Origin of the sequence: Kitasatospora phosalacinea (genome assembly GCF_000716545.1) — a bacterium.
In the GTDB taxonomy this organism is placed as follows: domain Bacteria; phylum Actinomycetota; class Actinomycetes; order Streptomycetales; family Streptomycetaceae; genus Kitasatospora; species Kitasatospora phosalacinea.
This window is the reverse complement of sequence record NZ_JNWZ01000013.1, coordinates 1-57,204: the sequence shown is the minus strand read 5'-3', so window position 1 is coordinate 57,204 and position 57,204 is coordinate 1. Positions and strand designations below refer to the sequence as shown.

Sequence of the window (57,204 nt, the reverse complement as noted above, 5' to 3'; positions counted from 1 at the left end):
GTCCACCAGCACGCCGTCGTTGTCCAGGATCAGCAGGTCGTAGCCCACGCGGTCGGTCACGGGATCGCTCATGCCGCCCGAGCCTACTTGCCGCCGCCGGCCAGTTCCCGGGAGCGGTCCCGGGCGGCCTCCAGGGCGCCGAGCAGGGCGGCCCGCACGCCGTGGTTCTCCAGCTCGCGGATGGCCGCGATGGTGGTGCCGGCCGGGGAGGTGACGGCCTCGCGGAGCTTGACGGGGTGCTCGCCGGAGTCGCGGAGCATCACCGAGGCGCCGATCGCGGACTGCACGATCAGCTCGTGCGCGACCTGCCGGGGCAGGCCGAGCAGGATGCCGGCGTCGATCATCGCCTCGACCAGGAAGTAGAAGTAGGCGGGGCCGGAGCCGGACAGCGCGGTGGCGGCGTCCTGCTGGCTCTCCGGGACGCGCAGCGCCTTGCCGACCGAGCGGAAGATCGCCTCGGCGCGGGCCAGGTGGGCCTCGGTGGCGTGCGAGCCGCCGGAGATCACGCTCATGCCCTCGTCGACCAGGACGGGCGTGTTGGGCATCACCCGGACCACGGGGGTGCCGGGGGCGAGGCGCTCCTCGAACCAGGCGGTGGGGATGCCCGCGGCGGCCGAGACGACCAGCTTGTCGGCGGCGACGTGCTCGGCCAGTTCGTCCAGCAGGGTGCCCATGTCCTGCGGCTTGACCGCGAGGATCAGGGTGTCGGCGAGCTTGGCGGCCTCGGCGTTGGTGACGGTGGTGACGCCGTAACGGTCGGCGAGTTCGGTGGCGCGCTCGGGGCGGCGGGCGGTGACCAGCACGTCGGCGGGCGAGGTGCCGGCCCGCAGCAGGCCGGAGAGCAGGGCCTCGCCGATCTTGCCCGTCCCCAGGAAGGCGATCTTCTGGCCGGCGGTGGTGCTGTCGCTCATGGTGCGTGCCTCCGTGCGCTGCGGTTCCTGCCCGCCATCTTGCACCGGCGGCCGCCCGCCCCGGCGGAGGTGTCCACCCTGCGGGCGGCCGGCCCGGGCGGCGCCCCCGTAGGGGGAATCTCAGGGGTCCGGGCTCTGGCTTCCGGGCCCGGTCGGGAGCACCGTGGAGACATGGGACACGGAGAGTTGTCAGGACGTGAGAACCGACAGGTCGCCGTCGCCGCCGCGACGCTCGGGCCGTGGCGGACGGCGGCGGCGGTGGGCACGGTGGTCGGCGGGGCCGTGCTCGCGGTGGACGTGCTCACGCTGCACTGGTCACTGGACATCCTGGCCGGGCCGGTGAGCCTGGGGCTGTTCTTCTTCTTCCTGGTCGGCACGGTCGGCGGGCGGCTGCGCGGCGGCGGCGACCGGCGGCTGCGCCGCTGGGCGGACGCGCACCCGTGGCAGTCCGCGCTGCCGGCCTCCGGGGCGCTGCTGGTGCTGAACACCCTGGCGCTGTGGCTGCTGGGCGACTACGGCCTGTTCGGGGCGCTGTTCACCTCGCTGCTGCCGGCCGGCGCGCTGCTGGCGGTGGCGGGCGTGGTGGGCGCGGTGAAGGCGGCCCGCAGGGGCTGACGGCGCGTCACGGCGCCCCCCGCTGTCGGGCGTGTCGGCGGGGGTCGGCATACTTCCGGCCGTGCCGACGACAACTGAGCCGGGGCCGGACAACGGCGACCCCGGAAGACCCGACAACCCCTTCGAGCAGCCGCCCGGGCCGGGACGGCCCAGGCGCTCGCGCCCGGTGCGCGACGCGCTGCTGCTGGTGCTGGTGATCACGGCCGTGCTGGTCGGCCTGGGCGCCGCCGGCGTGGGCCGTTCCAAGGCGCCGAAGTCCTCCGCGCTGCCCCCGGTGGGCGCGGAGACCGCCGCTCCGAGCAGTGCCCCGCCCACCGTCGCCCCGGACGCGGCGACCCCGGAGCACCCCTGGGCGGGTTCGCCCGCCGAGGCGTGGCCGAACGGCGCGGACGGCATCGGGATGCCCGACAGCACGCCCGCGACGGGCGTGTTCAGCGCCAAGCAGGTGGCCGCGAACCTGGCCGCGGTCAAGGCGTACCTGGTCGCCAGCAACCTGGACCCGCAGGTGGTGTCGGGCGCGAGCACGCAGCCCGTCCTGGACCTGATGGACTCCCAGGACGCCGAGCTGCTCTCCAAGGCGCTGGCGCACCCGACCGCCGAGGACGACCCGACCGGCTGGCTGAGCCGGTTCGACCCGGCCTGGGCGGTGCCGGTCACCGGCGAGGTGAAGGTGCAGGGCCGGGTCAGCTTCGAGGGCGACGGCGACAAGGGCATGACGGTGCACACCGACGTCACCTACGTGTACGCGCTGCGCCCCGGCCCGGACGCCGGGAAGACCGCCCCCGGCGGCACCGCGAAGCCGGCCTCCCGGGTGCGGGCGGACCACGGCCGGGAGGTCGAGCGGGAGATCGTCCGCCGGGTGCAGGACTTCCGGTTCTACGACCCGGCCCACTACGACGTGCAGGCCGGCAAGCCGGTGCTGGGCGAGGGCAGCGCCGACTTCGGCAACAACCGGTGCGAGATGGGCTCCGGCTACCTGGAGCCCGAGTTCGAGTTCATGCGGACGGCCGCGACCGGCGCGGAGCCGAGCGGCCCGGCCAGCGACCCGTACGACCGGACCGGGCCGATGGAGCACGACCGGCAGGAGTGCGGCACGGTCAGCCGCACCTGACGGGCGATCAGGAGCGCCGCCGGGCCGCCTTGCGCGCGTCGCGCTCGGCCCTGGCGGCGCTGCGGCGGTGCCAGGCGGCGCGCTCCTGGTCGTGGACGGCGCGCTTGAGGCCCTCGCCGGGGGCCTCGACCAGGCTGCGGGCGAAGTAGACCGCCAGGGCCCCGACGGAGCCGACCAGCCAGACGCCGGCCAGCTGCTTCTCCTCGGCCATCCAGCCGGTCAGCGAGTCCTTGCCCTCGGTGAGGATCTTCCAGTTCCGCAGGCCGGCCAGGGCGGAGCAGACGCCGATGGCGAGCATCAGCAGCAGCGAGAGCGGGGCGGCCTCGGAGAGCCGGACGCCGGAGACGCCCAGGCGCAGCAGGAGCGCCCCGGCGGCGGTGGCCGCGAGGGCGCCGAGCGAGACCGCGGCGCGGCGCAGCCAGTAGCCGGTGCCGCGTTCGACCCAGGTGGTGCCGAACCAGCGGATCGGCCGGGGGGCGGGGCCCCCGGCCGCGGTGGTGCCCGGGCTCGTCGTACTCGTCGTGCTCACGTGCCGATTATCACCGCGGACGGGGCGTCCCCCCGGAGCAACGCGCCTCAGCCGAGCTTGGAGACGTCCCGGACGGCGCCCTTGTCGGCGGAGGTGGCCATGGCGGCGTACGCCCGGAGCGCGGCCGAGACCTGGCGGTCGCGGTTCTTCGGGCGGTAGCCGCCCTCGGACTCCAGCTTGAGCCGGCGCTCGTGCAGTTCCTCGAAGGAGACGTCGAGGTTGATGGTGCGGGCGGGGATGTCGATGGTGATCGAGTCGCCGTCCTCGACCAGGGCGATGGCGCCGCCGGAAGCCGCCTCCGGGGAGACGTGGCCGATGGAGAGGCCGGAGGTGCCGCCGGAGAACCGGCCGTCGGTGATCAGCGCGCAGGCCTTGCCCAGGCCGCGGCCCTTCAGGAACGACGTCGGGTAGAGCATCTCCTGCATGCCGGGGCCGCCCTTGGGGCCCTCGTAGCGGATGACCACCACGTCGCCCTCGGTGACCTGCTTGGTGAGGATCTTCTCGACCGCCTCGTCCTGGGACTCGCAGACCACGGCCTTGCCCTGGAAGCGCCAGATCGACTCGTCCACGCCGGCGGTCTTCACCACGCAGCCGTCCTCGGCGATGTTGCCGTACAGCACGGCGAGTCCGCCCTCGACCGAGTAGGCGTGCTCGACGCTGCGGATGCAGCCGTTGGCGTCGTCGGTGTCCAGGCTGTCCCAGCGCTCGGACTGGCTGAACGCCTCGGCGGAGCGGACGCAGCCGGGGGCGGCGTACCAGAGGTCGACGGCCTCCTCGGCCGGGGAGCCGCCGCGCACGTCCCAGTTCTTCATCCACTCGGCGAGCGAGTCGGAGTGCACGGTGTGCACGTCCTCGTGCAGCAGGCCGCCGCGGTAGAGCTCGCCCAGGATGGCGGGGATGCCGCCGGCCCGGTGCACGTCCTCCATGTAGTAGGCGCCGTTCGGGGCGACCTTGGACAGGCAGGGCACCTTGCGGGAGATGCTGTCGATCACCCGCATGTCGAAGTCGACCTCGGCCTCCTGGGCGGCGGCCAGCAGGTGCAGGATCGTGTTGGTGGAGCCGCCCATCGCGATGTCCAGCGCCATGGCGTTCTCGAACGCGGCGCGGGTGGCGATGTTGCGCGGCAGCACGGACTCGTCGTCGCCGCCGTAGTAGCGGTTGGTGATCTCGACGACGGTGCGGCCGGCCTGCTCGTACAGGGCGCGGCGGCCGGTGTGGGTGGCCAGCAGCGAGCCGTTGCCGGGCAGCGAGAGGCCGATCGCCTCGGTGAGGCAGTTCATCGAGTTGGCGGTGAACATGCCGGAGCAGGAACCGCAGGTCGGACAGGCGTTCTCCTCGATGATCGAGATGTCCGCGTCGGAGACGTTCTCGTTCACCGCCTGGGAGATCGCGTCGACCAGGTCCAGCTTGCGGACGGTGCCGTCGACCAGGGTGGCCTTGCCGGCCTCCATCGGGCCGCCGGAGACGAAGACCGTCGGGATGTTGAGGCGCAGCGCGGCCATCAGCATGCCGGGGGTGATCTTGTCGCAGTTGGAGATGCAGATCAGCGCGTCGGCGCAGTGCGCGTTGACCATGTACTCGACCGAGTCGGCGATCAGGTCGCGCGAGGGCAGCGAGTACAGCATGCCGTCGTGGCCCATCGCGATGCCGTCGTCGACCGCGATGGTGTTGAACTCGCGCGGGATGCCGCCCGCCTGCTTGATCGCCTCGGAGACGATCCGGCCGACCGGCTGCAGGTGGGTGTGGCCCGGGACGAACTCGGTGAAGGAGTTGGCGACCGCGATGATCGGCTTGCCGAAGTCCTCGCGGGCTACGCCCGCGGCGCGCAGAAGGGCGCGCGCGCCCGCCATGTTGCGACCCTGGGTGACCGTGTTGGACCTCAGCTGGGGCATCGTTGCCGCTCCTTCAGGAGACTCTCGGGGGGCTGTCGAGCCTACGCCCGCACCGGCCGCTCCCGGACCCGGTGTCCGCGATGCGGTCAGTGCGGGCGCGGCGGCCCGCCGCCGGGCTACGGCTTCGGCAGCACGAAGACGTCCAGCAGGTAGGGCTCGGTGACCTGCCCGTCCGGGAACTCGGCGAGCAGCGCCGCCCGCTCCGCGGCCAGGACCGGGGCCCGCTGCTCCGGCTCCAGCACCGCGAAGTACGAGCGGGAGGTCAGGTCGTCGATCAGACGGTCCACCGGGAGGCGCCGCTCCCAGCGCAGTCGCGCGGAGCGCACCTCCAGGCCCGACTCCGTCAGCTTCTCGGGCCTGGCGCTCACCGCGCCGCCGTAGTGGTACGTCGTCGGCAGGGCCGCCGACAGCCGCTCCTGCTGGGCGGCCAGCCAGGGCACCCCGTGGTCCTTGACGTTCCACCACACCGCGAGCGCCCCGCCCGGGCGCAGCACCCGCAGCGCCTCCGGGATCGAGCGCTCCGGCTCGGTCCAGTGGAACGCCTGGGCGTACGTCACGAAGTCCGCCGAGGCGTCGTGGAACGGGAGTTCGTCGCCGGTCGCCTTCACCACCGGGATCAGCGGGCTGACCTCGCGCAGCACCGCGGCCATCCCCTCGCTCGGCTCGACCGCGACCACCCGGGCGCCGCGCCCGGCCAGCAGCCTGGTCGCGATGCCGGTGCCCGCGCCCACGTCCAGCACGTCGGCGCCGGTCAGCGGGCGGCCGGACAGCCGCTCCAGCTCGTCGAACAGCTCGTCCGGGTAGGACGGCCGGGCGGCCTGGTACTGCGCGGCCACCGGGCCGAAGGAGTTGGCGTGCGCCCTGACGTCGTACATCGGGGGGTCCTCCGGTTCCGTCGCGTTCTGCGTCACGCCCAGCTGCGCGAGCTGAGCACCAGGTGGTAGCCGTCCGGGTCGCGCACGGTGACGCCGTGCTCGTCCCAGTACGGGTTGTGCGCGGCGACCCTGGTGCCGCCGGCCTCCACCAGCCGCTCCACCAGCGCCTCGTCCACCGGCTGGCCGAGGTACAGCACGAACAGGTCGTCGGGCGTCGGCGTCGGCTCCAGCGGGCGCTCCGGGTCGAGCGTCAGCTCGAAGTGCCAGCCGCCGCCCGGGAAGCCGACCATCACCAGGTCGTGCTCGCCGGGGACGCGCTCGACGGTGCGCCACAGCACCGACAGGCCCAGGCCCTCGGTCCAGAACCGCTCGGCGGCCGCCAGGTCCCGGGAGGGGCGGGCGTGCCGGACGTGGGTGGCGGGGCCGATCACCCGAGCTCCGCCTGCCACACCGGGCTGTCCACGTAGTGGTTGTCGTAGCGCTCCGCCGACTCGCGGATCTCCGCCGGGTCGGCCTCGCCGCGCGTCACCCGGCCCAGCAGGCGCAGGTAGCCGAAGCGGCCCAGGCCCGGGGTGAAGGTGAACAGCACGTCCGCGGTGCGGCCCTTCGCGGCGGCGAAGGCGTGCGGGGTGCGCGGCGGCACCGCCAGGAAGTCGCCCCGCTCCAGCAGCACCACGCGGTCGTCGACCAGCACCCGCAGGGCGCCGTCCAGGACGAAGAACAGCTCGGTGGCCCGGGTGTGGAAGTGCGCGGGGGCGCCGACCGCGCCCTCGGCGAAGGTGGAGCGGTAGGTGGTGTGCTCCGTGTTCTCGCCCAGCAGCGACATCACGCTGCTCGGGTCCGCGCAGGTCTCCGCCTCGTCGGCGCGCACCGGCCGGACCGGGTTCTCATCGATCATGCCCCGACCCTATGGTCAACGGGCCTTCCGTGCACCGGATTTGCGGGCCGACGGCCCGTCAGTTCCCCGGCCGGGCGGTCGCCAGGTGCAGCCTGGTGAACGCCAGTGCCTCCGCCAGGTCCGCCTCCCGCTCCTGCGGGCCGCCCGACTTGCGGGTGTTCACCTCCAGCACCACGTGCCCGTCGAACCCGGTGCGGGCCAGGCGCTCCAGCAGCTGGGCGCACGGCTGCTTGCCGCGCCCCGGGATCAGGTGCTCGTCCTTCCCCGACCCGGACCCGTCCGCCAGGTGCACGTGCGCCAGCCGGTCGCCCATCCGGTCCACCAGCTCGAACGCGTCCGTCCTGGACGTCGCCGCGTGCGACAGGTCCACGGTGAAGTGCCGGTACGCCTCGTCCGTGACGTCCCACCCCGGCGCGTACGCCAGCACCTCGCGGTCCCGGTAGCGCCACGGGTACATGTTCTCCACCGCGAACCGGACGTCCGTCTCCCCCGCCATCCGGTTCACCCCCGCCACGAACTCCTTGGCGTACTGCCGCTGCCAGCGGAACGGCGGGTGCACCACCACGGTGTCCGCCCCCAGCCGCTCGGCCGCCTTCCGGGCCCGCACCAGCTTCGTCCACGGGTCCGTCGACCACACCCGCTGGGTGATCAGCAGGCACGGCGCGTGCACCGCGAGGACCGGCACCCCGTGCCGGTCCGAGAGCCGCCGCAGCGCCTCCACGTCCTGGCTCACCGGGTCGTTCCAGACCATCACCTCGACGCCGTCGTAGCCCAGCCGCGCGGCCAGCTCGAACGCCGTCTCCGTGGTCGACGGGTACACCGAGGCGGTCGACAGCGCGACCTTCGTGTCCGGCACGTGCAGCGCCGGGTGCGGCGGCGGCAGCACCGGCCGGTCCAGCTTCCGCCGCGCCGCCCTGGCGGCCCGCGCCGCCTTCAGCGGCAGGGGGCCGCGCCTCGACCGTCGCTCGTCCGCCGAATCCGCCACGCGAACCAGACTAGGACACTCGTCGCGAAACCATGCCGGCACGGAGCCGGGGCGCCCGTCGCCTACGCCCCGATGGCGACGCGGCCCTCGTGCCCGTCCATCGCGTCCAGCCGCCGCAGGATGATCCCCTCGCGCAGGGCCCACGGGCAGATGTCCAGCTCCTCCAGGCCGAAGAGGTCCATCGCCGCGTCGGCGACCAGCGCGCCGGCCAGCAGCTGGCGGGCGCGGCCGAGCGAGACGCCGGGGATCCGGGCGCGTTCGGCGGGCGTCATCGCGGCGAGGCGGGGCAGCCACGCGGAGAGCCCGGAGCGGGTGAGCTTGCGGGGGACGCGGACGCCCGCGCCCTCGGGGGCGGCGCCGGTCATCCGGGCGAGCTGCTTGAAGGTCTTGGAGGTGGCGACGGCGTGGTCCGGCGGCCCGAGCCGGGCGATCTCGCCGACCGCCCCGGCGATCTCGGCGCGGATGTGCCGCCGCAGTTCGCGCAGGTCGCCCGGGTCGGCGACCTCGCCGGGCAGGCGGGAGGTGAGGCGGCCGGCGCCGAGCGGGAGGGAGGCGGCGACGGCGGGCTGCTCGTCGATGCCGCAGGCGATCTCCAGCGAGCCGCCGCCGATGTCGAGGTTGAGCAGCCGCCCGGAGGACCAGCCGAACCAGCGGCGCACCGCCAGGAAGGTCAGCCGGGCCTCGTCCTGGCCGGACAGGACGGTGAGCGCGACGCCGGTCTCGTCCTCGACCCGGCGCAGCACCTCCTCGCCGTTGGCGGCCTCCCGGACGGCGGAGGTGGCGAACGGCAGCAGGTCGACGACGCCCTTGTCCTCGGCGACCCGGAGCGAGGTGGCGACCATGGAGACCAGGCGCTCGACGCCCGCCCCGCTGATCGACCCGTCCTCCTCCAGCAGCTCGGCGAGGCGCAGTTCGGCCTTGTGGGAGTAGGCGGGCAGCGGGGCCGCGCCGGGGTGGGCGTCCACCACGAGGAAGTGGACGGTGTTGGAGCCTACGTCGAGCACACCGAGTCGCATGACCGTCCAACCTAGCCCAGCCCGGTGACCGCCAGGGGTGCGGGCGGGGTCACAGCATGCCGTCCCAGAGCTGCTCGACGATGACGGCCCACCAGTTCTCCGGGTCGCGCAGCGCGGTGCGGTCGAGCCCGGCCAGCGCCCACTGGAACTCGGCGACGGCGGGCCCGGCCTGCTCGGGCGGGAGGCCGCGCAGGGCGGGCCGGCGTTCGGCGAGCAGGGCCAGGCAGCGGGTGAAGGCGGTGAGGTCGGCATTGCAGTAGCGGGCCTCGCAGGTGTCGGGGTCGACGGCGCGGACCCTGCCCTGGGCGGCGTCGACGGTCAGCAGCGCCCAGCCGTCGGTGCCGATCACGCGCTGGCCGAGCAGCGCGGCCCGGGCGGCGGCGGTGGCCCGGCGGCCGCGGCCGAGGGCGGCGAGGCGCTCGGTGAGGTCGGGCAGCGGCGGACCGGCCTGCTCGGCGATGCCGTCGGCCTCGGGCAGGTACAGGGTGAAGAAGCCGGGGACCTCGCGCGGCAGGCCGCTGTGCCGCAGCGGGCGGGCGGCGGTCTCGGGCAGGTCGGCGGCGAGCGTCTCGGCCTGCTCGAAGCGGCGCACGCCGTCCTCGCCGAACAGCGCGGCCAGCCGCTTGCCGAGGCCGGTCTCGTCCTCGGGCTGGGCGGGCGGCACCGAGGTCGGGAACGGCACCCGGTTGTAGCCGCTGCGGGTGCGGGCCACCAGGGCCCGCACGGCGGCCGCCCGGTGGTCGTGGCGCGGCCCGTACGGCTGCTCGAACTCCAGCCGGACGCCGGGGAGCCGCTCGGCGACGGCCAGCTCGGAGTAGCTGCCGGGGAGCATCGACAGGCGCAGGTCGGTGCGGAGCGCGATCAGGTTCTCGGCCGGGACGCCCTGCTCGGCGAGCTGCTCCCGGGCGCGCAGGGCCGGGTGCGGCAGCCCGTGCGCGGAGTGGACGGTGAGGGACCGCGGCCGGTCCTGGTCGTCCCGGTAGCTGAGGGTGGCCCGGGTGCCGGGGCCGGTGACCGGCGGCCGGTCCGGGTCGTGGCTGCCGGCGCCGAGGCGGTCGCGGTGCAGCTGCTCGACCACCGGCACCGGGACGGACGGGTAGACGACGAGTTCGCCGGTGGCCCGGTCGACGACGGCGCAGGCCGCGCCGATCTCCTCGGGGGCGCGGCGGGCGCCGGTGAGCGGGTCGGTGAGGAGGGGCGCGGGCTCCGGCCAGAGCACCCAGCCGAGGTCGAACTCGTGGCACCTGACAGGCCGCGCCCCCTCCTGCGGGAGGTCGCCGTTGACCCAGCGGTGGGCGGTGGCGAGGGCCTGCTCGCGGGTGATCATCGGCTGGTGCTCCCGGTGGTGGCGCGGTGGATGGTGAGCCGGGAGCGCGGCGGCACGGCGGCGCCCTCCCCGGCGGCCCCGGCCCGCCCCGCCTCACCGGCGGCCCCGGCGCCTGCGGCGCCCTCGGCGGCCGGGCCGCCCGCGCCGCCCGCGCCGACCGGGGCCGGCTCGGGCACCGGGTCGGCCGCCGGCCCGTCCCCGGCGGCGCGCGCCGGGACGGCGACGGTGGCGGGCAGCGGCGCGGTCAGGTCGATCGGCCGGTCGGCGGCGTCCACCGCGATCGCCCACAGGCCGTGGTCGGCCGGGTAGAGCGGGGTGGGCGCGGCGTAGCCGGTCTGGTGGTCCAGGTAGCTGAGCACGCCCTTGTGGTTGACGGCGTTCCAGGTGTGCGAGCGGCCGAACGCGTCGACGGTGAGCAGCACCGCGCGGGTGCCGGTGCCGTGGGCGAGCAGGGCTTGGCCGAGCCTGCCGTGGGCGTCGGCGCCGTCGCCGAGGTCGAGGAAGCGGGTGCCGAGTTCGAGTTCGGCGCGGTCCCGGCCGCCGCGCTCGCCGGCCGGGCCGTCGGGCAGCCGGGGCGCGGCGCAGGTCGGCACCCCGCCGAGGGTGTCCACGGCGGACAGCGACACGTCCACGCAGTTGTTGGCGCGCCCGCTCTCGGCGGGGCCGCCGCCGTTGAGCACCTCGATCCACTCGCCGACCATCGGGTCCGGCTCGGGCACCGGGGTGCGGCGCACCGCCTCGGCCTGGTGCGCCGGGTCGACCGGGCCGAGCCCGCCGGGCAGGCCGTACGGGCGGCCGTCGGCGAGGACGCGCTCGCGCTCGCCGGCCGGCAGCGGGCCGGCCACGCCGCCGCGCCGCCCGCTGGCGATCACCAGCCAGGCCGCGGACGCCTGGCCGGGGTTCACCGGCAGGACCTGCTCGTCGGTGCCGGACTGGCGCCGGACGTCCACCGGCGGCTCGTAGCCGCGCACCGGGCCGCCGGGCGTCTGCTGGCCGATCCCGCCGCCGCCCGCGGGCGGCACCGGGCCGGTCGCCACCGGCCGGCCGCCGACCGGGTGCTGGCCGACGCCGATCACCGCGGCCGAGCCGCCGGCCGCACCGGGAGCGGTGGCGCCCGCGCCCGTCGCGCCCGGCACCGGGCCGGTCACCGGGACGGGCGCGCCGGCCGCACCGGGGGCGCCGGGGACGCCCGCCGCCGCGCCGGGGGCCGCCCCGACCGGCCCGCCCACCGGGGCGGTGCCGAACACCGGGGCGCCCGCCACGGGCGCGCCCGTCGGGATGCTGCCGCCGACCGGTCCGGCGGAGCCGCCGCCGACCGGGCCGAGCTGGAAGGAGGAGCCGCCGGAGGACGACGAGCCGCCGAAGGACGAGCCCGGGTCCGCGGCGTGCCGGACGCCGCCGCCACCGCCGCCGCCGCCGGACGACCAGACGTCGCCGCCGCTCACCACCGGCGGGACGGTCGGCGCGGGCGGCGCCGCCACCGAGTCGACGTGCACCGACAGCGGCCCGCGCACCGGCGCGACGTAGTCGTTCCCGGAGTCCTGGTAGGAGCCGCCGGACGGGCCGCTGTAGGAGCCGCCGTAGGACGGGGTGCCGTACGAGGCCGCGGCCGAGCCGCCGCCGTACGAGGGGGCGTGCGAGCCGCCGGAGCCGCCCTGGTAGCCGCCGCCACCGCCGCCCCGGTACCCGCCGCTGTCGGCCGGGCCGTGCTGCGAGCCGCCGGCCGGCGCGCTCTGCGCCACCGCGTCCAGCGGGGCGGTGGCCTTCTGGACCGTGCGGTCCACCGGTCCGCCGTCGCCCAGCAGGCCGCCGTCGCCCAGCAGGATCGAGCCGTTCTGCCCGCCGCCGTGCCCGGACGCGTTCGAGGGGCCGCCCGGCAGGTTCGCGCCGTTCTGGCCGCCGCCGTGCCCGTGGCCGCCGCCCTGCTGCCCGTCCGGGACGGGGACCGGCTTGCCGTCGGAGCCGAGCAGGTCGAGCGGACGGCCGTCCGCGCCGAACTGGACGATCTGCCCGCCCGGGGCGGCCGCCCGGCCCGAGGCGTCGACCGTGACCGGGTGGCCGTCGGTGTCCGCCAGCAGGTGGCCCTGGGCGTCGGCGACCAGGCCGGAGACCTGGGTGCCGTCGGCGGTCAGCATCACCGGGTGGCCGTCGTCGCCGAGCTGGAGCTTGCCGCTGTGGCCGAGCGCGAGCGTGATGCCGGTGCCGACCAGCGCGCCGGTCAGGCCGACCAGCAGCGGCTTGCCGTCGGAGCCGAGCAGCGGCTTGCCGTCGGAGCCCATCGCCACGCCGCTGACCGGGACGCCGTCCTTGGTCACCAGCTGCTGGGTGCCGTCCTCGCCCTGCTGGACCGTCAGGCCCTCGACGCCCTTGATCCGCTGGCCGTCCTCGCCGACCAGCACCGGGTTGCCGTGCCGGTCGGTGCGCACCGTGCCGTCGGCCTTCAGCTCGGCGTGCACGCCGGCCACGTCGGCCACCTCCACCGAGCGGGCCACCCCGGCCACCGCCAGCGCCCCGGTGACCTGCCCGGAGCGGCCCGCCACCGAGGACTCCCGGCCCTCGCCGTGCAGGCCCCGCCCGTCGGACTGGGAGATCCGCTCCAGCGCCACCAGCGGCGGCTCCCCGGCCAGCGACTTCGCGGCCTCGCCCATGTCCCGGCCGAGCCGCTCCAGCAGCTGGCCGATCTTCGTCCTGGCGTGCTCGACCGCGGCCAACTCCTCGGCCTCGGCGGTGACTTCCTTCGCCGCGCCGACGACCGCGCCGACCGCGCCGGTCACCAGCCCGCCCAGCCCGGTGGTCATCTGCTTGCCGGCCTGGGCGATGTCCGCCTTGGCCGCGGCCTCGGCGGCGTCCGCCGCCCGGATCTTCTCGGTCAGCTCGGTGAGCACCGCGACGATCTCGGACTTCACCTGGTCGGCGACCCCGGCCGCCTTGTCCAGCGCGGCGGCCACCAGCGCGGCGGCCGCCGAGGCGTCGTCCAGCTGGCCGCGCCCGCCGCCGCTGAACTGCCGCCAGTGCTCGGCGAACGCGTCCACCGCCCGGCCCTTGTTCTCGCCCGAGACCCGCTGCGCCGAGGCGGTGCCCCGGGCGACCAGGGCGTCCGCCTCCGAGCCGAACTCCCGCCACAGGGCCGCCGCCCGGCGCAGTCCGTCCTCGTCCGCCTGCGGCCACGCGTGGCCGGTGCGCGCCAGCGCGGGGGCGAGTTCCTCCGGCAGGTTCCTGGACACGTGCTCCCCCTTCGGGTGGTACGGCTCGGCGCGCGCAGCCGCCCGCCGCCTGGTCTGACTCCGGTTCAGGCCCGGCCGGTTGCGGTCGGGTGGTTCAGCGAAGGCGCGTTGAAGTCCGCGCTGACGTCCTGATCGGTGCGGTCCAGGTTGTCCGCCATGGTGTGCAGCCCCTGCCCGATCCGGCCCAGCCGCTCGGACAGCCCCTGCAGCCCGCCCAGCGCGCCCTCCCGGGCCTCGCCGTACGCGGTGCCGAACGGCGTGCCGGGCTCGTCCGAGCCCCACGGGGCGCCCAGCCCCGCCAGCCCGCTCTCCAGCTGCTTCGCCGCCTTGCCGAACTCGTCCGAGATCCTCTCGAACTCGCGCCCCTCGCCGTGGAGTTCCCACGACCGGATGACGACCTCGTCGCCCACTGTGCACTCCCCCGTGCAAGGGCGCCCTGCGCCCGCTCTACCGGCTGAGCCATCCTAGGACCACTGTCGGCCGGCGCCGACCGGCCTGCGGCCCTTTTCACAGCCGTTTCACCATCGCCACCCACTCGAAACGGGCGCAACCGGCACCGAACGGCACGAACCACCGGCAAAGCCGCGCCGCCGCACCCCGGACCGCCCCGTCCAGGCCCTACCCTTACCGGGTGGCACCTGCTGACAGCACCAAGAACAAGAAGACCAAGAAGCCCGCCAAGGGCACCGGCACCAAGGGCACCGGCCCCAAGGGTCCGGTCGTCGACCTGGCGATGCCCACCGTCCGCGAGGTCGCCCTCGACTTCCCGCGCGCCTGGGTCGAGTTCACCGACCCCGCCGACGAGGACCAGGTGTTCCGCTGCGACCTCACCTGGCTCACCTCCCGCTGGGGCTGCATCTTCGGCAAGGGCTGCCACGGCATCCAGCCCGGCCGCGGCGCCTCCGACGGCTGCTGCACCCTCGGCGCCCACTACTCCGACGAGGACGACGAGCAGCGCGTCGCCGGGCACGCCGCCCGGCTCACCCCCGACATCTGGGAGCACCACGCCGAGGGCACCGACGCCAAGGGCCGGATCCGCCGCGACGGCGGCATCACCATGTTCGACGAGGACGGCGACCGGCAGACCCGCCGCGTCAACGGCGCCTGCCTGTTCCTCAACAGCCCCGGCTTCCCCGGCGGCGCCGGCTGCGCCCTGCACGTGCTCGCCCTGCGCGAGGGCCTGGAGCCGCTGGAGACCAAGCCCGACGTCTGCTGGCAGCTGCCGGTCCGCCGCACCTACGACTGGATCGACCGCCCCGACGACACCCGCTACCTCCAGGTCTCCATCGGCGAGTACGACCGCCGCGGCTGGGGCCCCGGCGGCCACGACCTCCACTGGTGGTGCACCGGCTCCCCCGAGGCCCACAACGCCCCCGACCCGGTCTACGTCTCCTACCGCCCCGAACTCACCGAGCTCATGGGCCCCGCCGCGTACGACCAGCTCGTCGCCCTCTGCAAGGCCCACGACACCCGCCTGGCCCCGCACCCGGCGGACCAGTAGGGGGCGGGCGGGGGCCGGTCCTACTTGTCGATGTCGCCGACCACGAAGAACATCGACCCCAGGATCGCCACCATGTCCGCCACCAGCGTCCCCGGCAGCAGTTCGGTCAGGGCCTGGACGTTGTTGAAGGACGCCGAGCGGAGCTTGAGCCGCCACGGCGTCTTCTCGCCGCGCGACACCAGGTAGTAGCCGTTCAGCCCGAGCGGGTTCTCGGTCCAGGCGTAGGTCTCGCCCTCCGGGGCCTTGAGCACCTTGGGCAGCCGCAGGTTGACCGGCCCGGCGGGCAGCTCCGCCAGCCGGTCGAGGCACGCGTCGGCGAGGTCGAGGGCGTTGGCGGTCTGCTCCAGCAGGCACTCGAACCGGGCCAGGCAGTCGCCCTCCTCGCGGACGGACACCTTCAGGACGTCCCGCAGCTCCCCGTACGCGAGGTAGGGCTCGTCCCGGCGCAGGTCGAAGTCGACGCCGCTGGCCCGGGCGATCGGCCCGCTGACCCCGTACGCGTGGACGTGCTCGCGGGAGAGCACGCCGACGCCCGCGGTGCGGCCGCGGAAGATCTCGTTGCCGAGGACCAGGTCCTCGAAGACCGACAGCTGCCCGCGCACCACGCCGACCGCCCGGCGGACCCGGCCGAGCCAGCCGGCCGGGAGGTCCTCCTTGAGGCCGCCGACCCGGTTGAACATGTAGTGCATCCGGCCGCCGGAGGCCTCCTCCAGGACGTGCTGGAGCTCCTCGCGGCCGTTGAAGGAGTGGAAGATCGGGGTGATGCCGCCCAGCTCCAGGGGGTAGGAGCCGAGGAACATCAGGTGGTTGAGGACGCGGTTGAGCTCGGCCAGCAGCGTCCGCAGCCACACCGCCCGCTCGGGCACCTCCATGCCGAGCATCCGCTCGACGGCCAGCACCACGCCCAGCTCGTTGGCGAACGCGGACAGCCAGTCGTGCCGGTTGGCCAGCATGATGATCTGCCGGTAGTCGCGGGCCTCGAAGAGCTTCTCCGCGCCGCGGTGCATGTAGCCGATGACGGGCTCGGCGCTGGTGATCCGCTCGCCGTCCAGGACCAGCTTCAGGCGCAGCACGCCGTGCGTGGACGGGTGCTGGGGGCCGATGTTGAGCACCATGTCGGTGCTGCCGCCGTCGCCGGGCAGCGTCTGCGCGCCCGGGCCGATGCCGACCGTGGTCTCCGTCATGGCCGTCGCCTCCTTCTACGAGGGGAGAGTCTGCCATCCCGGCAGGCCCGCGAGGTCGTCCGGTACCGGCATGCGGACGGCCTGGACCAGCCAGTGGAACGCGCCGAGCCCGGCCGGATCGGTCAGCTCGGCGGCCTCCCCGGCGCCGGACAGCGCCCGCAGGTAGGCCGCCGGGTCGGTGGAGGCCAGCGCCAGCGGCGGGCGGGCGCCGCTGACGCCGAGCGCGCGCAGCGCCTCGCGCTGGGTGGCGAGCAGCGCCGGGTGCCCGGGCACGGCCGCCGCGTCGAGGGCGACGTGCGCGGTCAGGTCGCACGAGCCGTCGGGGACGGGGGCGCACTCGCGGCCGTTCCGGAACCCGGTCAGGGTGCCGAACGGCGGCCGGGCGGCGCGCAGGTGGGCGTAGTCGACGGCCACCGCGAGGCCCCGCTCCAGGCCGCCGACCGCCGCGGCCCAGGCGGCGTCCCGGGGCCCGCCCAGCTCGACCCGCTCCCCGTCCGGCCACCAGCGCCGGGCCCACTCCCCGTCCGCGGCGTCCAGCGGCCCGCCCGGCCGCTCCGTCCCGTCCGGCGCGACCTCGACGTACCGCAGCCGCCCGTCCGCGCCGCGCTCGGCCACCTCCAGCGGGACGTTGTCCAGCCACTCGTTGGCGAACAGCAGGCCCCGCACGCCGGTGGGGAGCGCGGCCGACCAGCCGACCTCCGCGGGCAGGGCGGCCGGGCGGTCGGCCAGCTCCACCGCCCGGAAGTCCACCCGGGCGCGCAGGTGGGCGGGCAGCAGGGCGCGCACCGCCAGGGTGAGTTCGCCGCGCCCGGCGCCGACGTCGACGAAGTCCAGCCGCTCCGGCCGGCCGAGCGCCGCGTCGACCCCGGCCAGCAGGCGGGCCACCGCGCCGGCGAACAGCGCGGAGGCGTGCACGGAGGTGCGGAAGTGCCCGGCGGGGCCCTCGGGCCCGCGGTAGAAGCCGCCGTCCGGCCGGTACAGGGCGTGTTCGATCGCGGGCCGCCACCGCATCCAGGTCATGGCGGACGACGTTACCGGGACGACGCGGTCTCCACCCTGGGGAGTAGCGGGAGCGGCACCGGATCGCCCTAGCGGCGGAGCAGAACGGCCGTCCGGACTCCCTAGGCTGGAGACGTGCATCGACTCAACGCCTGGCTCCGCCGACACCCCATGGTCGTCGACTCCGCCTGGGCGCTGCTGGTGCTGATGCTCGGCGTGCTCGCGGCCGTCGAGACCAGCGGCATGCCGGACGACCCGCTGCCCTCCTGGAAGCACTACACCGGCGTCGCGGTCGCCTTCCTGCTGCCCGCCCTGATGGTGGTGCGCCGCCGCTGGCCGGACGCCACCACCGGGGCGGCCGTCGCGCTCGGCCTCGGCCAGGTCGCGCTCGGCGTCGAACCCAACGTCTCCAGCATCGCGTACCTGGTGCTGGGCTACACCGGCGCCGCGTTCGGCCGGGTCTGGACGTCCCGGCTGGCGCTGGCGGCGAGCCTGGCGGCCGGGCCGCTGACGCTGTGGCGGCTGGCGCCCTCGGAGCAGCACCAGAGCGGCTACCTGACGGTGTTCACGGCCGTCCTGATGACCACCCCGTTCGTGCTCTGCTGGGCCTGGGGCCGGCTCACCCGGGTCCGCCGCGCCTACCTGGTCGAGCTGGAGGACCGGGCCGCCCGGCTGGAGCGCGAACGCGACGCCCAGGCGCAGGTCGCGGTCGCCGCCGAGCGCGCCAGGATCGCCCGCGAACTGCACGACGTGGTCGCGCACAACGTCTCGGTGATGATCGTCCAGGCCGACGGCGCCGCCTACGTGCTGGACTCCTCCCCGCAGCAGACCAAGGAGGCGCTGAACACCATCGCCTCCACCGGCCGCCAGGCGCTCGCCGAGATGCGCCGCCTGCTCGGCGTGCTGCGCACCTCCGACACCACCGGCGAGTACGTGCCGCAGCCGGGCGTCGAGGAGCTCCCCGACCTGCTGGACCAGGTCCGCACGGCCGGCCTGCCGGTCGACTTCTCCGCCACCGGCGAGGCCCGCGAACTCCCCCGCGGCCTGGAACTGACCGTCTACCGGATCGTCCAGGAAGCGCTCACCAACGTCCGCAAGCACGGCGGCCCCGACGCCCGGGCCAAGGTCGCCGTCGACTTCCGCGACGTCGAGCTCGAAGTCCTGGTCGAGGACGACGGCCGCGGCTCCACCCGCGAACAGCTCGCCGGCGGCACCGACGGGCTCGGCCACGGCCTGATCGGCATGCGCGAACGCGTCGGTATGGTCAGCGGCAGCCTGGACGTCGGGCCCCGGCCCGGCGGCGGCTTCCGGATCCGCGCCGTGCTGCCACTCAAAGCATCCAGATGAAGGAGAGCCGACCGATGCCGATCCGCGTGATGCTGGTCGACGACCAGGAACTGCTGCGCACCGGGTTCCGAATGGTCCTGCAGTCCCAGGGCGACATCGAGATCGCCGCCGAGGCCGGCGACGGCCAGCAGGCCGTCGACGTGCTGCGCACCGCGGAGGTCGACGTCATCCTGATGGACGTCCGGATGCCCCGGCTCGACGGCGTCCAGGCCACCCGCCGGATCTGCCTCGACGACCACGGCGCTCCCGTCGAGCACGCCCCCCGGGTGCTCATCCTCACCACCTTCGACCTGGACGAGTACGCCTTCGCCGCGCTCAAGGCCGGCGCGTCCGGCTTCCTGCTCAAGGACGTTCCGCCCACCGAGCTGGTCGCCGCGATCCGCTCCGTGCACGGCGGGGACGCGGTGGTCGCCCCCACCACCACCCGCCGCATGATCGACCGCTTCGCCGAAGTCCTCCCCACCCCCGCGAGCACCCCCGGCTCCCCCGTCCTGGCCCCCCTCACCGACCGCGAGCGCGAGGTCTTCCTGCTCGTCGCCCAGGGGCTCTCCAACGGCGAGATCGCCGCCCGCCTGGTCCTCTCCGAGGCCACCGTCAAGACCCACGTCGGCCGGATCCTCGCCAAGCTCTCCCTCCGCGACCGCGTCCAGGCCGTCGTCCTCGCCTACGAGAACGGGCTCGTCCGCGCCGGCGAGACCCCCTGAGCCCCGCCCCCGTCCCCGCCGACGCGGGCCGCCGGCGCACGGATGGGTGGGCGGGCGGCAAACCCCCGTACCATTGACCGGTACGTCTGGTACCCCTAGAGGACTGGAACGGAAGAGTGCTGCCCGACTTCGGAGACCCCTCCGACCCCGGTAACCGCCCCGCCCGGCTCGCCGTGGGCGTCGTCGGCGCCGGTCGCGTCGGCCCCGCCCTCGGCGCCGCCCTGCAGTTCGCGGGCCACCGCGTCGTCGCCGCGTCCGGCGTCTCCGCCGCGTCCCGGCGCCGCGCCGAGGCCCTGCTGCCGGGGGTGCGGATGGTGACGCCCCCGCAGGTGATGGCCGCCGCGGACCTGGTGCTGCTGACCGTCCCGGACGACGCCCTCCCCGGTCTGGTGCAGGGGCTGGCCGCCACCGGCGCCGTCCGCCCGGGCCAGTTGCTCGTGCACACCTCCGGCGCGCACGGCGTGGCCGTCCTGGAGCCCGCGACCCGCGTCGGCGCGCTGCCGCTCGCGCTGCACCCGGCGATGACCTTCACCGGCACCTCGGTGGACGTGGCCCGCCTGGCCGGCTGCCCGTTCGGCGTGACCGCCCCGGAGGAGCTGCGCCCGGTCGCCGAGGCCCTGGTCGTCGAGATGGGCGGCGAACCGTCCTGGATCCCGGAAGAAGTGCGGCCGCTCTACCACACGGCGCTCGCGCACGGCGCGAACCACCTGGTCACGCTGGTCGCGCAGGCGATGGAGCTGCTGCGCACGGCGGGCGTCCAGGAGCCCGGCCAGATGCTCGGCCCGCTGCTCGGCGCGGCCCTGGACAACGCGCTGCGCTCGGGCGACCTCGCGCTGACCGGCCCGGTGGCCCGCGGTGACGTCGGGACGGTGCGCACGCACCTGGGCCGACTCGCTACGGTGACCCCGGACATCGGCCAGGCGTACCGGGCGATGGCGAGGGCGACCGCGCAGCGCGCGGTGGCCAACGGCACGTTGAAGCCGGAGCCGGCGGCGGCGCTGCTGGACGTACTGAACGAGGAGAAGCACTGATGGCACGCGACAAGCGCCCGGCGAAGGCCCCGAAGGTCCGCACGGCGGTGCTGACCCGCACCGTGGAGGAGTTCGAGGCCGCGTTCTGGCCGGACGAGCAGCCGGTGGACAACGCCGTGGTGATGACCATGGGCGCGCTGCACGAGGGCCACGCGGCGCTGGTGCGCGAGGCCCGCCGCCAGGTCGGCAAGGACGGCCGGGTCGCGGTGACGGTCTTCGTGAACCCGCTGCAGTTCGGCGCCGGCGAGGACCTGGACCGCTACCCGCGCACCCTGGACGCGGACCTCGCGCTCGCCGGGGAGACGGGCGCCGACGTGGTGTTCGCCCCGTCCGTGGAGGAGGTGTACCCGAACGGCGAGCCGCTGGTGCGGCTGGCCGCGGGCCCGATGGGCGAGGGCTTCGAGGGCGCGTCCCGCCCGGGCCACTTCGACGGGATGCTGACCGTCGTCGCCAAGCTGCTGCACATCACCGACCCGGACTTCGCGGTGTTCGGCGAGAAGGACGCCCAGCAGTTGGCGATCGTCCGCCGGATGGTCGCCGACCTGGACTTCGACGTGGAGGTCGTCGGCGTCCCGACCGTCCGCGAGGAGGACGGCCTGGCGCTGTCCTCCCGCAACCGCTTCCTCTCCGAGGCCGAGCGGACCCGGGCGCTCGCGCTCTCCCGCGCCCTGTTCGCCGGCCGGGACGCCGGCGCGCAGGGCCCCAAGGCCGTCCGCGAGGCGGCCGCCGCCGTGCTGGAGGGCGCGGACGGCATCTCCCTCGACTACCTCGCCCTGGTCGATCCGCTGTCCTTCACCGAGGCGCCGGACGACTTCCAGGGCGAGGCGGTGCTCGCCGTCGCGGCCCGGGTCGGCTCGACCCGGCTGATCGACAACGTGAGCGTCATCGTCCGCTAGCCCGCTAGGGACGCCCCGGGCGGCCGCCGCTCCGCGCGCCGGCCACCCGTCCATCCGGTACGCACCACCAGGCATGCACTCACAGGAGGCGTGACCCATGCTCCGCACCATGCTCAAGTCCAAGATCCACCGTGCCACCGTCACCCAGGCCGACCTGCACTACGTCGGTTCGGTGACGGTCGACGAGGACCTGCTCGACGCCGCGGACCTGCTCCCCGGCGAGCTGGTCCACATCGTCGACATCAACAACGGCGCCCGGCTGGAGACCTACACCATCGCCGGCCCGCGCGGCACCGGCGTCATAGGCATCAACGGGGCGGCCGCCCGGCTGGTCCACCCCGGCGACCTGGTGATCCTGATCGCCTACGGGCAGATGGACACCGCGGAGGCCAAGTCGTACCTGCCGAAGGTGGTGTTCGTCGACGAGCGCAACCGGATCACCGGCCTCGGCGGGGACCCCGCGGACGCTCCCGAGGGCAGCGGACTGGCGCGCGGCGACGCCGCGTACGGTGGTTCGAACGGCGCGGCCGACGCCGCCGCGCGCTGAAGGAGAAGCTGAACCCATGTCGCACCGCCTGACCGCCCCCGCCCCCGGCTGGACCACGAGCACCGACGTGGTCGTGGTCGGCTCCGGCGTGGCCGGACTCACCGTCGCGCTCAACGCCCGCAAGGCCGGCCTGCGGGCCATGGTGGTCACCAAGGCGGTCCTGGACGACGGTTCCACCCGCTGGGCCCAGGGCGGCATCGCCGCCGCCCTGGGCGAGGGCGACACCCCCGAGCAGCACCTGCAGGACACCCTGGTCGCGGGGGCCGGGCTGTGCGACGAGGAGGCGGTGCGCACCCTGGTCACCGAGGGTCCGGACGCGGTGCGCCGGCTGATCGAGGCCGGCGCCGAGTTCGACCTCGACGAGGACGGCGAGATCGTCCTGACCCGCGAGGGCGGCCACCACCGCCGCCGGATCGCGCACGCCGGCGGCGACGCCACCGGCGCCGAGATCGAACGCGCCCTGGTCGCCGCGATAGAGGCCGACCCGGGCCTGGAGCTGATCGAGCACGCCCTCGTCCTGGACCTGCTCACCGACGCCGACGGCCACGCCTCCGGCGTCACCCTGCACGTGATGGGCGAGGGCCAGCGCGACGGCGTCGGCGCGATCCTGGCCCGCGCCGTGGTGCTGGCCACCGGTGGCATGGGCCAGGTCTTCGAGGCCACCAGCAACCCGGCGGTCTCCACCGGCGACGGCGTCGCGCTCGCCCTGCGGGCCGGCGCCGAGGTCACCGACCTGGAGTTCGTCCAGTTCCACCCGACCGTGCTCTGGCTCGGCCCGGACGCGAAGGGCCAGCAGCCGCTGGTCTCCGAGGCGGTCCGCGGCGAGGGCGCGCACCTGGTCGACGCGGACGGGGTGCGCTTCATGGTCGGCCAGCACGAACTGGCCGAACTCGCCCCGCGCGACATCGTCGCCAAGGGGATCATCCGCCGGATGCACGCCAAGGGCACCCGGCACATGTACCTGGACGGGCGGCACTTCGGCGCCGAGATGTGGGAGCACCGCTTCCCCACCATCCTGGCCGCCTGCCGGGCCAACGGCATCGACCCGGTCACCGAGCCGATCCCGATCGCCCCGGCCGCCCACCACGCCTCCGGCGGCGTGCGCACCGACCTGCACGGCCGCACCACCGTCCCCGGCCTGTACGCCTGCGGCGAGGTCGCCTGCACCGGCGTGCACGGCGCCAACCGGCTGGCGTCCAACTCCCTGCTGGAGGGCCTGGTGTTCGCCGAGCGGATCGCCGCCGACCTGGCCGCGCTGAACGCCGCCGGCCGGCTCCCGGCCCGCACCGTCAACATCGGTGCCGCGCAGGCCGCGACGCCCATCCCGCTGCTGCCCGCCGGGGCCCGGGGCGAGATCCAGCACCTGATGTCCACCGGCGCGGGCGTGCTCCGCTCCGCGGAGTCGCTGGCGGCCACCGCCAAGGGCCTGGCCGCGCTGGCCGACCCGGAGCCCCCGGCCGACCCGTCGGTGGAGACCTGGGAGGCCACCAACCTGCACCAGGTCGCCACCGCGCTCACCACCGCCGCCGCCCTCCGCGAGGAGACCCGCGGCTGCCACTGGCGCGAGGACTTCCCCGACCGCGACGACGCCCACTGGCAGCGCCACGTCGTCCACCCGCTCGCCGGCTGACGCCGCCCGCCCCGTACACCCCGCCCCGTCCCGCACACCCCGCCGAACCCCTGGAGCCAGCCACCATGTCCCACTCCGAACTCCCCCTCCTGTCCACCGAGTCCGGCGGCTGCGGCGACGGCTGCGCGTGCGGCGAGGGCGAGGAGTACGAGACCGGTCTCGACCCGGCGCTGGCCGCGCTGCTGGAGGACGCCGGGCTGGACCCGGTCGAGGTGGAGGACGTGGCGATGATGGCCCTGTCCGAGGACCTGGCCGGCGGCGAGGACGTCACCTCGGTGGCGACCGTCCCGGCCGAGGCCGTCGCGACCGCCGACTTCACCGCCCGCCAGGCGGGCGTGGTGGCCGGCCTGCGGGTGGCGGAGGCCGTGGTCTCGCTGGTGTGCGAGGAGGAGTTCGAGGTCGAGCGGCACGTCGAGGACGGCGACCTGGTCGCCCCCGGCCAGGTGCTGCTCTCGGTCCGCAGCCGCACCCGCGACCTGCTCACCGCCGAGCGCTCCGCGCTGAACCTGCTCTGCCACCTGTCCGGCATCGCGACCGCCACCCGCACCTGGGCCGACGCCCTGGAGGGCACCGGCGCGGTGGTCCGCGACACCCGCAAGACCACCCCCGGCCTGCGCGCCCTGGAGAAGTTCGCGGTGCGGGCCGGCGGCGGCGCCAACCACCGGATGGCGCTCTCCGACGCGGCGCTGGTCAAGGACAACCACGTGGTCGCGGCGGGCGGCGTCGTCGAGGCGTTCACCGCCGTCCGGGAGGCCTTCCCCGAGCTGCCGATCGAGGTCGAGGTCGACACGGTCGATCAGATCGCCCCCGTCCTGGAGGCCGGCGCCGACCTGATCCTGCTGGACAACTTCTCCACCGAGCAGCTGCGCGAGGCGGTCGCGCTGGTCGCGGGCCGGGCGAAGCTGGAGGCTTCCGGCGGCCTGACCCTGGCCACCGCGCGCGAGGTCGCCGAGACTGGTGTCGACTACCTGGCCGTCGGCGCCCTGACGCACTCCTCGCCGATCCTCGACATCGGCCTGGACCTCCGCAGTTCCTGACCCTTCGAAGCAGAAAGCCCCCCATGCTCCTCACCATCGACGTCGGCAACACCCAGACCACGCTCGGCCTGTTCGACGGCGAGGAGATCGTCGAGCACTGGCGGATCTCCACCGACCCGCGCCGCACCGCGGACGAACTCGCGGTCCTGCTCCAGGGGTTGATGGGCGCCCACCCGATCGTCTCGGCGGACGACCGGGTGGCCGGCCTGGCGATCTGCTCCTCGGTGCCGGCGGTGCTGCACGAGCTGCGCGAAGTGACCCGCCGCTACTACGGGGACGTGCCGGCGGTGATCGTCGAGCCGGGCGTGAAGACCGGCGTGCACGTGCTGATGGACAACCCGAAGGAGGTCGGCGCGGACCGGATCGTCAACGCGCTGGCCGCCAACCACCTGTACGGCGGCCCGTGCGTCGTGGTCGACTTCGGCACCGCCACCACCTTCGACGCGATCAACGCGCGCGGCGACTACGTGGGCGGCGCGATCGCCCCGGGCATCGAGATCTCGGTCGACGCCCTGGGCGGCCGCACCGCGATGCTCCGCAAGATCGAACTGGCCCGCCCGCGCAACGTGATCGGCAAGAACACCGTGGAGGGCATGCAGTCGGGCATCCTGTACGGCTTCGCCGGGCAGGTCGACGGCCTGGTCAACCGGATGGCCAAGGAGCTCGCCAAGGACCCGAACGACGTCCAGGTGATCGCCACCGGCGGGCTGGCCCCGCTGGTGCTGGGCGAGGCCGACTCGATCGACGTGCACGAGCCCTGGCTGACCCTGATCGGCCTGCGCCTGATCTTCGAGCGCAACCGCCCGGCCACCGCCGCCTGACGCCCGCGCCGGCCCCTCGGGCCCCGCCCTCCGCCACGGGGGGCGGGGCCCGTCGCGTTCCCCACCGCGGCTCGGGGCCGGATGCACCATCTCATAGGCCAATCGGGACAAACACGTCATCAATCGCCATAAGTCGGACGTACGCCACGTACTGTCGACCCATGCCAACGCCACACGGATCGCGCGGCGGCATGGCCTTCAGCGCCGACGAAGTCCGGGTGCTGCGCCGTGTCCTCGCCCAAGCCCTCTACCCGGCCGCCTCCGACCGGCTCCCACTGCCCGCCGCGGCCGGCGAGCTGTGGGCCGAGGACGTCCAGGACGCGCTTCGGCTGACCGAGGCCATCGACGAGGCGGTCCAGGAGGGCGGCCGGCTGCGCGCCTTCCTGCTGATCGACCTGGCCCGCTACCGCTCCGCCCTGCCCGGCAGCGCCGGAGGCTACCTGGACCGCCTGGAAGAGGCCGTCACCGACGGCTACCTGCCCACCGCCGAGGACCTGTCGGCGCTGCGCTCGCTGTCCCGCCAGCCGTGCGGACCGCACGAACAGGCCCGCCGTTCCCGGCTCGCCGGCCGCTGCCACGCGATCGCCGAGGCCGAGGTCCGCGAGCGGCTCTCCCTCGGCTCCGGGCAGCGCCACCTCGCGGCGGTGCCGAGCCCGGCGTCCGAACCCCAGCCCGCCATCCCAGTTGGAGGACGGTTCCCGATGAGCGACCAGCAGCCCCAGCACCCCGTCGAGCGCCCCCGGCCCCGCCGGATGCCGACCCCCGCCGAACTCTTCGGCCGCCGCTCCCGCCCGGCCCCCCACCAGGACCCCCCGGACGACGAGAACCGCCCGGAACTCGCCACCGGCACCGACGGCTGACCCCCGCACCGCCCGCGCGGGCCCCCTCCGGGGCGGAGGGGGCCCGCGCGTTCCGCGCGGTCGGCGCGCGCCGCCGGATATCCCGTGGCGGAGCAGGCCGTCAGCCTGGCTACCCTGGTGGGGTGAGCGATCAGAGCACTCTCCCCGCGACCGACGACCTTCCCGAGCAGATGCGCGTCCGGCGCGAGAAGCTGGACCGGCTCCGGGCGGCCGGCATCGACCCGTACCCGGTCGGTTTCCCCCGCACCACCACCATCGCCGAGCTGCGCGAGAAGCACCCCGACCTGGCCCCGGACACCGCCACCGGCGAGCGGGTCGGCGTCACCGGCCGGGTGGTCCTGGCCCGCACCGGCGGCAAGCTCTGCTTCGCCACGCTGCGCGACGGCTCCGGCGACCTCCAGGTGATGCTGTCCCTGGACAAGCTGGGCGCCGAGCGGCTGGCCGCTTGGAAGGGCGACATCGACCTCGGCGACCAGGTCGGCGTCGAGGGCGAGGTGATCACCTCCAAGCGCGGCGAGCTCAGCGTGATGGTCGACCGCTGGGAGCTCACCGCGAAGTGCCTGCGCCCGCTGCCCGACAAGCACAAGGGCCTGAGCGACCCGGAGGCCCGGGTCCGCCAGCGGTACGTCGACCTGATCGTCAACTCCGAGGCGCGCGAGATGCTCCAGCTGCGCACCAAGGTGATCCGCTCGATCCGCCGCACCTACGAGGACCGCGGCTACCTCGAGGTCGAGACCCCGATGCTGCAGCCGATCCACGGCGGCGCCAACGCCCGCCCGTTCAAGACGCACATCAACGCGTACGACATCGAGCTGTACCTGCGGATCGCGACCGAGCTGTACCTCAAGCGCCTGGTGGTCGGCGGCGCCGAGAAGGTCTTCGAGATCAACCGGAACTTCCGCAACGAGGGCGCGGACGCCACCCACAACCCGGAGTTCACCGCCCTGGAGTCGTACGAGGCGTACGGCGACTACGACACCCAGGCCGAGCTGATCCGGGCGATCATCGTCAACGCCGCCCGGGACGCGCTGGGCACCACGGTGGTCAGGGGCGTCGGCCCGGACGGCACCGAGCACGAGATCGACCTGGCCGAGCCCTGGCAGGAGGTCTCGGTCTACCCGGGCATCTCCGCGCACCTGGGCACCGAGGTCACCCCGGCCACCTCCGTCGAGGAGCTGCGCGAGCTGGCCGCCAAGCACGGCCTGGACGAGTACCTGGACCCGAAGTGGGACCACGGCCAGATCGTGCTGGAGCTGATCGAGCGCCTGCTGGAGCACCACGCGATCAAGCCGACCTTCATCAAGGACTACCCGACCTCGGTCTCCCCGCTGACCCGGCAGCACCGCTCGATCGAGGGCGTCGCGGAGAAGTGGGACCTGGTGATCTTCGGCACCGAGATCGGCACCGCCTACTCCGAGCTGATCGACCCGGTCGAGCAGCGCGCCCGGCTGACCGCGCAGTCCCTGCTGGCGGCCGGCGGCGACGTCGAGGCGATGCAGCTGGACGAGGACTTCCTGCGCGCCCTGGAGTACGCGATGCCGCCCACCGGCGGTCTCGGCCTGGGCGTGGACCGGCTGATCATGCTGCTCACCGGCAAGAACATCCGCGAGACGGTGCTCTTCCCGCTCGTGAAGCCCGAGAAGGCCGAGCGGGCGGAGAAGTCCCCGAAGAGCGAAAGGGCCGCAGCCGCGGCCGGGTCCGACACCACCGAGGAGTAACCGTGGAGTACGTCAGCGCGATCGTCCCGCCGCTGGTGATGGCGATCGGTTTCGCCTTCCTGGTGCGGGCCATCATCCGCAGCCAGGGCGGCGCCCAGAAGGCGAAGGAGGACGCCGCGGCCGAGGCCATGGCGTCGCGTTCCCCCGCCGAATAGCGGTTTCCCGCCGGGCGCGCCGTTCCCCCTCCGGGGAGCGGCGCGCCGTCCGTTTGCCGTTTGCCGCCCTTTGTCCGCATCGGTCCTATCCTTGGCGGCACTATGGTGCGGCAACTCGGAGAACTTGAGAACGACATCATGACCCGGGTGTGGCAGTGGAACCGCCCCGTCACCGTCCGGGAGGTTCTGCAGGATCTGCGGTCGGAACGCGAAATCGCGTACACCACCGTGATGACCGTGCTGGACAAGCTCTATCGAAAGGGCTGGGTGCGCCGGGAGCGCGCCGGGCGCGCATACCGATATGAGCCGGTCTCGTCCCGGGAGGCGTACACCGCGGCGCTGATGAACGACGCCTGGGCGACGAGCGACAATCCGGCGGCCGCCCTGGTGCACTTCTTCGGGATGATGTCGCCGGAACAGCGCGAGTGGCTGCGCGACGCGCTGCGGGTGGCGGGCGTCGACGCCGAGGAGACCGCCCCGCCCGCGGCACGATAACGTTCCCCGGCATGGAGGTCACCATCCGCCGCGCGCGGACCACTGACGTGCGCGCCATCCGCCGGCTCATCGACACGTACTCCCGGAACGGCATTCTGCTCGACAAGCCGACCGTCACACTGTTCGAATCCGTCCAGGAGTTCTGGGTCGCCGAACGCGACGAGGACGGCCGGGTGGTGGCCTGCGGCGCGCTCCACGTGATGTGGGAGGACCTCGCCGAGGTGCGCACCCTGGCGGTGGACCCGGTCTGCAAGGGGCTCGGTATCGGGCACCAGCTGCTGGACAAGCTGCTGGAGACCGCACGCTGGCTCGGCGTCCGTCGGATTTTCTGCCTGACGTTCGAGGTTCCGTTCTTCTCGAAACACGGCTTCGTGGAGATCGGCGAAAACGACGATCGTACGGCAGACCCGGCCGCCGTGGCCACGGAAGTCTATGAAGAACTCCTGCGCTCGTACGACGAAGGCGTCGCCGAGTTCCTCGACCTGGAGCGGGTGAAGCCGAACACGCTGGGCAACTCCCGGATGCTGCTGCACCTGTGAGTCATGCCCGGGAGCGCGACCTGCGACACAGGGGTTTGTGTTTTCCGGGAAAAGGCGCTTTCCTTTCTCTAGGCAATGGATCGTTATCGCGGAAAGGGAAGCCCGTGGCACAGAGGGTTCAGGTCATTCTGGAAGACGATCTCGACGGCGGATCCGCGGACGAGACGGTGACGTTCGCCCTGGACGGCGTGGCCTACGAGATCGACCTGAAGAGCGACAACGCGGAGAAGCTCCGCGGCCTGCTCGCCCCGTACGTCGAGAAGGGCCGCAAGCAGAGCGGTCGGCTGACCGCCCCCCGCCGCGGTGGCGGCGGCGGTGGCCGGAGCACCGGTCGGGCCGCCGCGGCCGGGCAGGCGGACACCGCCAAGATCCGCACCTGGGCGAAGGAGAACGGCCTCCCGGTCAACGACCGCGGCCGCGTCCCGAGCAACGTGCGCGAGGCGTACGAGAAGGCCAACGCCTCCTGAGCCCCGGCGGCCCTCAGCGGGCGGGCGGCAGGCCCAGCCGTTCCCGCGTGCAGGCGTCCGCCAGGGCGTCGAGCAGGCAGAGCAGGTCGGGCGAGCGCAGGTCGAGGGCGGGCGGGCGGGTGCCGGCCCGCAGCCAGTGCGCGGTCCGCGGTTCGGGCACCCGGGGGGCTCCCGGGTGCGCCGCGCGGGCCTCGATGGGCAGTCGCAGCTCCGGGCCCCAGCCGAGCCAGCGGAGCAGTTCGGGCACCGGTTCGGCGGCCCCGGGGGCGAGCAGGAAGGCCGCCCGGCCGGCCCGCCGCAGCACCGGCCCGGTGGTGCGGCCCAGCCGCTCCAGGCGCCCCAGGGCGGCCCTGGCGGGCCCCAGCGGGGCGGTCACCCGGTCCGATCCGCGCCAGAGCGCGGCGGCGGGCGGTGCGGCCGGGGCGGCCGGCGGCGGACGGGTCACGACCTGTGCAACGCTGGAGGGGCCGGGCGGTCACGCGACCGCCACCGGTACGGCGGTACGCCACCCGCGGCCGACCCGTTGATCCGTCACCCCGGGCCCTCGGTCGGCAGACTTCTCGCCAGGCGAACACGCACCCTGCGGAAACCGCGCGAAACCCGCCGGATTACCGGGTATGAATGCTGGTGGACGGGGTCCCAGGAGCCCGGACGCAGCACGTCGCGGGTCCGGTGCGCCGGTTCGACCGAACCGTGTTCGCCGTTGGCGTAGCGGGAACCGGTGCATCGGGCCCGTCGCTGGGAACACCGTCTCCCAGCATCAGGTTGGGACAGGTGTCGGCTGGTCGCGCAGCATGTTGCTCCCGCTCCGTGGGAGTTCCGTAGCCGCGCTGCTGAGCGGGACTAGCATGCGGAAGGACAGGGCGGGGACGGCCCCCGAACTGACCGACCGCTCTGAGGAGCGATTAACGATGTTCGAGAGGTTCACCGACCGCGCGCGGCGGGTTGTCGTCCTGGCACAGGAAGAAGCCCGGATGCTCAACCACAACTACATCGGCACCGAGCACATCCTCCTGGGCCTGATCCACGAGGGCGAGGGTGTCGCCGCAAAGGCGCTGGAGAGCCTCGGCATCTCGCTCGAGGCGGTCCGCCAGCAGGTCGAGGAGATCATCGGTCAGGGCCAGCAGGCCCCGTCCGGCCACATCCCCTTCACCCCCCGGGCGAAGAAGGTCCTGGAGCTGTCGCTCCGCGAGGCCCTCCAGCTCGGCCACAACTACATCGGCACCGAGCACATCCTGCTCGGCCTGATCCGCGAGGGCGAGGGCGTCGCCGCCCAGGTCCTGGTGAAGCTCGGCGCCGACCTGAACCGGGTGCGCCAGCAGGTCATCCAGCTGCTGTCGGGCTACCAGACCGGCAGCGGCAAGGAGTCCGCCACCGCCGGCGGCCCGGCCGAGGGCACCCCGTCCACCTCCCTGGTGCTCGACCAGTTCGGGCGCAACCTGACGCAGGCCGCCCGCGAGGCCAAGCTCGACCCGGTGATCGGGCGCGAGAAGGAGATCGAGCGGGTCATGCAGGTGCTGTCCCGCCGCACCAAGAACAACCCGGTGCTGATCGGCGAGCCCGGCGTCGGCAAGACCGCCGTCGTCGAGGGCCTGGCCCAGGCGATCGTCAAGGGCGAGGTCCCGGAGACGCTGAAGGACAAGCAGCTCTACACGCTGGACCTCGGCGCCCTGGTGGCCGGCTCGCGCTACCGCGGTGACTTCGAGGAGCGCCTGAAGAAGGTGCTCAAGGAGATCCGCACCCGCGGCGACATCATCCTGTTCATCGACGAGCTGCACACCCTGGTCGGCGCGGGCGCCGCCGAGGGCGCGATCGACGCCGCCTCCATCCTGAAGCCGATGCTGGCCCGCGGTGAGCTGCAGACCATCGGCGCCACCACGCTGGACGAGTACCGCAAGCACCTGGAGAAGGACGCCGCGCTGGAGCGCCGCTTCCAGCCGATCCAGGTCGCCGAGCCCTCGCTCCCGCACACCATCGAGATCCTCAAGGGCCTGCGCGACCGGTACGAGGCGCACCACCGCGTCTCGATCACCGACGCCGCCCTGGTCGCCGCCGCCACCCTGGCCGACCGGTACATCTCGGACCGCTTCCTGCCGGACAAGGCGATCGACCTGATCGACGAGGCCGGTTCCCGGATGCGCATCCGCCGGATGACCGCGCCGCCGGACCTGCGCGAGTTCGACGAGAAGATCGCCGAGGTCCGCCGGGAGAAGGAGTCCGCGATCGACGCGCAGGACTTCGAGAAGGCCGCGTCGCTGCGCGACAACGAGAAGCAGCTGCTCCAGGCGAAGGCCAAGCGGGAGAAGGAGTGGAAGGCCGGCGACATGGACGTCGTGGCCGAGGTGGACGAGGAGCTCATCGCCGAGGTCCTGGCCACCGCCACCGGCATCCCGGTCTTCAAGCTGACCGAGGAGGAGTCCTCGCGCCTGCTGCGCATGGAGGACGAGCTGCACAAGCGGGTCATCGGCCAGGAGGACGCCATCAAGGCGCTCTCCCAGGCGATCCGCCGCACCCGCGCCGGTCTGAAGGACCCGAAGCGCCCCGGCGGTTCGTTCATCTTCGCCGGCCCCTCGGGCGTCGGTAAGACCGAGCTGTCCAAGACCCTGGCGGAGTTCCTGTTCGGGGACGAGGACGCGCTGATCGCGCTCGACATGTCCGAGTTCTCGGAGAAGCACACCGTCTCGCGGCTGTTCGGCTCCCCGCCCGGGTACGTGGGCTACGAGGAGGGCGGCCAGCTCACCGAGAAGGTGCGTCGCAAGCCGTTCTCGGTCGTCCTCTTCGATGAGGTCGAGAAGGCCCACCCGGACATCTTCAACTCGCTGCTGCAGATCCTGGAGGACGGTCGCCTGACCGACTCCCAGGGCCGGGTCGTGGACTTCAAGAACACGGTCATCATCATGACCACCAACCTCGGCACCCGGGACATCTCCAAGGGCTTCAACCTGGGCTTCGCGGCCACGGGTGACGTCCAGGCCGGCTACGAGCGGATGAAGGCGAAGGTCGGCGAGGAGCTCAAGCAGCACTTCCGCCCCGAGTTCCTCAACCGCGTCGACGACATCGTGGTCTTCCACCAGCTGTCCGAGGCGAACATCATCGAGATCGTCGACCTGATGATCGCCCGGGTCGACCAGCGGATGAAGGACCGGGACATGGGCATCGAGCTCAGCCCGGAGGCCAAGAGCCTGCTGGCCAAGCGCGGGTACGACCCGATCCTGGGCGCGCGTCCGCTGCGCCGCACGATCCAGCGGGAGATCGAGGACCACCTGTCCGAGAAGATCCTGTTCGGTGAGCTGCGCTCCGGCCACATCGTGGTCGTCGGCGTGGAGGGCGAGGGCAAGGAAGCCAAGTTCACCTTCCGCGGCGAGGAGAAGTCCCCGGTGGCGGACACTCCGGCGGCGGTCTCGGCGGCGGGCCCGGATCTGACCAAGTAATAGCCCCGCAAAGCGTTTCGCAAGCCTCCGCCCCCGACCTGGCAAGGTCGGGGGCGGGGGCTTTTCCGTGTCCGGCTTTTCAGTTGAAAAACTGTTTAGGTTTCCGTGTGCTGTGAATCCGGGGCCGGATGCCCGCCGAACGGGTGGGCGGCGGCGTGGTGCGGGCACGACCGGCCCTTGCCCGGAAGGCCGTGCAGGTAGATTGACGGATCGTCAGACGATAAGAGTTGCCGGAGCATAGCGGCGTGGCCATGCCAGGGTCAAGGTCTTTCTTTTTTACTGGACCTTGGGTCAAATGTCGTCCACCTGTCTTGCATTGGTTCACCGGTCCGGCCACCAGCCCCACCGGTAAGGGGAGGACGTCACCACGTTGAAAATAACCAAGAGGGCTGTCGCGGCGTCCGCCGCCGTCGCGGTGACCGCCGCGCTGGGCGCCGGAATGCTCCCGGGCACGGCCTCCGCCGCCCCGGCGAGCGCGACGATCACCGACCCGGCCGACGTCATCCAGAACGACAGCGTCCCGCGCGAACTGCAGAGCCCGCTGGCCGAGAAGCAGCAGGCCGAGCAGACCGCCGCGGTCGAGCAGCTGGTCAACGGCACCGCCAAGGTCGAGAAGCACGGCAGCGGCTCCTCGATCAAGCTGGGCCGCGACAAGTACGTCGAGCTGTCCCGCGAGCGCACCGACAAGATCTTCACGATCCTGGTCGACTTCGGCGACCAGGTCGACACCACCACCAAGACCGCCGACGGCAAGGTCAAGTACGGCGGCACGCCCGGCCCCGGGCACAACCAGATCGCGGCGCCGGACCGGGCCAAGGACAACTCGACGGCCTGGCAGGCGGACTACAACCAGGCGCACTACCAGGACGTCTACTTCGCGAAGGACAAGCCCTCGCTGAAGACGTACTACGAGCGCCAGTCCTCCGGCCGGTACTCGGTCGACGGCCTGGTCACCGACTGGGTGCGGGTGCCGTGGAACGAGGCCCGCTACGGCTCGGACTACTGCGGCCAGCACGTCTGCGCCAACGCGCAGGACCTGATCCGCGACGGCATCGACGCCTGGGTCGCCGACCAGAAGGCCAAGGGCCGCACCGACGCCCAGATCAAGGCCGACCTGGCGCAGTACGACCAGTGGGACCGCTACGACTACGACGGCGACGGCAACTTCAACGAGCCGGACGGCTACCTGGACCACTTCCAGATCGTCCACGCCGGTGAGGACCAGTCGGCCGGCGGCGGCGTGCAGGGCACCGACGCGCTGTGGGCGCACCGCTCGTACGCGTACGCCAACCAGGCGGGCAAGACCGGCCCGGACAACAACAAGCTCGGCGGCACCCAGATCGGCGCCACCGGCCTGTGGGTCGGCGACTACACCATGCAGCCGGAGAACGGCGGCCTGGGCGTGTTCGCCCACGAGTACGGCCACGACCTCGGTCTGCCGGACCTGTACGACACCACCGGCCAGGGCATCGACAACTCGGTCGGCTTCTGGTCGCTGATGTCCTCCGGCTCCTGGCTGGGCGAGGGCAAGAACGAGATCGGCGACATGCCGAACGACCTCGACGTCTGGTCGAAGCTCAAGCTGGGCTGGCTGAACTACGACACCGCCAAGGCGGGCCAGACCTCGCTGTCGCTGCTCGGCCCGGTCGAGTACAACACCAAGCGCAAGCAGGGCCTGATCGTCAACCTGCCGGCGAAGACCGTCACCACCGAGATCAACACCCCGTTCGAGGGTGGCAACGAGTGGTGGAGCGGCAGCGCCGACGACCTGAACGTCAGCCTGACCCGTGACGTCGACCTGACCGGCAAGACCTCGGCCGTGCTGACCGCCAAGGCCTGGTTCGAGCTGGAGACGGACTACGACTACGCGTACGCCGAGGTCTCCACCGACGGCGGCAAGAACTGGACCGCGCTGGCCGGCACCTTCAACGGCGTCGCGCTGCCGGACAACGCCGTCAACGGCACCTCGAACGGCGCGTGGGGCGACCTGTCCTTCCCGCTGAACGCGTACGCCGGCAAGGCCGTCAAGGTCCGCTTCCACAACACCACCGACGGCGGCGTCCACTACAAGGGCCTGGCCCTGGACAACATCGCGGTGACCGCGGACGGCGCGGCCCTGTTCACCGACGGCGCCGAGAACGGCGACAACGGCTGGACCGCCGCGGGCTTCTCCCGGATCTCCGGCAAGTTCTCCAAGGACTACGACCAGCACTACCTGGTCGAGAACCGCCAGTACGTCTCGTACGACACCACGCTGAAGACCGGCCCGTACAACTTCGGCTCGGCCGCGCGTCCGGACTGGGTGGAGCACTACGCCAACCAGAACGGCATCCTGATCTGGCTGTGGGACTCCTCGCAGTCGGACAACAACGTGGCCACCCACCCGGGCCAGGGCCTGATCCTGCCGGTCGACGCCCACCCGGCCGCGCTGAAGTGGAACGACGGCACGCTGATGCGTCCGCGCTTCCAGTCGTACGACGCGACCTTCGGCTTCGAGCGGACCGACGGCCTGAGCCTGCACAAGGCCGACGCGCTCACCAAGATCCCGAGCTCGCGCGGCGTGACGGTCTTCAACGACCACACCACCAAGTACTGGTTCCCGGAGAACCAGTACAGCGGGGTCCAGGTCCCGGACACCCGCACCCAGATCGAGGTGCTGTGGCAGTCCCACGACAACCTGGAAGCCATGATCAAGGTCTCTCCCGTCCGGAAGTGACGCCTGATCGGTAGGTAGTGCACGGGGCCCCGGCGGTTTGCGAACCGCCGGGGCCCTGCGCGTCGCCCGGGCGGGTGTCAGAGCAGGGCGAGGAAGGACTCCACCGCTCCGGTGACCTCCTTGGCGCTCCACTCGGCGGCGTCGGCGAGCACCGTCACCTCGGTCATCGACAGCCCGGGCTGCGGGCCCGGCTCGCGCCAGCCGCCGAACAGCGCGAGGCCCTGCTCCTCGGCCTGCCGGTAGCCGGCCTCGTTCAGCCGGTCGGCGGCGTACGGCAGCCAGAACTGGAACTGGTGGGTGTGCGGCGGCTCGGGGTGGACCCGGGCGCCGGGGACCTCGGCGAGCGCGGCGGCGACCAGCTTGGCGTGCGCCACGTACCCGGGCAGCCGGGGCAGCTCGCGGTCCAGGCCTGCCAGGGCGGAGAGCGCGGCCGGCCACTGCTGCCAGAGGCTGCCGCCGTAGCGGTGCCGCCAGACCTTGAGCCGGCGCACGTACTCCGCCTCGCCGGCCACCAGGGCGCCGCTGTGGCCGCCCAGCGACTTGTAGCAGGAGACGTACACCGAGCCGGCCCGGGCGCAGATCTCCGGCAGGGAGCGGCCCAGGTGCGGGGCGGACTCCCAGAGCCGGGCGCCGTCCAGGTGGACCGGGCGGCCCTGCCGCTCGGCCAGCTCGTACAGCGCCTCCAGCTCCGCCCAGTCGGGCAGCAGGAAGCCGGCGTCGCGCAGCGGCAGCTCCAGCATCAGCACGTCGTACGGCTCGTCCAGGGCGGCCAGCTCGGCGGCGGTGGGGTGCCGCCGGGCGCCGGTCTGCGGGACGCTGCGCAGGCCGGACAGCACCTGGTGGGCGCGGCGCTCGTGCACCTCGGGGTGGGCCAGCGGGTGCATGGCGACCACCGGGCCGTGGGTGTCGGCCCAGGTCTTCAGGGCGGCCTGCTGGGCCATCGTCCCGGTCGGGAAGAAGGCGGCGTCGGGCTTGCCGAGCAGTTCGGCGGTGCGGCGCTCCAGGGTGCGGACGATGCCGTCGCCGTACGTGTCGACCGGTTCGTCCAGCGGGTGGGGGCCGTCGGCCAGGGCGGCCAGGGCGGCGAGCGCCTCCCGGACGGTCTGCGGGCGGCCGCCGGAGAGCAGGCGGTCGGCCCGGCGGCGGGTCTGGAAGCGGCGGTCCAGAACAGGGGTGTCGTTCATCAGCTGATCATCTCCGACGGTAGGTGGATCGGATGGTGCAGCTGGTTCGGGAGCGGGTTTTACCCGGAGCGGTTCGGGCCCAAACCGGGCGCTTTCCGGTGGCGCTCCTCACAGAGCATTTCCGACATACGACCCGGGATAGGAGGTTTGGGGTGCGAAAACCCGGCCCGCCCGCTGGACCGGAGGGCCATTTTGCCCGACTTGTCCACTACCGACCGTCGTACGTCACACTCTTGGGCCTGCGCATCCGGGTCGTTTACACCGGAGTCGTTGCACCAGTTCGGCGAGCCCCACCGGCTCGGCCCCGCGCTGGCCCCGTCCGTGAGGTACCGACTCCCGATGCGTTCTCTCCCCGCCACCGGCCGCCGGCTTCTCCAGGCGACCACCACCCGCCACGTCCGCTCCGTCCTCTCCGGCGGCCCGCTCACCACGGCCCGGCTGGCCCCCGCCAAGGCGATCGCCTCCGGTGCCGCGGTGGTCGCCGCCGGTGCGCTGCTGATCCCGACCGGGCAGGCCGTCGCGCAGGGCTCGCACCCGGCCGACCGCGCCGTCGTCACGGCCACCGCCGAGAGCGGCGCCGCGCAGCCGAAGGACTTCCACCTGCCGGCCCAGGGCGACCAGCACGACGAGCAGGCCGAGAACACCAAGGCCGCCATCCTCGCCACCCTGCAGAAGGACGCCGACCAGGGCGCGCAGGCCCGGCAGGACGACGCGGCCTCCCGCGACGAGCACCGCATCGACCTGGGGGCCGCCGCGCAGACCGGGGACACCGCCGGGCAGCAGCAGGGCACCGAGCAGCAGCAGGCCGCCACCGAGCAGCCGGCCGCGCAGCCCGCTCCCGCCGAGCAGCCGACCGCCCCGGCCGAGCAGCCCGCCGAGCAGCCGGCCGCCCCGGCCGCGCAGCCCGCCGCCCCCGCCGAGCAGCCGCAGGCCGCCCCGGCCGCCGCGCCGGAGCCGAAGCCCGAGCCCGCGCCCGAGCCGGCGAAGCCGTCCTGGTCCTCCCCCGCCCCGGGCGCGACGATCAGCAACCCGTACCACAAGACCAACGCCGCGTACGCAGCCGGCTACCACACCGGCACCGACTTCGCGGTCTCGGTCGGCACCCCGGTGCTGGCGGTCGGCGACGCGACCGTGGTGTCCTCCGGCTACGCGGGCGCCTACGGCAACCAGATCGTCCTGAAGCTCTCCGACGGCCGCTTCGCGCAGTACGCGCACCTGTCGCAGCTGGGCGTGAAGGCCGGGCAGCACGTGGGCGCGGGCGACCGGGTCGGCAAGTCCGGCAACACCGGCAACTCGCACGGCCCGCACCTGCACTTCGAGATCCGCACCGCCAACCAGTACGCGAAGGTGATCGACCCGGTCGGCTACCTGAAGCAGCACGGCGCGAACAACTTCTGATCCGCCGCTCCCCGCACCGCCGAGCCGTCCGCGCCTACCGCGCGGGCGGCTCGATGCGTGCCGCGACCTCCAGGGCGACCTCCAGGGCCGCCTCCATCGCCTCGTCGACCGGGGTGACCGGCTGGCCGGGCTCGCACAGGTCGGCCTTGAGCAGGAACATCGCCGAGTGCATGGAGGTCAGCGCCACGGTGGCGCGCAGCTTGTCACGGAAGGTCGGCTCCGGGCCGTGCAGCAGGCTGATCATCCGGATCATCCGGTCCTTGAACGCCAGCCCGGCCGCGGACTCCCGCAGCGCGGGCTGGTTCTCGTGGAAGAAGCGCAGCAGCGGGGCCCGCTCGCCCATCCCGGCCGCGAACCGGCGCAGCAGTTCGTCGCGCAGCCCGGGCGACCAGGGCTTGCCCTCGCCGTAGGCGATGGCGTCGTCGAGCGGGGCGGCCATCTTCTCGACGATGCCGCGGACGATGTCGTCCTTCGTCTTGAAGTGGTAGTAGAGGGCGGCCTTGGTCACGCCGAGGCGGTCGGCGATCTCCCGCAGCGAGGTCTTCTCGTAGCCGTGCTCGGCGAACAGCTCCAGGGCCACGTCGATGATCCGCGCTCGGGTGTCGCTGCGGGGGCTCTGGGTGGTGGTCATCGCTGGCGGCCTGCCTCGGGGAACGGGTTCGGACGGGTGTCAAGGTCCGTTTCTGTTGGCATTGTCCCTGCCCAGGGGGCCTGTTCCGAAACTGGCTTGACGACCGGCTAGGGAACAACTTACCGTGCCGGACGGCGATTAACTAGCCGGTCGTCAAGTAAGTACCGCCGCGGCACCCCGCGGCACCTGCGCCCCGGGAGAGACGCACCATGACAACCCAGCAGTCCGAGGCGGTTCCCGAGGAACCGTCCGTCGAACTCGGGAAGCCCGACGAGTTCGAGCAGCGCCCGCACCGCGAGATCCGCCTGGTGATGATCGGCCTGGTCATCACCATGCTGCTCGCCATGCTGGACAACCTGATCGTCGGCACCGCGATGCCCCGCATCGTCGGTGAGCTCAACGGCGCCGAGCACATGTCCTGGGTGGTGACGGCCTACACCCTGGCCACCGCCGCCTCCACGCCGATCTGGGGCAAGGTCGGCGACCTGTACGGCCGCAAGGGCTCGTTCCTGGTCTCGATCGTGATCTTCCTGCTCGGCTCGGCCCTGTCCGGCATGTCGCAGAGCATGACCCAGCTGATCGTCTTCCGCGCCGTCCAGGGCCTGGGCGCCGGCGGTCTGATGGTCGGCGTGATGTCGATCATGGGTGCGCTGGTCGCCCCGCGCGACCGCGGCAAGTACCAGGGCATGTTCGCCGCCGTCATGGCGCTGGCCACCGTCGGCGGCCCGCTGATCGGCGGCTTCATCACCGACCACCTGAACTGGCGCTGGACGTTCTACGTCAACCTGCCGCTGGGCGCGATCGCGCTGGTCTTCATCGTCGTCGTGCTGAAGCTGCCCAAGGTCCGCTCCACCGCGAAGATCGACTACTTCGGTGCGGCGCTGCTCACCGTCGGCATCGTCTCGATGGTCCTGATCACCACCTGGGGCGGCCACGAGTACGCCTGGAGCTCCAAGCAGATCCTCGGCCTGGGCGCGCTCGGCGTGGCCTCGCTGATCGGCTTCTGCTACGTCGAGCAGCGGGTCGCCGAGCCGGTCATCCCGCTCCAGCTGTTCCGCAACCGGAACTTCACCATGGTCTCGATCATCGGCTTCATCGTCGGTTTCGCGATGTTCGGCGCGGTGACCTTCCTGCCCACCTACCAGCAGATCGTGCAGGGCGCCTCGGCGACCAACTCCGGCCTGCTGCTGATGCCGATGATGTTCGGCATGCTGGTGATCTCGCTGGTGGTCGGCCAGGCCATCACCAAGACCGGCAAGTACCGGATCTACCCGATCATCGGCACCGCGGTGATGGCCGGCGGCTCGCTGCTGCTGTCCACCCTCGCCGTGGACACCTCCAAGTTCGCCTCCTCCTGCTACATGGTGGTGCTCGGCGCCGGCATGGGCTTCCTGATGCAGGTCACCATGCTGGTCGCGCAGAACAGCGTGGAGATGAAGGACATGGGCGTCGCCTCGTCCTCCGCCACCCTGTTCCGCACCATCGGCGGCTCCTTCGGCGTCGCGCTGTTCGGCACCCTGTACATCAACCAGGTCAACGACACCATCAAGGCGCTCCCCCCGGAGACCCTGGCCAAGATGGCCCAGCAGGGCGGCGAGGGCATGTCCGCGATGAACCCGGCCACCATGCAGGGCCTGCCGGCCGACGTGCTGAGCGCCTACCAGCACGGCATCTCCAACGGCATGCACACCGTCTTCCTGTGGGGCGCGGTGATCAGCCTGGTCGCCGTGGCCGCCTCGCTGTTCATCCGCGAGGTCAAGCTCCGCGGTGGCGCGGACGCCGCCGAGGCCAAGGCCGAGGCCGCCCTGGAGGGCGCGGTCTGAGGCCCGCCCGGGCACGAAGGACGGCCCGCCGCCCCCGACCGGGGCGGCGGGCCGTTCCGCGTCCGCGCGCCGCTACTGCGGCAGCCGGTAGGTGCCCGGCCCGACCGGCTCCACCAGCCCGTCGGCGACCAGCCCGTCCAGCGCCCGGGCCCGCTGCACCGCGTCCGGCCACACCACGTCCAGCTGCCCCTGCGCGACCAGTCCGTGGGCGTCCCGCAGCACCGCCAGCAGCTTGCCGCGCACCTGCCGGTCGGTGCCCTCGTACGTCTGCCCGCGGCGCGCCGGGCCCTGGTGCGGCGGGCGGCCGGCCCGCTGCCAGGCGCAGTCCGCCAGCAGCGGGCAGGCGGCGCACTCCGGGCCGCGCGCGGTGCACACCAGGGCGCCCAGCTCCATCACCGCCACCGCCCAGGTCGCCGCCCGCTCGTCGGTGGCGGGCAGCAGCTCGACGGCGGTGCGCCGCTCGGCGGCGGTGGTGGCGTTCGCCGGGTACTCGACGCCGGTGACCGCCCGGGCGAAGACCCGCCGCACGTTGGTGTCCAGCACCGCGTGCCGCTGCCGGAACGCGAACGAGGCGACCGCGGCCGCCGTGTACTCGCCCACCCCGGGCAGCGCCAGCAGCGCCGCGTGGTCGCTCGGCACCTCCCCGCCGTGCCGCTCGGTGATCGCGACGGCCGCGCCGTGCAGCCGCAGCGCGCGGCGCGGGTAGCCGAGCCGGCCCCACATCCGCACCGCCTCGCCGGGCGCGTCCGCGGCCAGGTCGGCGGGCGTGGGCCAGCGCTCCAGCCAGGCCGCGTAGGCGGGCAGCACCCGCTTCACCGGCGTCTGCTGGAGCATGAACTCGCTGACCATCACGGCCCACGGCGAGGCGTCCGGGGCCCGCCAGGGCAGGTCGCGGGCGTGGGCCTCGTACCAGCCGATGACGGTCGAGTGCAGCGCCTGGACGGCGCCCGGGGCAAGAGTCGAAGCAGTGGCAACCATGGCACCCCGATCCTGCCACGACCCGCCCCGCGGGGTTAAAGCCCCAGGTCGTCGAGCTCCTTGAGGAGGTCGGCGCGCGGGCCGGCCGGGCCCGCCGCGAGCCGGCCGGCCTCCTTGCCCGGGGAGGGCACCGGCAGGGCGTCGCCCCCGGCGGTCAGCGCGGCGGACCGCGCCGGGTGCCGGTCGCGGAAGATCCAGGCCCCCGCCAGGCCGCCGACCAGGCCGCCGAGGTGGCCCAGCCAGGACACCCCCGGGGTGCCCGGGACGGCCGTGGTCAGGAGGTAGGCGAAGGACGCGCCCATCACCAGGCCGATCAACGAGTCGATCAGGTTCCGGTCGAACAGGCCGCGCAGCACCACGTAGCCGAGGTACCCGAAGACCAGGCCGCTCGCGCCGACGGTCACCGTGCCCGTCCGCTGGAACAGCCACACCGCCATGCCGCTGGTCACCACCAGCAGCGCCGTCAGCCCGAGGAACTTGCGCACCCCCCGGTACGCGGCGAGGAAGCCGAACACGAACAGCGGGCCCGAATTGCCCTCCAGGTGCTGCCAGTTCAGGTGCAGGAAGGGCGCGGTCAGCAGGTACCCGAGGGTGTCCGCGTCGTGGGCGCGGATGCCGTGCAGCAGGGCCAACCGCCCGTCCATCAGCCAGTTGACCAGTTGCACCGCCCACACCACGCAGAGGAAGCCGAACATGGTGAAGAAGGCGCGTCGCGCCTCGGCGATCATCTGCGCCGGGTCGAGCTGCGCGCCGGTGGGGGCGTGGTCGTGCGGGGAGGCCATGAGGGCGACTATAGGACGGCGCACCGTCGTGTCGAGTCCCCCTTCCGGACCAAATGGCGGATCATGTGAAAGAAGTGGTCCCGGTGAGGTGTTGATGCGTCAACAAGTGCACGAGGTCTCGTAGAGTTTGCGCGTGCCTTCTCTGCGCCAGCCCGTCGGACCGCTGCCCGCCTCGATCTACTGGCGGCGCCGCGTCGTGGTCCTCATCGCCCTCGCCGTCGTCCTCCTCGTGATCGGACTGCTGGTGTTCGGCGGAGACGACGGCGGCAAGCACAAGAATGCCTCCGGCAGCAGCCCGCTGCCCGCGCCCGCCCAGTCCATCACCCCCGGCGCGTCCCCGACCGGCCCCGCGATCACCACCCGCCCCGGCGGCGGCTCCGGCGGCAGTTCCCCGGGCGGCTCCAACGGCGGCACCGGCGGCGGCGGTTCGAACGGCGGCGGGGCGGGCGGCGAGATCAGCGTCACCGGCGGCGGCTCCTCGGGCGGCAGCTCCTCGGGCGGCTCCAACGGCGGCAACGGCGGCACGGGCACCGGCAACTCCCACCCCGGCGGCGGGGCCTCGCCGGCCGTGAACACCACCGAGGTGATGGCCCTGCCGGTCTGCACCACCGCGCAACTCACCCTCGAACTCGCCTCGGCGCAGAACTCGTACGCGGCGAAGGACAAGCCGAAGCTGGCCCTGACCATCCGCAACTCCTCCGGGGCGGGCTGCCGGATCAACCTCTCGCACGAGCACTCCTTCCTGACCGTGACCTCCAGCGGCAACGAGCGGATCTGGTCCTCCGCGGACTGCATCACCGAACGCACCGACGCCTGGGCCCAGATCGCCGGCAACAGCGGCGTCACCGAGACCTTCACCTGGGACCGCACCCGCTCCAAGCCCCAGTGCGCCACCCCCGACCCCGCGCCCGCCCAGCCCGGCAACTACCTCGTCCAGGCCGACCTCACCGGCCCGGCCGGCGGTCCGCTCTCCGCCCGGACGTCCGTCCGCCTGGAGGGCTAGGCCCCGTCCGTCCACCCGGTGCCGCGCAGGGTGCGGCCGACGGTGAGCGGGAGGAGCGCCGCGGCCAGCGCCGCGGCGAGCAGGACGAGGACGGTGGGGGCGGGGAGGCGGTCGAGGAGGAGGCCGGCGGTCGTGGTCCCGAGGGGGAGGCCGGCCATCAGGAGGACCATGACGCCGGCCACCGCCCGGCCGCGCACCTCCTCGGGGACGCGCTGGAAGACCAGGACGTCGAGCAGGACCCGCAGCGCCGGGACGCCCAGGCAGCCGAAGGCGAGCGCGGCGAAGACCGTGACCGGGCCGGAGGCCGCCGCGCAGGCGGCGAAGGCGGCCGCGGCGGCCCAGCCGACGGCCAGCACCAGGCGGCCGGGGCCGAACAGGCGGTGCAGGTGGGGCACGAGCAGTGCGCCGAGCAGACCGCCGACGGCCTCACCGGTGAGGACCAGGCCGGTGCCCGCCGCGGAGGTGCCGTGGTCGCGGAGCATGACCATGACGGCGAGCAGGACCGCCGACCCGGTGAGGTTGAGCCCGGCGGCGATCAGCACGGCGCCGCGCATCGTCCGGTGGGCGAGCAGGTAGCGCAGGCCCGCCAGCGCGGCCCCCTTCTCCCTCCCGCCGGCCGGCGCGTCCGCCTCGGGGCGGGAGTCGAACCGGACGGCGACGCTCGCGCCGAGGGCGAGGCCGGAGGCGAGGACGGTGGTGAAGAAGGGGATCGCGCTGCCCAGGCCGAGCAGGAAACCGGCCAGCGGCGGCCCGGCCAGCGCGGCGCCGTTGACCCGCAGTTCGTCCTGGGAGAGGGCCTGGCGGAGTTGCTCGGGCGGGACGACGGCGCGCAGCGCGAGCATCCGGGAGGGGCCGCCGTAGGCCATGGTGGCGCCGATCACGGCGGCGGCCAGCAGCGCGTGCGGGACGGTCAGCAGGCCGGCCACCAGGGCGAGCGCGACGCTGAGCGCGGTGAGCAGCCGGACGGTGTCGGCGAGGATCAGGATCCGCCGCCGGTCGTGCCGGTCGGCGACCGTTCCGCCGTGCAGGCCGAACAGCACGGACGCGCCGAACTGGACGGCGCCGAACGCCCCGGCCACCGTCGGGGAGCCGGTCATGGCGAGCAGGAGCAGCGGGTAGGCGGTGTCGGCGAGACAGGTGCCGAGCATCGCGGACGCGGAGCCGGCCCAGAGGATCTGGAAGCGGCGGTTGCGGCGCAGCGGCACCGCGACGGCGCCCGGTCCGACCGCCGCGGTCGTCTCTCGTATTCCGTTCATGTCCCCGCCCATGTTCATGATTCAGCAACCATTCATGTTAGCGTGAATAGTTGCATGGAGGAGAACGATTGCACAAGCGTTGATGGTGTGGCTGAATGTGAACGTGGTGGATCCGATGAAAGAGCGCGAGGTCACGGACGTCGCGACGCTCAAGGCCCTGGCCGACCCGCTGCGACTGGCGGTCCTCGGGGCGCTCATGAAGCGCGACCCGGAGCCGATGTCGGTCAAGGAGGTCGCGGCCGAGCTGGCCGAGGCGCCGACCAAGCTGTACCGGCACGTCAAGCAGCTGGAGCAGGCCGGGCTGGTGTACGTGGCGGAGACCCGGCTGGTGTCCGGGATCGTGGAGAGCCGCTACCGCTCCGCCCAGCAGTCACTGCGGCTGTCGCCGGAGGTGTACGCGGAGGGCGACGAGCCGCCGGCCGCGCTGGGGGCGATCCTGGCGGCGATGGACCTGGTGCGCTCGGACTTCCGGCGTCACTTCCTGGCCGGGCGGGTCGACCTCACCCCGGCGGCGCAGGGCAACCCGCAGCCCGGCAAGTTCGCGCACGCCACCTTCCGGCTCAGCCCGGAGCGGCTGCGGCGGCTGCGCGCCCGGCTGGACGAGGCGCTGGACGAGGTGTTCGCGGAGGGCGACTCCACCGGCCCGGACGCCGTCGAGGTGGCCCTGTTCGCCCTGCTGTACGCCGTGCGGCCGCCGGAGGCGGACAGGAGCTAGACGTACCGCTCCAGGATGGAGGACTCGGCGAGCCTGGACAGCCCCTCGCGCACCGAGCGGGCCCGGGTCTCGCCGACGCCCTCCACGGTCTGCAGGTCGTCGATGGAGGCGGCGAGCAGCTTCTGCAGGCCGCCGAAGTGGTCGACCAGCCGCTCGATGACGGTGTTGGGCAGCCGCGGCACCTTGGCGAGCAGCCGGTAGCCGCGCGGGGAGACCGCGGAGTCCAGCGACTCGGGGGTGCCGGTGTAGCCGAGCGCCTTGGCGACGGTCTGCAGGTCGAGCAGTTCGGCGTGGGTGAGCGCCTCCAGGTCGGCGAGCACCTCGGTGACGGTGCGGCCCTTCTTGGCGGCGCGGTCCGGGAAGTAGTCGCGCACGACGAGCTCGCGCTCCGGCTCGACGCCGGCGATCAGCTCGTCCAGCTGCAGCGACAGCAGCCGGCCGTCGGTGCCCAGCTCCAGCACGTACCCGGCGATCTCGCCGGCGATCAGCCGGACCATCTCCAGGCGCTGCACCACCGCCGAGACGTCCCGGACGGTGACCAGGTCCTCGATCTCCAGGGCGGACAGGGTGCCGGCCACCTCGTCCAGGCGGAGCTTGTAGCGCTCCAGGGTGGCCAGCGCCTGGTTGGCCCGGGAGAGCACCGTGGTGGAGTCCTCCAGCACCCGGCGGGCGCCGTTGACGTAGATGGCGATCAGCCGCATCGAGTGCGAGACCGCGACCACCGGGTAGCCGGTCTGCCGGTTGACTCGCTCGGCGGTGCGGTGGCGGGTGCCGGTCTCGTCGGTGGGGATGTTCGCGTCCGGCATCAGGTGGACGCCCGCGCGCAGGATCTTGGTGAGGTCCTTGTCGAGGATCACCGCGCCGTCCAGCTTGCACAGTTCGCGCAGCCGGGTGGCGGTGAACTCGACGTCCAGCACGAAGCCGCCGGTGCACAGCGCGTCCACGCTCTTGTCGAAGCCGAGGACGATCAGTCCGCCGGTGTTGGCCCGGAGCACCCGCTCCAGGCCGTCCCGAAGCGCCGTGCCCGGCGCGATCGCACTGAGGGAAGCCCGCAGCAGGGCCTCCTCGCGGGAGGACTTGTCCGCCCGGTCGATGGCTGCCACGTGACTCCTTGGGCCGACCCGGACCGTGTGCCACGGCGGCCGACGGTCTGTCTGTTGTTGCTGCGAATGATGCCGATGAGCAGGTGAAGTCTAACTGCGTACGGCCTCGACGGGGCGTGGGTCAAGCCAGTTCGTCCGAGTCGACCGGCTCCCAGCCCGCCATCAGCTCCTCCGGGAAGGCCGGAACGGGGGCCTGCGAGCGGGCCCGGGCCAGCGCCCGGGCGCCCGGATCGTCGGGCGTGCGGGCCGGCGGCGCGGTGTCCTGACGGGGCTTCGAGCGGGGGCGGCGGCCGGGGATCGCGCGCAGCGCCTCGCCGATGTCGGAGACCTCCACCACCTTCATGCCCGCCGGGACCTTGCCCGGGTCCGGCGGGACGAGGGCGTGCGTGAACCCGAGCCGGTGCGCCTCGGCGAGCCGGCGCTGCACGCCCGTCACCCGCCGCACCTCGCCCGCCAGGCCGACCTCGCCGATCGCCACCAGGTTGTTCGGCAGCGGCGTGTCGGTCGAGGAGGAGGCCACCGCCAGGGCGATCGCCAGGTCCGCCGAGGGCTCGGTGAGCTTCACGCCGCCGACCGTCGCGGTGTAGATGTCCTGCTTGCCGAGCTTCACGCCGCCGTGCCGCTCGACCACCGCCAGGATCATCGCGATCCGCGGCGACTCCAGGCCGGAGGTGGTGCGCCGCGGCGAGGGGATCTGCGAGTCGACCATCAGCGCCTGCACCTCGGCCACCAGCGGGCGCTTGCCCTCCAGCGTGACGGTCAGGCAGGTGCCGGGGACGGGCTTGTCGCGGCGGGTCAGGAACAGGCCGGACGGGTCGGCCAGGCCGACGATGCCCTCGTCGTGCAGTTCGAAGCAGCCGACCTCGTCGGTCGCGCCGTAGCGGTTCTTGACGCCGCGGATCAGCCGCAGCCGGGCGTGCCGGTCTCCCTCGAAGGACAGCACCACGTCCACCAGGTGCTCCAGCAGGCGGGGGCCGGCGATCTGGCCGTCCTTGGTGACGTGGCCGACCAGCAGGGTGGCCATGCCGCGCTCCTTGGAGACCCGGATCAGCGCGCCCGCCACCTCGCGGACCTGGGCGGGGCCGCCGGGGGCGCCGTCCAGCTCGGCGGAGGCGATGGTCTGCACCGAGTCCAGGATCAGCAGCGAGGGGTTCACCGCGTCGATGTGGCCGAGCACCGCGCCCAGGTCCTGTTCGGCGGCCAGGTAGAGGTGCTCGGAGAGGGCGTTGATCCGGTCGGCGCGCAGCCGGACCTGGCCGGCCGACTCCTCGCCGGTGACGTACAGCGTGCGGTGCCGGTCACTGGCGGCCTTCGCCGCCACGTCCAGCAGCAGGGTGGACTTGCCGACGCCGGGCTCGCCCGCCAGCAGCACCACGGCGCCCGGCACCAGGCCGCCGCCGAGCACCCGGTCCAGCTCCGGGACGCCGGTGGAGCGGGCGGTGGCGACCTGCCCGTCGACCTGCCCGATCGGCTTGGCGGGCGAGGAGACCGGCCCGGCCGCCGTCGTCCGGATCGGCACCGCGCCGTACTCCTCCACCGTGCCCCAGGCGTTGCACTCGGAGCAGCGGCCGACCCACTTGAGCAGTTGGGCGCCGCACTCGGTGCAGCGGTAGGAGGGGCGCGCCTTGGCGGTGGTCTTGGTACGGGCAGCCATGCGGGCCACGGTAGCGCCTCGCACCGACATCGCCCGGACGTCACCCGAACGGCGTCAACCGGGCGAACAAGGGATCGGACCTGTTACCCGAAAGGAGGACAAGCGGCCCAAACCCGCCGGGCGGCGGGTTTCGGCTGCCTACCGTCGGTTCCGTGACCACCGCCCAGCCCCACCCCGTCGACCCCTCCCCGGTGCTCCGGGCGTACGGCGCGTGCGTCGACGGGCTGTTCACCTACTGCCTGTCCGTGCTCTGCGCGCACGAAGCCGCCACCGCGGCCGTCCTGGAGGTCCGCGACCTCGCCCAGCGCCACGGCGACCGGGTCGACGACCCGGCGCTGCTGCGCGCCTGGCTGTACGCGCTGGCCCGGCACCGCTGCCTGGCCCGGCTGGAGGGCACCGCCGACGACCCCGCCGACGACCCCGGCGGCGCCCCGGCGGGCGGCCCGCCCGGGCCCGGCACCGTCCGCGAGCGGCGCCGCGAACTCGCCTCGCTGGCCTGGCCGGAGGCGGCCGGCACCGATCCGGAGCAGCGCGAGGCGCTGGAGCTGGCGGTGCGGCACCGGCTGGACGGCGCGGAGGTCGCGGCGGTGCTCGGCCTGAGCACCGAGGCCGCGGCGGCGCTGCTGGACGCGGCGGGCGCCGAGGTCGGCCGGACCAGGACGGCGCTGCTGGTGCTCGGCGTCGGCTCCTGCCCGGAGCTGGCCCAGCTCGGCGGCGTCGGCGCGGAGTCCTGGCGGGGCTGGGTGCTGGGCCCGGCGCTGCGCCGGGAGCTGGTGGCGCACCTGGTGGAGTGCCCGACCTGCCGGGGCACCGCGGAGCGGGTCGCCGGCCAGCTCGGCCACGGCCTAGCGGGGCTGCCCCGCCTGCCGCTGCTGGCCGCGCCGGGGCCGCTGCGCCCGGTGGCCGCGCCGCCGTCCGGCGGGACGGCGTTTCTGGCGGGCGCGGCGGCGGGCCGACGGGCCGCGCGGGGCCCGGCCCAGCCCAGGTTCGACCAGCGCGGCTTCCCCCGGCACCGGATGCCCTCGGCGCCGCGCGGCTCGGCGGTGCGGCAGCGGGTGGTGACCACGGGCGTGCTGGCGGCGGTGCTGGCCGCGCCGGTGGTGGCGCTGTGGAGCGCGCACCGGGGCGGCGGGGAGGACCACACCTCGGCGGTGTCCTCGGTGCGGGTGGACCCGACGGCCGGGCCCGGGCAGCGCGTCCCGGTGCCGGAGCGGACGCCGGTGCCGGTGGCGGTGCTGCCGCCGGTCGCCCAGGTGGCGGTGATGGAACTGGCGGGCGCGGTGACCGCAGAAACGTCCCTGCCGACGGTTCAGGGCCCCGCCGTGCCGGTGCCCTCGCGCGGGGCCGCGCCGCTGTCCAGCCCCGCGCTGACCCCCGAGCCCGGCCCGCCGCCGGCCTCCGCCACCGCGAGCCGGCTGACCGTGCAGGCCGGCGCGTACGGCAGCCGCACCGTGCTGACGCTGACCAACTCCGGGGACGGGCCGCTGTCCTGGCACGCCGTGCTGGACGTCGACTGGCTGCGGCTGAGCCGGGACGCCGGCACCCTGGAACCCGGCCAGCGGATCACCGTGACGGTCACGGTGGACGAGACCCGCGCCCCGCGCTCCCGCTGGACGGCCCGCCTGGCGCTGCCGCCGTCCAGCGCCGTGGTGACCCTGGAGGGCGGCACCGACCAGCGTCACCTGCCCACCCCGACCGACCCGGCGCCCGACCCCTCGTCGACGCCGACGCCGACGCCCTCGCCCTCGGCGAGCGCCTCCGACCCGGCCCCGGCGAGCCCTTCGCCGTCCGCCCCGGCCTCGCCGCCGGCCTCCCCGCCCGCGTCGCCGTCCGCGCCGCCGTCCGCGCCGTCCTCGCCCTCGCCGTCGGCCGATCCGTCGCCGAGCCCGTCCGCGTCGGCCCCGGCCCCCTCCACCGGCCCGTCCGCGGCGAGCTAGTCCGCCCCGGTGCGCTCGCCCGCCAGCCAGCGTTCGCCGCGGGCCACGGCCTCCTCCAGCGAGGCGCCCAGGACGGGATCGGCGGGGACCACCCCGTCCGGGCCGAGCGCCCCGGCCAGGCCGGTGTGTTCGGCGAGCCGGGCGAAGGAGGGCTGGGCCCCGGCGACGATCAACCGCCCGCCACGGGCGGCCAGTTCGTCGTTCTTGCGCCGCAGCAGCTTGACCATGCTGGACGAGGGGACGTCGGGGACGGTGCGCACCACCAGCACCAGCACGGCGGGCCCGTCGGGGGCCCGGGGCCAGTCGGCGTCGATCAGCGGGAGTTCGGCGAACAGGCTGACGCCGCCGTAGGCGAGCACGGTGACCCGGCCGGCGGGCAGTTCGGCCGGGGCGTCGGCGAACTCCCAGTGCCCGTCCGCGGTGCGGGTGAGCGCGGCGAGCCCGGCCTGCCGGGAGGCCTGCACGCAGTAGAGCAGCAGCGAGAGCACCGCGCCGAGGATGATCGCCCGCTGCAGCGGCAGCTGGGTGGTGCCCAGGAAGGTGATCACCATCGCGGCGGCGGACAGCCGGGAGGTGCGCAGCACCAGCTTGACGTCGGGGACCTTGCCGACGATCAGTTCGCCGCCGACCACGATGATCAGCCCGCCGATCACCGGCATCGGGATGTGCTCGGCCAGCGGGGCCAGGGCGAGCACGATCAGTGCCAGCCAGACGCCGGAGAACACGCCCGACCAGCGGGTGCGGGCCCCGGCGGAGACCGCGACGCCGGTGCGCGACAGCGAGCCGCCGACCGGCAGCGACTGGAACAGCGCGCCGGTGACGTTGGCCAGGCCCTGCGCGGTGAAGTCACCGTTGACGTCGGACTTCGACCCGTCCGGGTTGGGCACCGAGGGGCTGATCCCGGCCGCCTGGGCGAGCGCCACCAGCGCGATCGACAGTGCCCCGCCGAGCAGGTGCCGGGTCGCCGACCAGTCGGGCGCGGTGAAGTGCGGCAGCGCGGCGGGGACGTCGGCGATGCCGCCGACCAGTTCGACGCCGGTGCCGGCCACCGCCACGCCCGCGCTGACCACCACCATCGCCACCAGCAGCGCCACCGTGCGCAGCCGCTCCACCGCGTGCGCGAGCGCCCACACCGCGACGGTCGCCACCGCCGTCAGCGTCGCGGCGAGCTCCCAGGAACCGGCGTGCACCAGCCAGTCGCCCAGCTGCACCAGCTTGTTGTGGCCCTGCGGCTGGTAGCCGGTGGCGTCCTTCAGCACGCCGACCACGATCTGCAGCGCGATGCCGGTGGAGAAGCCGACCATGACCGCGTTGGAGACGAAGCTGAGCACCACGCCGAGGCGCAGCACGCCCATCAGCAGCATCACCGCGCCGGACAGCACGCCCAGCAGCGCCACGTTCCCGGCGTCCCCGGGGTCGAGCCCGGCGTCGCTCAGCACGCTCTGCGAGGTCAGCGCGATGGCGCTGGTCAGGGTGGTGACCATCAGCACGGTGCGGGCGGTCAGCGAGCCGACGATCGCCGGGACGACGCCGGAGAACAGGCCCGCGACCGGGTTGAACCCGGCGATCGACGCGTACGCCATGCCCTCCGGGATCGAGAACAGGCCGGTGACCAGGCCGGAGGTGACGTCGCTCGGCTTCGGCCGTCCCGGGCCGCGCGGCGACGGTCGGCGCATCAGGCCAGGCCCGACACGGCGTCACCGACGTACTTCACGCCCAGGACCAGCAGCAGCACCATCATGATCGCCGAGTTGTGCGCGGACATCCACGCCTTCCAGCCGCCCAGCACCTCGCTCGCCCGCGCCCCGCCGAGCAGGTAGACGCCCAGCGGCAGCAGCGTGCAGAGCGAGCCGATCAGCACCAGCAGCGCCCCGGCGACCGCCTTGCCGCCGCCGCTCGCCCCGCTGGTGGCGATGGAGACCGCGCCGCCGACCGCCAGCACCAGGTTCTTCGGGTTGGCGGCGGCCAGCACCGCCGCCAGGCCGGCCGACTTCGCCGGGGTGAACCGGTCGATCGCCCGCATCCAGCCCGGCGGTTCGGCGACCCTCCCCTCCCGGGGGCGGCCCTGCCACTGCTTGGCCGCCAGCAGCAGGAACAGCACGCCCAGCGCGAGCTTCACCCAGTACGACCAGTCGGGCGTCCCGGCGCCGCTGTCGATGCCCGAACCGGCCAGCACCACCACGGTGGTGACCGCGCCCAGCGCCACCACCCAGCCGACCGTGAACGCGATGCCGTTGGACCGCCCGCGCGGGGTGGCCAGCATCAGGATCACCGCGATCAGCGGCAGCGGGCTGATCGCGATGCCGACCGCCGAGGCCAGCATCTGCCCGATCGCGTCTCCCACGTCCGTTCCCCTCCCGGGTCAGCGCAGCCGGACGGCCGGCAGCCGGTAGCTGCCGTCGAGCACCGCGTCCTGCGGCTGGTACATCCGCGTCACCGGCCGGAACCCGCCCTCGGGGGCGGGCAGCCAGTTGGCGAGCTCGACCGGGTCGGTGGGCCTCCGGTGCTGGATGTACAGGGTCAGCGAGCCGTCCTCGCCGTACACCAGGCCGGGCGTGCGGTCGCCGATCGAGTACCGGTCGATCTCGTTGGCGACCAGCAGGTAGTCCGGGGTGCCGTACATCGTCACCGACCAGAACGCGCCCACCGGCGGGGTCCTCTCGAACCGCAGGGTGTACGCGTGCGCGCCGCTCAGCGGGACGCCGTCGGCGTCGTTGTAGGTGGTGGCGTACACGGCCTCGTAGGCGTGGTTGCCCCACAGGCCGATCCGGGCCGCGACCGCGCGGGTCAGGTAGGCGGCGCGGCGGTCGGCGATCCGCCACTGCGGCTCGTCCCGGGTGCCGGGGCCGAGGAAGTCCAGGTTGTAGTCGAACAGGTGCAGGTTGGCGGTCCACTCGCCGGCGGGCTGCTCGGTGCCGAGGGTCGCCGCCTCCACCCGCTCCCGGCCCGCCGCCAGGCCCTTGGCCAGCGTCGCCGCCCACTCGGCCGGGCCGTCCAGGTACGGCGAGCGGCCCCGGTCGAGCAGGCCGATCGGGGCGAAGCGCTGCTGGAAGGCGGTGTCGTCTGCGGCGGGCGGGAAGGCCGCCATCCACAGCCGCAGCCTCTCCAGGAACAGCAGTTCCTCCGGGACGTCCGCGGTCGGCTCCGGCAGCCCGGCGGGGGTACCGCCGCCGCCCTCCAGCGGGGTGAGCGTCAACTGCCGCTGGATGCCCCGGACCCGCTCCAGGTCGTCCGGCCCGGCGCAGTGGTTGCGCCCGGCGATCACCGCCACCGTCGTCGGCGAGACGATCACCGGCACGCCGTCCGGGGCGGTGCCCCGCCAGCCGGGCGGGGCGATCAGCCAGGTCTGTTCGGCGGTGCCGGAGGAACGGCGGCCCACGTAGGCGAAGTTGTTCGTCCAGGCGTCGATGAACTGCAGCACGTCGTAGGCGCCGCCGGTGTCCGGGACGTGCAGCAGCAGCGGCCCGGCGGACAGGTCAAGCGGGGCCACCGAGTACAGCGTGTCGTTGTTCACCGACACGAAGTCGGAGGTCGGTCCGGCGAGTTCGGCGGCGTGGCCGAAGGTGTTCCACTCGGTCGGGCCGATGGGGCCCGTGCCCCGGCGGTGGAAGGCGTCCACCGCGGTCAGGCCGGCCACCAGCGGGGAGCCGTACACGAACGCCTCGGCGGCCAGCATTTCGGGCGTGGCGTCAGCCATGTGAACGTCCTTGTCTGATCGGTGACTTCATCGGGGAGTGGGCGTGGGCAGCTGCCAACCGCCGTCCAGCAGCTCGGGCTCGGGGCCGTAGGCGCGCACCGCGACGAAGTACGGGCCCTCGGGGACGGGCAGCCAGTTCGCGAACTCCTCGGGGGCGGTGGGTGGTTCGTGCTGGACGTACAGGGTCAGCGAGCCGTCCTCGCCGTACACCAGGCCGGGCGTGCGGTCGCCGATCGAGTACCGGTCGATCCCGTTGGCGACCAGCAGCCGTTCCGGGAGGCGGTACGCGGTCGCCGACCAGAAGAACCGGGCCGGCGGGAGCCGCCCGGGGGCGAAGCGCAGCACGGCCGGTTCCCGGCCGCCCGCCGCCGACTCCCAGCCGCCGTACCAGGCCTCCTCGGCGGGCAGCCCGTACAGGCCCTTGAGGGCGCCGCAGGCCCGGTCCAGGTAGCGGGTGCCCAGCTGCTCCCGGGTGCCGAACAGGGCGCTGCCGGTGACCGCGCCGTCCGCCGCCGCGACCAGTTCCTCGCGGCCGTCCGCGATGCCCGCGAGCAGCGCCTCGCGCACCTCGGCGGGAAGCGCCGCCGGTTCGAAGTCGCCGCTGCCGATGCCCAGTTCGGTCAGTCGGCCGCGCAGGTCGGCCTCGGTGGGCAGGGCCGGGAAGAAGCCCAGCAGGAAGTCGAGCAGCGAGAAGAACTCCAGGGTGCCGAGGACCTCCTCGCCCCGCCACACCGGCCACACCGGCTCCGCGGCGACCGGCCGGGGCGTGCCCAGGTGCTCGCTCAGCGGCTTGAGCAGGTACCCGGCCTGCACCCGTTCGACCTCCGGCACGTCCCGCTCCCCCGCCGAGAACGTCCGCCCGAGGATGCCGACCAGGTTGGTGTCGGCCCGCAGCACCCCGTCGAAGCCCTCCGGCGGGTTGGCCCGGTGCCCGGGGCCGGCGATCAGGTACCGGCCGGCGCCGTCCCCGGTGGTCCGCGAGCCGACGAAGCCGACGTACGCGGTGTCCAGGTCGTGCACCGGGAGCACGTGGTACCGCCCCCCGGTCGCCGGCTTCTCCAGCACCCACGGCTCGGCCCGCAGGTCCAGCCAGGCCCACGAGTACGGGGTGTCGTTGTTGGGCGTCACCACGTCCGTGTTGGCCGGGGTGAAGGGCTGCGGGTAGTGCCGGAACACGCCGAAGCCCCCGACGTACCGGGGGTCCGCGTCGTCGATCGCCTGCGGGTAGACCGTCCGGTAGTTCTCCAGCAGCGGGTACCCCCAGATCCACGCCTGCGCCGCCGTCCGCCGCACCGCCTCCGGGTCCGCGCCGACCGGGTTCCCCATCTCGCCCACCCTTCTCCCCCGTCAAAAGGGACTATCCAGACATACCGGTACACCGGGATGCTATGTGCTCCCCCCTCGATCGGCACTCCGACCGGCGGTCTGACCGGTCGTCTGCTCCCGGCGTAACCGCTCCGCTCCCGGCGAACGCGGCGTGTGGGCGGCCGCCGCCCCGGAGACCCTGCAAGGCATGGACATCCTTCTGCTCGGCGGCTCCAAGTTCCTCGGCCTCGCCTACGCCACCGAGGCGCTCGCCCGCGGCCACCGCGTCACCACCTTCAACCGCGGCGTCAGCCGCGCCGACCCGCCCGGCGTCGAAGCCGTCCACGGCGACCGCGCGAACCCCGACGACCTGCGGCGCCTCGTCGAAGGACGGCAGTGGGACGCCGTCGTCGACACCTCGGGGCAGCAGCCCCACGACGTCGCGACCGCCGCCCGGCTGCTCAGCGGCCGTGCCGGGCACTACGGCTTCGTCTCCTCCGTCCACGCCTTCGCCGACTGGCCGGCCCGCCCCGTCGACGCCGACTCCCCCACCCTCGACTGCCCCGGCGACCTCCCGCCCGACCAGCCCTTCGCCAACGCCCTCAAAGCCGGCTGCGAACGCGCCCTCGCCGACAACTTCGACGGGCCCGCCGCGATCCTCAACTGCGGCCTGCTGATCGGCCCCCACGAACCCATCGGCCGCCTGCCCTGGTGGCTCGACCGGATCGCCCGCGGCGGCCGCGTCCTCGCCCCCGGTACCCCCGACAGCCCGCTCAGCCTGATCGACGCCCGCGACTTCGCCGCGTTCGGCCTCGACCTCGCCCGTCGGCGGGCGGCCGGACGCTACCTCACCACCGCGCCGATCCGCTCGACGACGATGGGGGAGTTCCTCGACGCCTGCCGCACCGCGACCGGCTCCGCCGCCGAACTCGTCTGGACGCCGGACGCCGACCTGCTCGCCGCCGAGGTCTCCCCCTGGGTGGAACTCCCCCTCTGGGCCCCCGCCACCGAGGGCTGGCACGGCACCTGGCAGGCCGACCCCGCCACCGCGCTCGCCGCGGGGCTGCGCGTCCGGCCGCTGCTCGACACCGTCACCGACACCTGGTCCTGGCTCCAGGCCGGGGGGCGCGCGGAGGTCGCCTACCAGCAGCTCGACGTGCCGCTGGGGATCGACCCGGAGAAGGAGCGGAAGATCATCGGATGAGCGGGTCGGAGAGCGCCGATCGGGCGCGGGGAACGGCGGGGCCCCGTTTTCGCGCCTCGTCCGCCCGGGCCTAGATGATTGATGCGAAGGACTCGCTGGCACGCATGAGATGAAGCGAGGGAGTCCAAAGGTCGGTTGTGACGCCTGACCTGGACTCCCTCGCGACCGCACTCTACGTGAAGACCGACGACCTGCTGAAGGAATCGCCGCATCTGGCGCCCTGGCGGCCCGCGGTCGGCCTCAAGCCCCGGCTCACGGACGCCGAACTGGTCACCCTCGCGGTGGTGCAGGCCCTGCTCGGCTTCACCTCCGAGCGCCGCTGGATCCGCCACGCCACCACCCACCTGCGCCACCTGTTCCCGTACCTGCCCGGGCAGTCCGGCTACAACAGGCGGTTGCGCAAAGCCGCCGACCTGGTCGCCCGCGTCAACCGTTTGCTCGCGACGGACACCTCGCTGTGGAGCGACAGCGTGTGGGTCGTGGACTCCACCCCGGTGGAGTGCGGCCGCTCCCGGGAGACCGCAAAGCGCTCCGACCTGGCCGGATGGGCCGAGTACGGCTACTGCGCCAGCCACTCCCGATACTTCTGGGGCCTTCGCCTGCACCTGGTGTGCACCCTGCACGGCCTGCCCGTCGCCTTCGCCCTCACCGGAGCCAAGGCCGACGAACGCCAGACCCTGCTCGGCATGCTCCACGCCGAACCCGGCCTCGTCCGCGCCCGCCCGGGCCAGACCCTCATCGCCGACCGGCACTACTACGGTGCCGCATTCGAACACGAACTGGCCGAGCAGGGACTCCACCTGCTGCGGCCGGCCCGCAAGGGCGAGCCCCCACGAGCCGGATCCGGCCTGCTCAAGCCACTGCGACAGGTGATCGAGTCCGTCAACCAGACCTTCAAGGCCCAACTCGACCTCGAACGCCACCAGGGCCGCACCCCGACCGGGGTGACAGTCCGGGTCCTGCAACGCATCCTCGCCCTGACCACCGCGATCTGGCACAACGACCACACCGGCCAACCCGTCATGCGCTCGCTGACCGCCTACGACCACTAACCCTTCGCATCAATCATCTAG

The 57,204-nt window shown here is 73.8% G+C and carries 51 protein-coding genes and 1 pseudogene (1 of these 52 only partly in view); 26 read left to right on the top strand and 26 right to left on the bottom strand.

The window, feature by feature from the left end; genetic code table 11:
* Positions 1-48: the 5' portion of an HAD family hydrolase gene (locus OO48_RS08540; protein ID WP_033213914.1), read on the bottom strand. 606 nt of this gene lie to the left of the window's left edge; only the first 48 of its 654 coding nucleotides appear in the window; its start codon is at positions 46-48; the stop codon falls past the left edge of the window.
* 35 nt (positions 49-83) lie between these two features.
* On the bottom strand, positions 84-911 hold the full coding sequence (proC, locus tag OO48_RS08535; RefSeq protein ID WP_033213825.1) for a pyrroline-5-carboxylate reductase: 828 nt from the start codon (positions 909-911) through the stop codon (positions 84-86).
* Positions 912-1,097: 186 nt separating this feature from the next.
* Here proC and OO48_RS34965 point away from each other — a divergent pair, with 186 nt between their 5' ends.
* Entirely contained in the window at positions 1,098-1,526 is a 429-nt protein-coding gene (locus OO48_RS34965) for a hypothetical protein (RefSeq protein WP_157845404.1), read from the top strand.
* A gap of 61 nt (positions 1,527-1,587) precedes the next feature.
* On the top strand, positions 1,588-2,637 hold the full coding sequence (locus OO48_RS08525) for a hypothetical protein (RefSeq protein WP_157845403.1): 1,050 nt from the start codon (positions 1,588-1,590) through the stop codon (positions 2,635-2,637).
* 7 nt (positions 2,638-2,644) lie between these two features.
* Here the strand turns inward: OO48_RS08525 and OO48_RS08520 are convergent, their stop codons facing one another.
* The 10 genes from OO48_RS08520 to OO48_RS08475 all read right to left on the bottom strand — a co-directional run bounded on the left by OO48_RS08520 (position 2,645) and on the right by OO48_RS08475 (position 13,793).
* Positions 2,645-3,166: a hypothetical protein gene (locus tag OO48_RS08520; RefSeq protein WP_033213824.1), complete on the bottom strand. Its 522-nt coding sequence runs from the start codon at positions 3,164-3,166 to the stop codon at positions 2,645-2,647.
* A gap of 47 nt (positions 3,167-3,213) precedes the next feature.
* Positions 3,214-5,058 (bottom strand): dihydroxy-acid dehydratase, encoded by a 1,845-nt coding sequence (gene ilvD / locus OO48_RS08515; RefSeq protein WP_033213822.1) that lies wholly within the window; start codon positions 5,056-5,058, stop codon positions 3,214-3,216.
* A 116-nt stretch (positions 5,059-5,174) separates the two neighbouring features.
* Positions 5,175-5,933 carry a class I SAM-dependent methyltransferase gene (locus OO48_RS08510; protein WP_033213821.1) on the bottom strand — a complete coding sequence of 253 codons (759 nt, stop codon included), beginning with the start codon at positions 5,931-5,933 and terminating at the stop codon, positions 5,175-5,177.
* 32 nt (positions 5,934-5,965) lie between these two features.
* Positions 5,966-6,364 carry a VOC family protein gene (locus tag OO48_RS08505; RefSeq protein WP_033213819.1) on the bottom strand — a complete coding sequence of 133 codons (399 nt, stop codon included), beginning with the start codon at positions 6,362-6,364 and terminating at the stop codon, positions 5,966-5,968.
* Positions 6,361-6,831 (bottom strand): cupin domain-containing protein, encoded by a 471-nt coding sequence (locus OO48_RS08500; RefSeq protein WP_033213817.1) that lies wholly within the window; start codon positions 6,829-6,831, stop codon positions 6,361-6,363. Before OO48_RS08500 ends, OO48_RS08505 begins: the two co-directional genes overlap by 4 nt.
* Positions 6,832-6,889: 58 nt before the next feature.
* Positions 6,890-7,717, bottom strand: coding sequence for a sugar phosphate isomerase/epimerase family protein (locus OO48_RS08495; protein ID WP_051731911.1), 828 nt, complete (start codon positions 7,715-7,717; stop codon positions 6,890-6,892).
* A gap of 161 nt (positions 7,718-7,878) precedes the next feature.
* On the bottom strand, positions 7,879-8,832 hold the full coding sequence (locus OO48_RS08490; protein ID WP_033213816.1) for a Ppx/GppA family phosphatase: 954 nt from the start codon (positions 8,830-8,832) through the stop codon (positions 7,879-7,881).
* Positions 8,833-8,881: 49 nt separating this feature from the next.
* Positions 8,882-10,159 carry an SUKH-4 family immunity protein gene (locus OO48_RS08485; protein ID WP_033213814.1) on the bottom strand — a complete coding sequence of 426 codons (1,278 nt, stop codon included), beginning with the start codon at positions 10,157-10,159 and terminating at the stop codon, positions 8,882-8,884.
* Positions 10,156-13,383, bottom strand: coding sequence for a toxin glutamine deamidase domain-containing protein (locus tag OO48_RS08480; protein ID WP_033213813.1), 3,228 nt, complete (start codon positions 13,381-13,383; stop codon positions 10,156-10,158). Before OO48_RS08480 ends, OO48_RS08485 begins: the two co-directional genes overlap by 4 nt.
* A gap of 65 nt (positions 13,384-13,448) precedes the next feature.
* Positions 13,449-13,793 carry a WXG100 family type VII secretion target gene (locus OO48_RS08475; RefSeq protein WP_033213811.1) on the bottom strand — a complete coding sequence of 115 codons (345 nt, stop codon included), beginning with the start codon at positions 13,791-13,793 and terminating at the stop codon, positions 13,449-13,451.
* Positions 13,794-14,014: 221 nt separating this feature from the next.
* Between OO48_RS08475 and OO48_RS08470 the strand changes: the two genes are divergently transcribed.
* Positions 14,015-14,884, top strand: a complete 870-nt coding sequence (locus OO48_RS08470) for a DUF3109 family protein (protein ID WP_033213809.1) — start codon at positions 14,015-14,017, stop codon at positions 14,882-14,884.
* A gap of 20 nt (positions 14,885-14,904) precedes the next feature.
* Here OO48_RS08470 and OO48_RS08465 read toward each other — a convergent pair whose 3' ends face one another.
* Positions 14,905-16,068 (bottom strand): NADH-quinone oxidoreductase subunit D, encoded by a 1,164-nt coding sequence (locus OO48_RS08465; protein ID WP_033213805.1) that lies wholly within the window; start codon positions 16,066-16,068, stop codon positions 14,905-14,907.
* A gap of 15 nt (positions 16,069-16,083) precedes the next feature.
* Complete coding sequence (locus OO48_RS08460) at positions 16,084-17,088, bottom strand: SAM-dependent methyltransferase (protein WP_033213803.1); 1,005 nt, start codon at positions 17,086-17,088, stop codon at positions 16,084-16,086.
* Between the two features lie 114 nt (positions 17,089-17,202).
* Here OO48_RS08460 and OO48_RS08455 point away from each other — a divergent pair, with 114 nt between their 5' ends.
* The 14 genes and pseudogenes from OO48_RS08455 (at position 17,203) to OO48_RS08390 (ending at position 29,314) form a co-directional block, all read left to right on the top strand.
* Entirely contained in the window at positions 17,203-18,414 is a 1,212-nt protein-coding gene (locus OO48_RS08455; protein ID WP_033213801.1) for a sensor histidine kinase, read from the top strand.
* Between the two features lie 14 nt (positions 18,415-18,428).
* Complete coding sequence (locus OO48_RS08450) at positions 18,429-19,118, top strand: response regulator (protein WP_033213800.1); 690 nt, start codon at positions 18,429-18,431, stop codon at positions 19,116-19,118.
* 119 nt (positions 19,119-19,237) lie between these two features.
* Positions 19,238-20,171, top strand: a pseudogene (locus tag OO48_RS08445) (Rossmann-like and DUF2520 domain-containing protein); the annotation flags it as partial.
* Positions 20,149-21,045, top strand: coding sequence for a pantoate--beta-alanine ligase (panC, locus tag OO48_RS08440; RefSeq protein WP_033213798.1), 897 nt, complete (start codon positions 20,149-20,151; stop codon positions 21,043-21,045). The pseudogene OO48_RS08445 and the gene panC, both read left to right, overlap by 23 nt.
* 97 nt (positions 21,046-21,142) lie before the next feature.
* Positions 21,143-21,592, top strand: coding sequence for an aspartate 1-decarboxylase (gene panD / locus OO48_RS08435; RefSeq protein ID WP_033213796.1), 450 nt, complete (start codon positions 21,143-21,145; stop codon positions 21,590-21,592).
* 16 nt (positions 21,593-21,608) lie between these two features.
* On the top strand, positions 21,609-23,222 hold the full coding sequence (locus tag OO48_RS08430; protein ID WP_033213792.1) for an L-aspartate oxidase: 1,614 nt from the start codon (positions 21,609-21,611) through the stop codon (positions 23,220-23,222).
* Between the two features lie 65 nt (positions 23,223-23,287).
* Complete coding sequence (gene nadC, locus OO48_RS08425; RefSeq protein ID WP_033213790.1) at positions 23,288-24,259, top strand: carboxylating nicotinate-nucleotide diphosphorylase; 972 nt, start codon at positions 23,288-23,290, stop codon at positions 24,257-24,259.
* Between the two features lie 23 nt (positions 24,260-24,282).
* Positions 24,283-25,080 (top strand): type III pantothenate kinase, encoded by a 798-nt coding sequence (locus OO48_RS08420; RefSeq protein ID WP_033213788.1) that lies wholly within the window; start codon positions 24,283-24,285, stop codon positions 25,078-25,080.
* 161 nt (positions 25,081-25,241) lie between these two features.
* A complete protein-coding gene (locus OO48_RS08415) occupies positions 25,242-25,940 on the top strand; it encodes a hypothetical protein (RefSeq protein ID WP_063830641.1) in 699 nt (232 codons plus the stop codon).
* Positions 25,941-26,062: 122 nt separating this feature from the next.
* On the top strand, positions 26,063-27,658 hold the full coding sequence (lysX, locus tag OO48_RS08410; protein ID WP_051731902.1) for a bifunctional lysylphosphatidylglycerol synthetase/lysine--tRNA ligase LysX: 1,596 nt from the start codon (positions 26,063-26,065) through the stop codon (positions 27,656-27,658).
* A 2-nt stretch (positions 27,659-27,660) separates the two neighbouring features.
* Entirely contained in the window at positions 27,661-27,813 is a 153-nt protein-coding gene (locus OO48_RS38825; RefSeq protein WP_033213784.1) for a hypothetical protein, read from the top strand.
* 102 nt (positions 27,814-27,915) lie between these two features.
* Positions 27,916-28,308 carry a BlaI/MecI/CopY family transcriptional regulator gene (locus tag OO48_RS08400; protein ID WP_033213905.1) on the top strand — a complete coding sequence of 131 codons (393 nt, stop codon included), beginning with the start codon at positions 27,916-27,918 and terminating at the stop codon, positions 28,306-28,308.
* An 11-nt stretch (positions 28,309-28,319) separates the two neighbouring features.
* The gene (locus OO48_RS08395; RefSeq protein ID WP_033213782.1) at positions 28,320-28,847 is read left to right on the top strand and encodes an amino-acid N-acetyltransferase; all 528 of its coding nucleotides are present in this window, start codon (positions 28,320-28,322) and stop codon (positions 28,845-28,847) included.
* A 104-nt stretch (positions 28,848-28,951) separates the two neighbouring features.
* Positions 28,952-29,314, top strand: coding sequence for a histone-like nucleoid-structuring protein Lsr2 (locus OO48_RS08390; RefSeq protein ID WP_033213780.1), 363 nt, complete (start codon positions 28,952-28,954; stop codon positions 29,312-29,314).
* A gap of 13 nt (positions 29,315-29,327) precedes the next feature.
* Here the strand turns inward: OO48_RS08390 and OO48_RS38140 are convergent, their stop codons facing one another.
* Positions 29,328-29,759: a hypothetical protein gene (locus OO48_RS38140; RefSeq protein ID WP_051731901.1), complete on the bottom strand. Its 432-nt coding sequence runs from the start codon at positions 29,757-29,759 to the stop codon at positions 29,328-29,330.
* Positions 29,760-30,225: 466 nt separating this feature from the next.
* On the opposite strand from OO48_RS38140, the gene OO48_RS08380 reads away from it, so the two are divergent.
* Positions 30,226-32,745 (top strand): ATP-dependent Clp protease ATP-binding subunit, encoded by a 2,520-nt coding sequence (locus OO48_RS08380; RefSeq protein ID WP_033213778.1) that lies wholly within the window; start codon positions 30,226-30,228, stop codon positions 32,743-32,745.
* A gap of 370 nt (positions 32,746-33,115) precedes the next feature.
* Positions 33,116-35,461 (top strand): immune inhibitor A domain-containing protein, encoded by a 2,346-nt coding sequence (locus tag OO48_RS08375; protein WP_033213775.1) that lies wholly within the window; start codon positions 33,116-33,118, stop codon positions 35,459-35,461.
* Between the two features lie 77 nt (positions 35,462-35,538).
* Here OO48_RS08375 and OO48_RS08370 read toward each other — a convergent pair whose 3' ends face one another.
* Positions 35,539-36,645, bottom strand: a complete 1,107-nt coding sequence (locus tag OO48_RS08370; protein WP_033213773.1) for a threonine aldolase family protein — start codon at positions 36,643-36,645, stop codon at positions 35,539-35,541.
* A gap of 339 nt (positions 36,646-36,984) precedes the next feature.
* Between OO48_RS08370 and OO48_RS34960 the strand changes: the two genes are divergently transcribed.
* Positions 36,985-38,043 carry a M23 family metallopeptidase gene (locus OO48_RS34960; protein ID WP_157845402.1) on the top strand — a complete coding sequence of 353 codons (1,059 nt, stop codon included), beginning with the start codon at positions 36,985-36,987 and terminating at the stop codon, positions 38,041-38,043.
* 34 nt (positions 38,044-38,077) lie between these two features.
* On the opposite strand, the gene OO48_RS40600 is transcribed toward OO48_RS34960, so the two are convergent.
* Positions 38,078-38,674 carry a TetR/AcrR family transcriptional regulator gene (locus OO48_RS40600; protein ID WP_033213772.1) on the bottom strand — a complete coding sequence of 199 codons (597 nt, stop codon included), beginning with the start codon at positions 38,672-38,674 and terminating at the stop codon, positions 38,078-38,080.
* Positions 38,675-38,883: 209 nt separating this feature from the next.
* Here OO48_RS40600 and OO48_RS08355 point away from each other — a divergent pair, with 209 nt between their 5' ends.
* Positions 38,884-40,497, top strand: coding sequence for an MDR family MFS transporter (locus tag OO48_RS08355; RefSeq protein WP_033213770.1), 1,614 nt, complete (start codon positions 38,884-38,886; stop codon positions 40,495-40,497).
* Between the two features lie 72 nt (positions 40,498-40,569).
* Here the strand turns inward: OO48_RS08355 and OO48_RS08350 are convergent, their stop codons facing one another.
* Complete coding sequence (locus OO48_RS08350; protein WP_033213765.1) at positions 40,570-41,475, bottom strand: HhH-GPD family protein; 906 nt, start codon at positions 41,473-41,475, stop codon at positions 40,570-40,572.
* 35 nt (positions 41,476-41,510) lie between these two features.
* The gene (locus tag OO48_RS08345; protein ID WP_033213763.1) at positions 41,511-42,257 is read right to left on the bottom strand and encodes a rhomboid family intramembrane serine protease; all 747 of its coding nucleotides are present in this window, start codon (positions 42,255-42,257) and stop codon (positions 41,511-41,513) included.
* Between the two features lie 133 nt (positions 42,258-42,390).
* Here OO48_RS08345 and OO48_RS08340 point away from each other — a divergent pair, with 133 nt between their 5' ends.
* Entirely contained in the window at positions 42,391-43,260 is an 870-nt protein-coding gene (locus tag OO48_RS08340; RefSeq protein ID WP_033213761.1) for a hypothetical protein, read from the top strand.
* Here the strand turns inward: OO48_RS08340 and OO48_RS08335 are convergent.
* A complete protein-coding gene (locus OO48_RS08335) occupies positions 43,257-44,516 on the bottom strand; it encodes an MFS transporter (protein WP_033213760.1) in 1,260 nt (419 codons plus the stop codon). The genes OO48_RS08340 and OO48_RS08335 overlap by 4 nt on opposite strands.
* A gap of 115 nt (positions 44,517-44,631) precedes the next feature.
* On the opposite strand from OO48_RS08335, the gene OO48_RS08330 reads away from it, so the two are divergent.
* On the top strand, positions 44,632-45,231 hold the full coding sequence (locus OO48_RS08330; protein ID WP_209439453.1) for a winged helix-turn-helix domain-containing protein: 600 nt from the start codon (positions 44,632-44,634) through the stop codon (positions 45,229-45,231).
* Here OO48_RS08330 and disA read toward each other — a convergent pair.
* Together disA and radA are read right to left on the bottom strand one after the other, a co-directional pair.
* Positions 45,228-46,334: a DNA integrity scanning diadenylate cyclase DisA gene (gene disA / locus OO48_RS08325; protein ID WP_342449633.1), complete on the bottom strand. Its 1,107-nt coding sequence runs from the start codon at positions 46,332-46,334 to the stop codon at positions 45,228-45,230. The two genes, OO48_RS08330 and disA, sit on opposite strands and share 4 nt — an antisense overlap.
* A 121-nt stretch (positions 46,335-46,455) precedes the next feature.
* Positions 46,456-47,988, bottom strand: a complete 1,533-nt coding sequence (gene radA, locus OO48_RS08320) for a DNA repair protein RadA (protein WP_033213758.1) — start codon at positions 47,986-47,988, stop codon at positions 46,456-46,458.
* Between the two features lie 152 nt (positions 47,989-48,140).
* Between radA and OO48_RS08315 the strand changes: the two genes are divergently transcribed.
* The gene (locus OO48_RS08315; RefSeq protein WP_051731898.1) at positions 48,141-49,925 is read left to right on the top strand and encodes a BACON domain-containing protein; all 1,785 of its coding nucleotides are present in this window, start codon (positions 48,141-48,143) and stop codon (positions 49,923-49,925) included.
* On the opposite strand, the gene OO48_RS08310 is transcribed toward OO48_RS08315, so the two are convergent.
* The 4 genes from OO48_RS08310 to OO48_RS08295 are packed head-to-tail and all read right to left on the bottom strand — an operon-like array spanning position 49,922 to position 54,948.
* A complete protein-coding gene (locus OO48_RS08310) occupies positions 49,922-51,601 on the bottom strand; it encodes a SulP family inorganic anion transporter (RefSeq protein WP_033213756.1) in 1,680 nt (559 codons plus the stop codon). The genes OO48_RS08315 and OO48_RS08310 overlap by 4 nt on opposite strands.
* Complete coding sequence (locus tag OO48_RS08305) at positions 51,601-52,269, bottom strand: GAP family protein (RefSeq protein WP_033213755.1); 669 nt, start codon at positions 52,267-52,269, stop codon at positions 51,601-51,603. The genes OO48_RS08310 and OO48_RS08305 overlap by 1 nt, the downstream gene beginning before the upstream one ends.
* 18 nt (positions 52,270-52,287) lie before the next feature.
* A complete protein-coding gene (locus OO48_RS08300; RefSeq protein ID WP_033213754.1) occupies positions 52,288-53,622 on the bottom strand; it encodes a DUF1254 domain-containing protein in 1,335 nt (444 codons plus the stop codon).
* 27 nt (positions 53,623-53,649) lie between these two features.
* Positions 53,650-54,948 carry a DUF1254 domain-containing protein gene (locus OO48_RS08295; protein WP_245194560.1) on the bottom strand — a complete coding sequence of 433 codons (1,299 nt, stop codon included), beginning with the start codon at positions 54,946-54,948 and terminating at the stop codon, positions 53,650-53,652.
* A gap of 187 nt (positions 54,949-55,135) precedes the next feature.
* Here OO48_RS08295 and OO48_RS08290 point away from each other — a divergent pair, with 187 nt between their 5' ends.
* Together OO48_RS08290 and OO48_RS08285 are read left to right on the top strand one after the other, a co-directional pair.
* Positions 55,136-56,131, top strand: coding sequence for an NAD-dependent epimerase/dehydratase family protein (locus OO48_RS08290; protein ID WP_033213897.1), 996 nt, complete (start codon positions 55,136-55,138; stop codon positions 56,129-56,131).
* A gap of 137 nt (positions 56,132-56,268) precedes the next feature.
* Complete coding sequence (locus OO48_RS08285) at positions 56,269-57,183, top strand: IS982 family transposase (protein ID WP_033213752.1); 915 nt, start codon at positions 56,269-56,271, stop codon at positions 57,181-57,183.
* The last annotated feature ends 21 nt before the right edge of the window (positions 57,184-57,204 follow it).

Coding starts and splice junctions, on each gene's coding strand:
- OO48_RS08500 (WP_033213817.1), bottom strand. CDS start 6,831: ATGATCGATGAGAACCCGGTCCGGCCGGTGCGCGCCGACGAGGCGGAG.
- OO48_RS08415 (WP_063830641.1), top strand. CDS start 25,242: ATGCCAACGCCACACGGATCGCGCGGCGGCATGGCCTTCAGCGCCGAC.
- nadC (WP_033213790.1), top strand. CDS start 23,288: ATGTCCCACTCCGAACTCCCCCTCCTGTCCACCGAGTCCGGCGGCTGC.
- OO48_RS08310 (WP_033213756.1), bottom strand. CDS start 51,601: ATGCGCCGACCGTCGCCGCGCGGCCCGGGACGGCCGAAGCCGAGCGAC.
- OO48_RS08330 (WP_209439453.1), top strand. CDS start 44,632: ATGAAAGAGCGCGAGGTCACGGACGTCGCGACGCTCAAGGCCCTGGCC.
- OO48_RS40600 (WP_033213772.1), bottom strand. CDS start 38,674: ATGACCACCACCCAGAGCCCCCGCAGCGACACCCGAGCGCGGATCATC.
- OO48_RS08380 (WP_033213778.1), top strand. CDS start 30,226: ATGTTCGAGAGGTTCACCGACCGCGCGCGGCGGGTTGTCGTCCTGGCA.
- radA (WP_033213758.1), bottom strand. CDS start 47,988: ATGGCTGCCCGTACCAAGACCACCGCCAAGGCGCGCCCCTCCTACCGC.
- OO48_RS08300 (WP_033213754.1), bottom strand. CDS start 53,622: ATGGCTGACGCCACGCCCGAAATGCTGGCCGCCGAGGCGTTCGTGTAC.
- ilvD (WP_033213822.1), bottom strand. CDS start 5,058: ATGCCCCAGCTGAGGTCCAACACGGTCACCCAGGGTCGCAACATGGCG.
- OO48_RS08345 (WP_033213763.1), bottom strand. CDS start 42,257: ATGGCCTCCCCGCACGACCACGCCCCCACCGGCGCGCAGCTCGACCCG.
- proC (WP_033213825.1), bottom strand. CDS start 911: ATGAGCGACAGCACCACCGCCGGCCAGAAGATCGCCTTCCTGGGGACG.
- OO48_RS08510 (WP_033213821.1), bottom strand. CDS start 5,933: ATGTACGACGTCAGGGCGCACGCCAACTCCTTCGGCCCGGTGGCCGCG.
- panC (WP_033213798.1), top strand. CDS start 20,149: ATGGCACGCGACAAGCGCCCGGCGAAGGCCCCGAAGGTCCGCACGGCG.
- OO48_RS08465 (WP_033213805.1), bottom strand. CDS start 16,068: ATGACGGAGACCACGGTCGGCATCGGCCCGGGCGCGCAGACGCTGCCC.
- OO48_RS08395 (WP_033213782.1), top strand. CDS start 28,320: ATGGAGGTCACCATCCGCCGCGCGCGGACCACTGACGTGCGCGCCATC.
- OO48_RS08370 (WP_033213773.1), bottom strand. CDS start 36,645: ATGAACGACACCCCTGTTCTGGACCGCCGCTTCCAGACCCGCCGCCGG.
- OO48_RS08420 (WP_033213788.1), top strand. CDS start 24,283: ATGCTCCTCACCATCGACGTCGGCAACACCCAGACCACGCTCGGCCTG.
- OO48_RS08450 (WP_033213800.1), top strand. CDS start 18,429: ATGCCGATCCGCGTGATGCTGGTCGACGACCAGGAACTGCTGCGCACC.
- OO48_RS08350 (WP_033213765.1), bottom strand. CDS start 41,475: ATGGTTGCCACTGCTTCGACTCTTGCCCCGGGCGCCGTCCAGGCGCTG.
- OO48_RS08290 (WP_033213897.1), top strand. CDS start 55,136: ATGGACATCCTTCTGCTCGGCGGCTCCAAGTTCCTCGGCCTCGCCTAC.
- OO48_RS08490 (WP_033213816.1), bottom strand. CDS start 8,832: ATGCGACTCGGTGTGCTCGACGTAGGCTCCAACACCGTCCACTTCCTC.
- OO48_RS08485 (WP_033213814.1), bottom strand. CDS start 10,159: ATGATCACCCGCGAGCAGGCCCTCGCCACCGCCCACCGCTGGGTCAAC.
- OO48_RS08430 (WP_033213792.1), top strand. CDS start 21,609: ATGTCGCACCGCCTGACCGCCCCCGCCCCCGGCTGGACCACGAGCACC.
- OO48_RS08400 (WP_033213905.1), top strand. CDS start 27,916: ATGGTGCGGCAACTCGGAGAACTTGAGAACGACATCATGACCCGGGTG.
- OO48_RS08460 (WP_033213803.1), bottom strand. CDS start 17,088: ATGACCTGGATGCGGTGGCGGCCCGCGATCGAACACGCCCTGTACCGG.
- panD (WP_033213796.1), top strand. CDS start 21,143: ATGCTCCGCACCATGCTCAAGTCCAAGATCCACCGTGCCACCGTCACC.
- OO48_RS34960 (WP_157845402.1), top strand. CDS start 36,985: ATGCGTTCTCTCCCCGCCACCGGCCGCCGGCTTCTCCAGGCGACCACC.
- OO48_RS08295 (WP_245194560.1), bottom strand. CDS start 54,948: ATGGGGAACCCGGTCGGCGCGGACCCGGAGGCGGTGCGGCGGACGGCG.
- OO48_RS08335 (WP_033213760.1), bottom strand. CDS start 44,516: ATGAACGGAATACGAGAGACGACCGCGGCGGTCGGACCGGGCGCCGTC.
- OO48_RS08355 (WP_033213770.1), top strand. CDS start 38,884: ATGACAACCCAGCAGTCCGAGGCGGTTCCCGAGGAACCGTCCGTCGAA.